Below are 56,743 nucleotides of genomic sequence, written 5' to 3' on the forward strand. Positions count from 1 at the left end.
TCCTCGGGCGTACGCACTACTACGAGGGCCGCGGCGTGGCCGCCGTCGCGCACGGCGTCCGCACGGCCGTCGCCGCCGGCTGCAAGACCGTGGTCCTCACCAACGGCTGCGGCGGGCTGCGCGACGGCATGCGCCCCGGCCAGCCGGTCCTGATCAGCGACCACCTGAACCTGACGGCCGCGTCGCCGATCATCGGCGCGAACTTCGTCGACCTGACCGACCTCTACTCGCCGCGCCTGCGTGCCCTGTGCAAGGAGGTGGACGAGACCCTGGAGGAGGGCGTCTACGTCCAGTTCCCCGGCCCGCACTACGAGACCCCGGCCGAGATCAACATGGTCCGTGTCATGGGCGGCGACCTGGTGGGCATGTCCACCGTGCTGGAGGCCATCGCGGCGCGTGAGGCGGGGGCCGAGGTGCTCGGCATCTCCCTCGTCACCAACCTCGCGGCGGGCCTCTCGGGCGAGCCGCTGAACCACGAGGAGGTCCTCCAGGCGGGCCGCGACAGCGCGGCCCGGATGGGCAGCCTGCTGGCGCGGGTGCTGGAGCGGATCTAGCGGTTGGGGTCGCGGGGGGGGGGCGGCGGGGGGCGGGCGTCGCTTGTCGGCGTGCTCCCCGGCTGCCGCCACTCGGCCTGCCGCCGCCTGGCTGCTGCTCCCGGTTGTTCGGGTCTCCCGGACGGACGGAGGTGTCCGGTGGCTTGCTCCTCCCGGAGGGGGTGGGCGGGTGGTACGTGCGGGTGTGTGGGGGGCTGGTCGCGCAGTTCCCCGCGCCCCTGAGGAGCGCCCGCTTCGGGGCTGCTTCCGGGGCACCTGGCCCGTCCGGCGTTTGAGGACGCGCGGCGAAGCCGTGCACGGGGCCGAGGCCCCGGCCCGGCGGGCCACGCATCATCCGCCCTGCGGCGAGCAGTCTCGGGAAGGGGCGGGTAGGGGAATCCCGCCGCAGGCGAACCCGCACCACCCCCGTCCCGCACACAGCCCACCCGACACCACACCAGCTGCACCGCCCCGCAACGCACGCTCCACCCCGCAAAACGCACCGCCCCCCCCCGGCCCCGTCCCGCAGCGCAACGAACCGCACCGCACCGCATCGCCCGGGCCCGCACCGCACCGCAACGCACCACCCCGCAACGAACCGCCCCGCACCGCACCACCCGGCAACGAACCCCCGCGCCCCGCACCACCCCGCACCGCACAGCTCCACCCCGCAGCGTCACGCCGCGCACCGCACAACCCCGCAGCGTCACGCCGCGCACCGCACAACCCCGCAGCGCACCGCCCCCGCCCCCTCTCACCCCGAAAGGCGATCCGTGCCTCAGGAACCGGCCCTCCAGGACCCCACCCTCCTCGCCCGTGCCAGCGCCTGGCTCGCCGAGGACCCTGACCCCGAGACCCGCGAGGAGCTCGCCAAGCTCATCGAGGCCGAAGCCACCGCCGAGCTCGCGGAGCGCTTCTCCGGCACCCTCCAGTTCGGCACCGCCGGTCTCCGTGGCGAGCTCGGCGCCGGGCCGATGCGGATGAACCGCGCCGTCGTCATCCGCGCCGCCGCCGGCCTCGCCGCGTACCTCGCGAAGCAGCCGGGGCACCCGCGCTCGACCGACGACCTGGTCGTCATCGGCTACGACGCGCGCCACAAGTCCGCCGACTTCGCCCGTGACACGGCGGCGGTCATGACGGGCGCGGGCCTGCGCGCCGTCGTGCTCCCGCGCCCCCTCCCCACCCCGGTGCTCGCCTTCGCCATAAGGCACCTGGGCGCGGTCGCCGGCGTCGAGGTCACGGCCAGCCACAACCCGCCGCGCGACAACGGCTACAAGGTCTACCTGGGTGACGGCTCGCAGATCGTGCCGCCCGCCGACGCCGAGATCGCCGCCGAGATCGACGCGATCACCGCGCTCGCGGACGTACCGCGCCCCGAGGACGGCTGGACGGTCCTCGACGAGGAGGTCCTGGAGGCCTACCTCGCCCGTACGGACGCGGTCCTGACCCCGGGCTCCCCCCGTACCGCGCAGACCGTCTACACGGCCATGCACGGCGTCGGCAAGGACGTCCTGCTCGCCGCGTTCGCCCGCGCGGGCTTCCCCGCCCCGGCCCTGGTCGCCGAGCAGGCCGAGCCCGACCCGGACTTCCCGACGGTCGCCTTCCCCAACCCGGAGGAGCCGGGCGCGATGGACCTGGCGTTCGCGACGGCCCGCCGCACCGTCCCGGCCCCCGACCTGATCATCGCCAACGACCCGGACGCGGACCGCTGCGCGGTGGCGGTGCCGACGCCCGAAGGGGACTGGCGGATGCTCCGCGGCGACGAGGTCGGCGCGCTCCTCGCCGCCCACATCGCCCGCAAGGGCGGCCTCTCCCCCGACGCGGTCTTCGCGGAGTCGATCGTCTCCTCCTCGCTCCTCGGCCGCATCGCCGCACACGCGGGCGTCGGCTACCAGGAGACCCTCACGGGCTTCAAGTGGATCGCCCGCGTCGACAACCTCCGTTACGGGTACGAGGAGGCCCTCGGTTACTGCGTGGACCCCGAGGGCGTCCGCGACAAGGACGGCATCACCGCCGCCCTGGCCGTCACCGAGCTCGCCTCCGCGCTCAAGGCGGAGAACCGCACCCTGCTCGACCTGCTCGACGAGCTGGCCCTCACCCACGGTCTGCACGCCACGGACCAGCTCTCCGTCCGCGTCGAGGACCTGAGCGTGATCGCCGACGCGATGGCCCGCCTCCGTGCGACCCCTCCGGTCCAGCTGGCCGGCCTGCCGGTGACCTCCGCCGAGGACCTCACCCAGGGCACGGCCGCCCTTCCCCCGACGGACGGCCTGCGCTACCACCTGACGGGCGCCCGGGTGATCGTCCGCCCGTCCGGCACAGAGCCCAAGCTCAAGTGCTACCTGGAGGTGGTCGTCCCGGTCACGGACGCGTCCGCCCTCCCGGCGGCGCGCGCGACGGCCGCCGAAACCCTGGCCGCCATCAAGCGCGACCTGTCGGCGGCAGCAGGCATCTGACCCTGCCCCGCGAGATCAGCGGTGCGGCCCCGGAACCCTTTCGGTCCCGGGGCCGCACCGCGTCCACACACCGCGTCCCCGCACCGCGTCCACGCACCGCGCCCACGCCGAACAGGCCCTCCGCCGTCGCGCACTCACCTCCGCTCACCCAGCGAACGGCTGTGCGATCATGCAGAGGCGCCAGGCCCTGGGGAGGGGCCGGGGACAGCAGTGGACCACGGGTGGGGAGAACGGCGTGAGCGCGGGCGCTGGGCAGGACGGTTCGCCGTCCCTGTCCGACGAGGACTGGGAGCGGTTCCTGCGGGAGTCGGAGGCGGGGGCACCGGACGCCCCCAAGGAGCCGTCGGCGCGGGCCCGGATGGTGACGCGGCGGCTGCGCGAGGAGCCGGCGCGGGACACCGCGTGGCGTGCGCACACGCCGGCCCGTCGTGGGCGGCGCGGGTCGGGCTGGTTCGTCGCCGGGCTGCTGGTGGCGCTGGCCCTGGTGGTCGTCGCACTGGTGCCGGGGCTGCTGCCCGGATGGCTGGGCGGCGCGGGTGCGGCCTCGGGTCCGTTCGCTGCGGACCCGGTACGTCCGGACGCTGCGTCGTCCGCCCAGGCTGCCCAACGCCCCACCCTGGACGAGCCGTTCAGGGGCTCGCCCGCCACCCTGTGGGACGACGGCACGGCCGGGATCCCCGTACCGGAGGCCAGGGCGACCGGGTGGATGGGCAAGGCACAGGTGGCGGCCGCTCTCGCCCGCACACGGGACTTCCTCGCCGCGTCCAGCCTGGACAGTGCGGTGCTGCGGGGTGCGCGCCCCACGGAGGCGATCGCCCTGATCAACCCCCAACAGCAGGACACTCAGGAGTACTTGACGCGCTCACTGCGCACCCCGACCGAGGAGCAGGACCCGCTCTTGCTCTTCAGCCGGTTCGACCCTGCGCACACGCGGCTCGTCGGCGATGTGATCAAGACGCGGGGCGGGATGACGTTCCGGGAGGGCGAACACGGCGCCCTCCAGGTCTCCACCGACGTCACGTACGTGTACCCGGTGGTGCGGGCGGCGGCCGGCAGCACGGAGGTCGCCCGTACGATCGTGCGCCGCGAGATCGTCGTGAACTGGGACGACCCCTCGAAGGTACGCACCGAGAAGGGCACCCTCTCGCTCGTCTCGTACAAGGTCGACATGACGAACGGCGGCTGCCGCACGGGGAACGACCCCCACACCGGCTACTTCACCCCGGACCTCACCGCCGACCGGCAGACCGAGGGCCCCACCGACAGCTCAAGGGTCGACCCCTACGACCGCGACAGGCCGATGAGCGACCTGATGGGCGACGAGAGCACGGACAAGGGCTGCAGGACCGCGACCCGGACCTGAATCCCGGAACGTGCCGGCCGGATCGCCCGTGCCGGCGGGACCCGTACAGCCAGGGACTACTTCCGGCCCTTGAGCTTGTGGACCACGAAGATCACGGCCGCCACGATCAGGACCAGGAAGAGGAACAGATCCAGCAGGACCGTGACCAGCTTCCCCGTCCCTCCGGAACTCTCCGCCGCCGTCATGGCTCCCGAGTACCCGTGAGTGCTGGGCCGAACCCCCGACGCCCGGTGCGGCATCCCTGAGGAGGAGAAGGAGGCGGCGGACCACCAGGTCGTCATCCCTGCCCCAGCCGTGCGCCGTATCCTGACGGCATACGGGAAGGAGCCCGGCCATGAGCCTCGACTCGATCGCTCGCGCCACGTTCCCCGAGGGACACGTGGTCTTCTTCGGTATTGACGGAAAGATTATCTTGACGCCGCAGAGCTATGAGCACTCCAGCACGATCAAGTCGATGCAGTACGACACCGTGGTGTCCCTCGGCCGTCACGCAAAGACTCCCTCGGACGTCTACATCGACTTCCCGGCGGACGAGAACTCGGCTCCCGACCTGGCGATTCTTCGTGAGGACGCACGACGCGAAGGCAAGCGCCACACGTTCGAGGACGTGCTGCTGATCTCCGAGGTCGTCTCCGTTTCGTCGGCCCGTAAGGATTACGACGACTGCACGGCGAAGTACGGCCGGTACGGCATTCCCGTCTACTTGATCGTGGATCCCTACGCAGCCGAGGCGGTCCTCCACACCGAACCCACCGGCAACGGTTACGGCACCAGCCGGGTGCACTCCTACGGGACCGGAAAACTTCCCATCCCGCTCGCCGACGGCCGCACGTTCGTCCTCGATCTCGACGAGCTTCCCCTGCCGGAGGCGGACTCCGGCCGGTAGTCCTGCGGCCCGTCGCCCGCGGGGGCGGGTGGCGGGCCGCAGGACTGCCCGGTCCAGCTGGTTCGGGTCGGGCGGGTCAGTACGCCGAGCCCGACGCTCCCAGCGAGCCCGTCGGGTGCCAGACCGTCTTGGTCTCCAGGAAGGCGGTCAGGCGGTCCGTGCCCTGGGGGGCCGTCCAGTCCGGCGAGGCGGACGGGCGCAGGACGCGCTTGAGGTTGTCGGCCGCGGCGATCTCCAGGTCGCGGGCCAGGTCGGTGGCCGCGCCCGCTCCCGTGAGGTCGATCGCGTTGACGTCCTGGTGGGCGGCGAGGGAGGGGGCGATCTCCGAGGCCTTGCCGGTCAGGATGTTGACGACGCCGCCGGGGAGGTCGGAGGTGGCCAGCACCTCGCCCAGCGAGAGGGCGGGGAGCGGGGACTTCTCCGAGGCGATGACGACGGCCGTGTTGCCCGTCGCGATCACCGGGGCGATCGTCGAGATCAGCCCGAGGAAGGAGGACTCCTGGGGCGCCAGGACCGCGACCACGCCCGTCGGCTCCGGGGTGGAGAGGTTGAAGTACGGGCCCGCCACCGGGTTCCCGCCGCCCGCGATCTGGGCGATCTTGTCGGTCCAGCCCGCGTACCAGACCCAGCGGTCGACCGCCGCGTCGACGACGGCCGCCGCCTTGGACTTCGAGAGGCCCTCGGCGTCGGCGACCTCGCGCACGAACTGGTCGCGGCGGCCCTCCAGCATCTCCGCGACGCGGTAGAGGACCTGGCCGCGGTTGTACGCGGTCGCGCCAGCCCAGCCGCCGAACGCCTTGCGCGCCGCGACGACCGCGTCACGGGCGTCCTTGCGCGAGGCGAGGGGGGCGTTGGCCAGCCAGTTGTTCTTCGCGTCCTGCACCTCGTACACCCGGCCGCTCTCGGAACGCGGGAACTTGCCCCCCACGTACAGCTTGTAGGTCTTGAGGACGCTCAGTCGCGCCACAGTTGAGGTCTCAGACATCGAGGTACGCCTCCAGGCCGTGACGGCCGCCCTCGCGGCCGTAACCCGACTCCTTGTAGCCGCCGAAGGGCGACGTGGGGTCGAACTTGTTGAATGTGTTGGCCCAGACGACGCCCGCCCGGAGCTTGTTGGCGACCGCGAGGATGCGCGAGCCCTTCTCCGTCCAGATGCCGGCGGAGAGGCCGTACTGGGTGTTGTTGGCCTTGGCCACGGCCTCGTCCGGGGTGCGGAAGGACAGGACCGAGAGGACCGGGCCGAAGATCTCGTCGCGCGCGACCGTGTGCGCCTGGGTGACGTTCGTGAAGAGCGTGGGCGCGAACCAGTAGCCGGAGGAGGGGAGTTCGCACGGGGCGGACCAGCGCTCGGCGCCCTCCGCCTCGCCCGTGTCGGCCACCGCCTTGATCCGGGCCAGCTGCTCGGCGGAGTTGATCGCGCCGATGTCGGTGTTCTTGTCGAGCGGGTCGCCCAGGCGCAGGGTGGAGAGGCGGCGCTTGAGGGCGTCGAGCAGCTCGTCCTGGACCGACTCCTGGACGAGGAGGCGCGAGCCCGCGCAGCAGACCTGGCCCTGGTTGAAGAAGATGCCGGTGACGATGCCCTCGACGGCCTGGTCGATCGGGGCGTCGTCGAAGACGATGTTCGCGCCCTTGCCGCCCAGTTCGAGGGTGACCTTCTTCGAGGTGCCCGCCACCGAGCGGGCGATGGCCTTGCCGACGGCGGTGGAGCCGGTGAAGGCGACCTTGTTGACGTCCGGGTGGTTGACCAGGGCGGAGCCCGTCTCGCCGTACCCGGGAAGGATGTTGACGACACCGCGCGGCAGACCCGCCTGGCGGCAGATGTCCGCGAAGAACAGCGCCGACAGCGGGGTGGTCTCGGCGGGCTTCAGGACGACCGTGTTGCCGGTGGCGAGCGCCGGGGCGATCTTCCAGGCCAGCATCAGGAGCGGGAAGTTCCAGGGGATGACCTGGCCCGCGACACCGAGGGGGCGGGGGTTGGCGCCGTAGCCCGCGTGGTCGAGCTTGTCCGCCCAGCCCGCGTAGTAGAAGAAGTGCGCGGCGACCAGGGGGAGGTCGGCGTCCCGCGTCTCCTTGATCGGCTTGCCGTTGTCGAGCGTTTCGAGAACGGCGAGTTCGCGCGAGCGCTCCTGGATGATGCGGGCGATGCGGAAGAGGTACTTGGCGCGCTCGGCGCCCGGCAGTGCCGACCACGTGCCGAAGGCCTTGCGGGCCGCCCGCACCGCACGGTCCACGTCCTCCTGGCCCGCGAGGGCCACCTCGGACAGGACCTCCTCGGTGGACGGGGACACGGTCTTGAAGACCTTGCCGTCCGCGGCCTCGGTGAACTCACCGTCGATGAAGAGGCCGTACGAGGGCGCGATGTCGACGACCGCACGCGACTCCGGCGCGGGTGCGTACTCGAAAGGGGTACCAGTCATGCGGATCAGTCCACCGTCACGTAGTCGGGGCCGGAGTAGCGGCCCGTGCTGAGCTTCTGCCGCTGCATCAGCAGGTCGTTGAGCAGGCTGGAGGCGCCGAAGCGGAACCAGTGGTTGTCCAGCCAGTCCTCGCCCACGGTCTCGTTGACCAGCACCAGGAACTTGATCGCGTCCTTGGTGGAGCGGATGCCGCCGGCCGGCTTCACGCCGATCTGCACGCCGGTCTGCGCACGGTAGTCCCGTACGGCTTCCAGCATCAGGAGCGTGTTGGGCGGGGTGGCGTTGACCGCGACCTTGCCCGTGGAGGTCTTGATGAAGTCCGCGCCGGCCAGCATGCCGAGCCAGGAGGCGCGACGGATGTTGTCGTACGTGGACAGTTCGCCGGTCTCGAAGATCACCTTGAGGCGGGCCTTGTCCCCGCACTCCGCCTTCACGGCGACGATCTCCTCGTAGACCTTGAGGTAGTGCCCGGCGAGGAAGGCCCCCCGGTCGATCACCATGTCGATCTCGTCCGCGCCCGCGGCGACGGCGTCACGCACGTCCGCCAGCTTGACGGGGAGGGCGGCGCGGCCGGCCGGGAAGGCGGTGGCCACGGAAGCCACCTTGATCCCGGTCCCGGCAAGTGCCTCCTTGGCGGTGGCCGCCATGTCCGGGTAGACGCAGATCGCGGCGACCCTGGGGGTCGTACGGTCGGTGGGGTCCGGATGGGCGCCCTTGGCGCACAGCGCCCGGACCTTGCCGGGGGTGTCCGCGCCTTCGAGCGTGGTCAGGTCGATCATCGAGATGGCCAGGTCGATGGCGTACGCCTTGGCCGTGGTCTTGATCGAGCGCGTGCCGAGCGCGGCGGCGCGGGCCTCCAGGCCGACGGCGTCGACGCCGGGCAGCCCGTGCAGGAAGCGGCGCAGTGCGCTGTCGGACGCGGTCGCGTCGACAAATGCGGATGCGGGAGCGGATGCAGAGGTGGGCATGGTCACCACTGGAGCATATCTACGCGCGTAGCGGCCTGTACACCCCGGGGGACGACCGGCCTGCGCGGGGGCGAAATCCGCGTCAGGCAGAATCGGCCCCATGACAAGCACAGGCCCCACTTCCTCCTCGGGCTCCTCGGGCACCTCGGGCTCATCCGGCTCCGGCGGGCCGACGGTTTACGCCGACCGCGTCTTCCGTAACGGCGCCAACGTCTTCTGGGGCTGTCTGATGCTCGCGATCTGTGCCTGGCTCGGCATCGACGCGGTGCGCAAGGGCGAGGCCATGACCGCCTGGAAGGTGCTGGCCGGGCTGCTGTTCGTGGTCCCGCTGGTGGTGGCCTTCATGCTGCGGCCCGCGGTGTACGCGGGCGCGGACCGCCTCCGGATCCGCAACCCGTTCCGTACGGTCGTGCTGCCCTGGGCGTCGGTCGGGGCGATCCGTACCGGTTACTCCAGCGAGGTCCTCAGCAACGGCGGTACGAAGTACCAGATGTGGGCCGTGCCGGTGTCGCTGCGGCAGCGCAAGAAGGCCGTCCGCAACCAGTCGCGGGCGGCGGCGGCGGACGACCCGAGGTCGAGCCGCACCGCGTTCGGCCGGCCGTCGACGGACCGGCCCCAGGTGGCCGCGAGCGACCAGATCGTACGGGACCTCCAGAACCTGGCCGAGACGTCGTCCACCAGGCCGGGCGCACAGGGTGAGCCGTCGGTCCGATGGGCGTACGAGATCCTCGTGCCGTGCGGGGTGGGCCTCGTGACACTGATCGTGCTGCTCGCACGCTGAGGCACGGGGACCGCGCGCCCGGCCACGACGCGCCCGCACATTCCGCTCCCTCGGACGGAGCGCCCCCATAGGGGCGCGGGGAACTGCGCGCCCAGCCCCCACCCACCCGCACGAAGTGAGACGGCCCCTCCAGGGGCGCGGGGAACTGCGCGCCCAGCCACGACGCGCCCGCACACTCCACCCCCTCGCCGAGGGGGCGCCCCATAGGGGCGCGGGGAACTGCGCGACCAGCCACGACGCGCCCGCGCGAAGGAAACGCACCCCGCAAGGTCAGCCCGACGAAGAGGGTGCGCTCCGCGCGAGGGGCCGCCCCCTTGCCCACCCGTCCCGCCCCCGGGGGGGCGGCCCCGCTGCCCAAGAGGGCTGGGGGTGGGGAGGGAGTGGGGGAATGGGCGCCCCGCCGCCCAAGAGGGCTGGGGTGGAGTGCGGAGGGAAAGGACCGGCCCCGTCGTCCAAGCAGGCCGGGGGCGGGCCCGCTGCCCAAGGGGGCTGAGGTTGGGAGGGAGTGGGGTCAGGGGGACGCTCGGCCTCCTGAGCGGTCAAGCTCTCAGCCGGGGAGGATGTTCGTGATCGCGCCCGCCACCGGAAGATCCTTCAGGGCCGCGCCCTCGGTGAGCGGTGCCGTCGCCGCCCCCGTACTGATCGGCTTGAAGTCGGCGATCTGCGTGCCGACCGTGTTGCTCAGCGGGTCGGCGGCCGTGCCCGCCAGCGGGTCGAGCCGCAGGTTCTGCACCGGGGCGAGTCCGCCCGCCGCCGCGCGCCCGACGGCGCCCAGCAGCACCTCGCCCGGGGTGGTGGTGACCTCTTCGAGGGCGGTACCGACTCCGGGCACCGGGGCGGCAGGGGCCCCGGCCGCCTGGGCCGCGCCCGCGCCGGCCGCCAGTGCGGCGCCGACCGCCGTCACCGTCAGGCCGGCGCGGAACAGGCCGCGGCTCGGGGTCTTGGGGGCTACGTGACGTGCCATGAAGTGCTACCCATCTGCGTCATGGAGCATGGATCGGATTATCGTCATCGGGTGATCGAGGGTGTACGCAGCGTAGTTGAAGGGGTCGGGCCGGGACGAACAGCCTCGCCCGGGACGAACACGAAGCGGCTTGGAGTGACCCTGGGGAAGACCCGGGCGGGGTCCATGCCGCACACTTGTCTCCCGTGAGCTCTCCTTCCGTACGCGCCCGCGTCGTCCTCCTCGCAGGCCCCTCCGGCTCCGGCAAGTCGTCCCTCGCCGCACGCGCCCAGCTGCCCGTGCTGCGTCTCGACGACTTCTACAAGGAGGGCAACGACCCGACCCTCCCGCAGGTGCCGGGCAGTACGGACATCGACTGGGACTCGCCGTTGTCCTGGGACGCGGACGTGGCGGTCGCCGCGGTCGAGCAGCTGTGCAGGACCGGGCGCACGACTGTTCCCGTGTACGACCTCGCCACCAGCTCACGGGTGGACGAGGAGGCGCTCGACATCGAGCGCACGCCCCTGTTCGTGGCCGAGGGGATCTTCGCGGCGGACATCGTGTCGCGGTGCCGGGAGTTGGGCCTGCTGGCGGACGCCCTGTGCCTGCGAGGGCGCCCCTTCACCACGTTCAGGCGACGGCTGCTGCGCGACCTGCGCGAGGGCCGGAAGTCGGTGCCCTTCCTGCTGCGGCGGGGGTGGCGGCTGATGCGCGCCGAACGCGGCATCGTGGCACGGCAGGTGGCGCTGGGTGCGTACGCCTGCGCCAAGGACGAGGCGCTGGGCAGGCTGGCCGCCGCGGCGGCGGGCCGCTGCCCCGGGGCCGCGCGGACGGTGGTACGGCCTTCGCCCGCAACCACCGCCGCAACCACCGCCGCACCGGCCACGGAACCGGCTCTCTGAGCGACGCGACGCAAGCCGGAAGCCGGAAGTCGGAAGCCGGAAGCGTAGACGTGAGCCGGCCGCTGAACCCGACCGCTGAACCACGAGCCGGCGGCAGAACCGGGCCGCACACGAAAGTCGCACACGAAAACGGGACCCCGCCGGCCCCCCGGCCGACGTGGTCCCGTCCCGTGTTTCCCCCCGCGACTCCCCCGAGTCCCAGGTTCCCCCCGTGGGGCGACTCCCCCGAGCCCCCAGGTTCCCCCCGCGGATCCCCCCGGATCCCCGGCCCCCCGACCCTCCTGCCCTGGGCCCCCCGGCCCCTGGCTCTCACTGGGTCCCCCCGGATCCTCCCCTCACCGCCGTCTCCCCCGAAACAGCGGTCCCCGTCCCCCCGTTGCCCGTGGCCGACCGGTTGACCGGCCGCGGGCGCCCCCTGCCCCTCAGGCGACCAGTTCGCCGAAGGACTCCTCCTCGTCACGGCCGAAGCTGAGGACCTCGTCCTCGCGCAGCCGGCGCAGGGAGCGCCAGATGCTGGACTTCACCGTGCCGACACTGATGCCGAGGATGTCCGCGATCTCCGGATCGGTGCGGCCCTCGTAGTAGCGCAGGACGAGCATCGTGCGCTGGAGTTCGGGGAGCCTGGCCAGGGCCTGCCACAGGACCGCGCGCAGTTCCGTGCCGCGCATGGCGTCCGTGTCGCCGACCGTCTCCGGCAGCTCCTCCGTCGGGTACTCGTTCAGCTTGCGGCGGCGCCACGCGCTGATGTGCAGGTTGGTCATGGTGCGGCGGAGGTAGCCCCCGACCGCCGCCTTGTCACTGATCCTGTCCCAGGCGCGGTACGTCGAGAAGAGGGCGCTCTGCAGCAGGTCCTCCGCCTCGAAGCGGTCCCCGGTCAGGTGGTAGGCGGTCGCGTACAGGGAGGCGCGGCGCTCCTGGACGTAGGCGGTGAATTCCGCCTCCGCCGCAGTCGCGTGCGACCGCTCCCCCGAGCCCTCCCCGTACGCCACCGGCGGTGCCACGGGCGCTCCCCCGAGCGTCCCCGCGGCGACTTCGCCGTTCCCCCCGGTGTTCCCCCCACCGGGCCCCCCCGGCACGTCCACGACCGTCATGTACTGGCTGTACGACGACGACCTCTGACGCCCGACTCCGCGACCGCACCCCCGTGCGGTCACTGCTCCGGACTTCTCGATGTTCCGCACGACGTCGTGGAGACGCGTGACAACTGCGCTTGAGTTGGTGCTGTGCAGTGCGTTCATCTCGCGCCCCCCGTCGGTGGAATCCGTAGCGTGCCGTGTGCCAACGAGACTGCCCGAGCAGTTTCATCACGAGGTCCGGCGACTGTCACAGAGCTGTCACAGGGCACCTCCCGGGGGGTGTCACACCGGACGTGACGGCAGGTCGGATCGGATGGGAGCGCTCCAACTGTCGAACTCGTACGCCCCCATGGGCCAGAATGGCCGGGTGCCATTCCTGTTGCTGATCGAGGACGACGACGCCATCCGTACGGCGCTTGAGCTGTCACTCACGCGTCAAGGGCACCGTGTTGCCACGGCAGCCACGGGTGAGGACGGACTGAAACTGCTGCGCGAACAGCGGCCTGATCTGATCGTGCTGGATGTGATGCTGCCCGGGATCGACGGATTCGAGGTGTGCAGACGCATCAGACGCACCGATCAGCTGCCGATCATCCTGCTGACGGCCAGGAGCGACGACATCGACGTCGTGGTCGGTCTGGAGTCGGGGGCCGACGACTACGTCGTCAAACCCGTGCAGGGCCGGGTGCTCGACGCCCGGATCAGGGCCGTGCTGCGCCGTGGTGAGCGGGAGGCCAACGACGCGGCCTCGTTCGGCTCGCTGGTGATCGACCGCTCGGCGATGACCGTGACGAAGAACGGTGAGGACCTCCAGCTCACCCCCACCGAGCTCCGGCTGCTCCTGGAGCTCAGCCGACGACCGGGACAGGCGCTGTCCCGGCAGCAGTTGCTGCGGCTGGTGTGGGAGCACGACTATCTGGGCGACTCCCGGCTGGTGGACGCCTGTGTGCAGCGGCTGCGGGCGAAGGTCGAGGACGTCCCCTCGTCGCCGACGCTGATCCGTACGGTCCGTGGTGTGGGCTACCGGCTGGACACGCCTTCGTGAGTACGGTCGCCAAGCGTGCCCTGCTCGCGGGGCTGCGCTGGACCAGTCTGCGGCTGCGGCTCGTGGTGGTGTTCGCCCTGGTGGCGCTGACCGCTGCCGTCTCGGTGGCGGGGATCGCGTACTGGCTCAACCGTGAGGCCGTGCTGACCCGCACCCAGGACAGCGCGCTCAACGACTTCCGGCAGGCCATGCAGAGCCGGGTCGCCACCCTGCCGCTGCAACCCACCCAGACCGAACTCCAGAGCGCCGCCGAGCAGATGTCCGCGACCAGCGCCAGCCCCGGCTACAGCGTGCTCCTGGTGGACAGCCGCGACGGCGGCAAGCCCGTCGTCGGCTACTCCGACCTGGACGCCTTCACCCTCGACGACGTACCGCCGAAGCTGCGGGAGCAGGTGAACCGGGAGCAGCCGGTCACCTCGGGGAACGCGCATCCGTACCACCTGTTCTGGGTACGGGCGAACCTGCGCGGCACGCCGTACCTGGTGGGCGGGGCCAAGGTGATCGGGGGCGGGGCGACCGGGTACATGCTGACCTCGCTCAAGCAGGAGCGGGACGATCTGAACTCGCTGGCCTGGTCGTTGGGGATCGCGACCGGGCTCGCACTGCTGGGTTCCGCGCTGCTGGCGCAGGCCGCCGCCACGACCGTGCTGAAACCGGTGCAGCGGCTGGGGGACGCGGCGCGGCGCCTCGGTGAGGGGAAGCTGGAGACCCGGCTGCGGGTGTCGGGGACCGATGAACTCGCGGATCTCTCCCGTACGTTCAACAGGACAGCGGCCCAACTGGAGAAGAAGGTCGCGGACATGAGCGCGCGGGAGGAGGCGAGCCGCCGGTTCGTGGCCGACATGTCGCACGAGCTGCGGACCCCGCTGACCGCGATCACCGCCGTCGCCGAGGTCCTTGAGGACGAGGCGGACAGCCTCGACCCCATGATCGCGCCCGCCGTGCACCTGGTGGTCAGCGAGACGCGGCGGCTGAACGACCTGGTCGAGAATCTGATGGAGGTCACCCGGTTCGACGCGGGGACCGCCCGTCTGGTGCTGGACGACGTGGACGTCGTCGACCAGGTGACCGCCTGTCTCGACGCACGGGCCTGGCTGGACGCGGTCGAGCTGGACGCGACGCGCGGGCTGATGGTGCGGCTGGACCCTCGACGCCTCGACGTGATCCTGGCGAACCTGGTGGGCAACGCGCTCAAGCACGGCGGTTCGCCGGTCGGGGTGTCCGTACGGGCGGACGACGGCGAGCTGGTGATCGAGGTACGGGACCACGGCCCCGGCATCCCGGACGACGTCCTGCCGCACGTCTTCGACCGGTTCTACAAGGCGAGCGCGTCCCGGCCCCGCTCGGAGGGCAGCGGGCTCGGCCTCTCGATCGCCATGGAGAACACACTCATCCACGGGGGCGGCATCACGGCCGCCAACTCGCCTGACGGCGGCGCCGTGTTCACCCTGCGGCTGCCCCGGGACCTGGAGCCCGAGGAGCAGAGCGACGACGGCCAGGTACGGGGGCAGAGCTGATGGCAGCGAGGGTACGCAGGGGTGCGGGACTCGTGGGCGCCGCGCTCGCCGTCGTCGCGGCCACCGCCGGGTGCGGCATCCGTACCACCCAGGTGCCCGTCGACGCGGGGGCCGCGCCGTCCCGGGTGTCCTGCGACGCACCGGCGAAGTCGGCCGGGGACCGGTCGCAGGCGGGCTCCACGGTGCGGGTGTACCTGGTGTGCGGCGCGGGGCTGGTGTCCGTGCCGCGCGCGGTGGCGGTGCCCGAGGAGACCATGGCGGCGGACCGGATGCGGGCCGCCCAGGCGCTGCTGGACGAGCTCCAGCGGGAGCCGTCGGACGAGGAGGAGCGGGCCGGGTTCAGCACCGACGTGCGCGGTTCACTGACCGTTTCGGGGCCCCGGGCGGGGGACCCGCCGGGGACGCTGCGGCTCAGCCGGCCCCCCGCCGACCTGCCCACGCACGCGCTGGCCCAGATCGTCTGTACGTATTCGGGGAGCGCGGCGGACGACGGCGTCGGCTCGGTGGAGCTGGGCGGGCCCTCGGAGGACCCGCCAGGGAGGTACCGCTGCACGGCGGCGCTGAAGGCGCGCCCGGAGGCGGTGCCGACGGTGACCGACGCACCTCGGACGCCGACGGTGACCGACGCACCTCGGACGCCGACCGTGACCGGGGGACCGCGGACGCCGTCCGTGACCGACGCAGCTCGGACGCCGACCGTGGCCGACGCACCTCCGACGACTGGATGACTCGTAAACAAACCTTTTCCGGGGTCCGGATCGAACCTTTCCGGTCCTCTTGTCCCGGCCGGGGAACCGATCCGAGTGGCCGCCGCGTCTTGTGGGGCGTGCGTCCAGGTCTGAGCGGCAGTGCCGTCATCCGCTTCCGCGTGACGGGGAGTCTTCTCCTCCTCGCGCATCTGCTGTTCGTTGCATGGGTGAGTCTGCGCCCCCTCGACGACGTGCTGTGGGTGACCGCCCCCAATCTCCGGCCGCTGGCCGGCATCCGGGCGGACCTGGCACTGGGGCCCGTGGAGGCGGCCCGCCGGATCGGCGAGGGGCTGCTGCTGCTCGCGCCGCTGGGGGTGCTGCTGCCGATGGCGGGCGGCCGGCTGCGGGTGGCCCCGTTCGTCTCCCTCGTACGCACCGTGATGGCCGGGGTCCTGCTGTCGCTCGGCATCGAGCTCTGGCAGACCGGGGTGCCTGGGCAGGTCGTGGACGTGGACGCGGTCCTGCTGAACGCCGTGGGGGTCGCCCTGGCCCACCTGGTCGTCGTACCGCTGACACGGGCGCGGCTGCGGCGCAGGTGGGAGGGGAGTCGTACTCGGGTAGGGGGTGCGACCCCGAGCGAGGAGGAGGCGGGGCCGGGGATGACCCCGAGGATTTCCAGGGTCGGGGTCGCCCCGTAGAGCGATGCCCCTACCGGGCCCCGGGGGCAGTATTGAGTACATCGGGAGCCGACGAGGAGCTCCCCCACTTGAGCTCGCGAAGGAGCCCGCCATGACCGCACTTGTCCGCCCCCGCGACGGCCGTGTGATCGGCGGAGTGTGCGCAGCGCTGGCCCGGCGCTTCGGCACCTCCGCGACCACGATGCGCGTGATCTTCCTGGCCTCCTGCCTGCTGCCGGGGCCGCAGTTCCTGATCTACCTGGGCCTGTGGATCTTCCTGCCGGCCGAGCGGACCTCGAAGACCGCCTGGTAGCCGCGTCGGGGCCGGGGGCCTGGGGCCCAGAGCAGGGGGCCCGTACCGACCGTATGACCGTACGAAGAAGGGGCGCACCTCCCACGTGGAGGTGCGCCCCTTCGCCTGTCCACTTCGTGGACTACGGCAGATCAGCCACCGAGGCCGGGGACCGCACCGGTGGGCAGGCCGCCGAGGAGACCGCTGACCGGGTCCTGGCCCTCGCCGGCGGGCGAGAGGGCCGTCGGGGCGGTGGCGGCGCTCATGCCGAGCGCGTCCGTGCCCGCCTTCAGGGCCTCGGGGCCGCCGGGGGGCAGCATCTCCCCGACCTGTCCGAGCGGCAGGGCGCCGGTCACGGTGCCGGTGACGGTGCCCAGCACGTTGGCGGCGTCCGGGAGGGCGACCGGGGCGGCGGTGGCGGAGCCGGCCGCAGCGGCGACGAAGACGGCGCCGAGAGCGGCGGCACCGAGGGACTTGCCAGCAGACTGCTTCATGGAAACTACGTCCTCAGAAATGGGGGAGTGAGCGGCTCTGCAAGCTAGTCAGACCCGTCCACGCCCCGCAAACACCACCGGCCGACGGGGTGTTGAGTTTCCCCGCCGGCCGTGCGGCATCCGGCAGAGGACGCCCTCAGCGGAATAACCGCTGGTCAAAGCCGCTCAGTGGAACAGCCACTCCGACTTCAGCTCGGCATAACCGGGCTTGATCACCTCGCTGATCATGGCGAGACGTTCATCGAAAGGAATGAAGGCGCTCTTCATCGCATTGACCGTGGTCCACAGCATGTCGTCGAGCGTGTAGCCGAACGCACCGATCAGGTGCTCGAATTCGCGACTCATGCTGGTGCCGGACATCAGGCGGTTGTCGGTGTTCACGGTGACCCGGAACTGGAGCCTGCGCAGCAGTCCGAAGGGGTGCTCGGCGTACGAGGCGGCCGCACCGGTCTGGAGGTTGGAGGTGGGGCACATCTCCAGCGGGATGCGCTTGTCCCGTACGTAGGCGGCGAGGCGGCCCAGCTTCACGGAGCCGTCCTTCTCGTCGACCTCGATGTCGTCGATGATGCGGACGCCGTGGCCGAGGCGGTCGGCGCCGCACCACTGCAGGGCCTGCCAGATGGACGGAAGTCCGAAGGCCTCGCCCGCGTGGATCGTGAAGTGGTTGTTCTCGCGCTTGAGGTACTCGAAGGCGTCGAGGTGGCGGGTGGGCGGGAAGCCCGCCTCCGCGCCGGCGATGTCGAAGCCGACGACGCCCAGGTCGCGGTAGCGGTTGGCGAGTTCGGCGATCTCCAGGGCGCGGGCGGCGTGCCGCATCGCGGTGAGGAGGGCGCCGACACGGATCCGGTGGCCGTTCTCGCGGGCCCGCTTCTCGCCCTCGCGGAATCCGTCGTTGACCGCTTCGACGACCTCTTCCAGCGAGAGCCCCTTTTCGAGGTGCTGCTCGGGGGCGTAACGGATCTCGGCGTAGACGACGCCGTCCTCGGCGAGGTCCTCGGCGCACTCCGCGGCGACCCGGAAGAGGGCTTCGCGGGTCTGCATGACGCCACACGTGTGCGCGAAGGTCTCCAGGTAGCGCTCCAGCGAACCGGAGTCGGCCGCCTCGCGGAACCAGACGCCGAGCTTGTCGGCGTCGGTCTCGGGGAGGTTCTCGTAACCGCTCTCGCGGGCGAGGTCGACGATCGTGCCGGGGCGCAGGCCGCCGTCGAGGTGGTCGTGCAGCAGCACCTTCGGCGCGCGGCGGATCTGGTCCACCGTGGGCGTGTTGAGCGGCTGTCCCGGGTTCTGCTTCGTGGTCTGGCTCGTCATTGAGGCACTGTAGCCCCTACGCGCGTAGATCGGGCCGGTCGATACGTAACAGTGACCGTGCGGGAGGGTGGCGCCCCCTTGGGGTTCTGAGACTGTTCTGTCATGACACAGCAAGTCGAGCCGGGCCCGACCGCCCGACTGGGGCGGGCCGTTGGGGCGAGCGGCGCGGTGGCGGGCGTCGTACTCGTCCTGCCCCCCGGAGAACCGGAGTCCGCACGCGGCCCTTCCGCGCTGGCCCACGCGTCGGTGCGCCCGCTCACCCGGGGGCTGGCCGGCGCGGGGGGTGCCGAGGGTCTCGTCGCCCATGTCGTCCGCTACCGGGGGCGCGGCTGGAACGGGGACGCGGCGCGGCTCGCGGCGGACGCGCAGTGGGCGGTGACGGAGGCCGTCCGGCGGTACGGGGACGTGCCGGTGTGCCTGGCCGGGGTCGGCATGGGCGGCCGGGCCGCGCTGCGGGCGGCGGGCGCGACGGCGGTCAACTCGGTTGTGGCGCAGGCACCTTGGCTTCCCGAGGGGACGGAGGACCCGGTGCGGCAGCTGGCCGGACGGCGGGTGCTGATCGTGCACGGCACCGACGACGAACGGGCGGACCCCGAAATGTCGTTCCGGCTGGCGGCGCGCGCGAAGAAGTCGAACCGGGACGTGTGCAGGTTCGAGGTGCACTCGGACGGGCACGGGATGCGGCAGCACCGGGCGGAGGTACGGGCCCTCTCGGTGGACTTCGTCCTGGGCTCCCTCTTCGACCGGCCCTATGCGCGCCCCCTGGCGGACGCGTTCGCGGCACCGCCGCCGCTGGGCCTCCGCATGCCCTTAGCCACAGGCTTCGGCAGGGGCTAGCCCCCTACGCCCTGGGCGGCGGGACCGCCCTTCTCCTCCCTACTCCCCCAGCCCCCTGGGCGGCGGGACCGCCCCTCGCTCCCCGCCGCTCCCTACTCCCCCAGCCCCCTTGGGCACCGGGGCTGTCCTCACCCCAGCCCCCTTGGGCAGCGGGGCCGCCCCCCGGGGGCGGGACGGGTGGGCAAGGGGGCGGCCCCCACGCGGAGCGCGCCCTCTCGCTCCGGCCCGGCCTCGCGTCCGGCCCGTGCCCGGGGCCCCGTACCCGGCCCCGCGCCCGCGTCCGCGCGGCCATGTGGGCCGCTTCGCGGGTTCGGCCCCTCCCCACCCCTTCCCGAAACCGCTCGCCGCGGGGCGGGTGGGGGCTGAGGTTCGGGGCTCCGCCCCGTGCCCGGCTGCGCCGCGCGTCCTCAAACGCCGGACGGGCTGAAGTGCCGGCCCGCCCCCTCACCCCCGCCCCGGCGAAGATGCCGCACCCCCACCCCTCTGCCACCCTCAGTGGCATGAGCACCAGCGTGGATCGTGTCAGGCTCACCCACTGGGCCACCCTCGTGCCCGTTCTCGCCGTCGTGCTGCTCGGGTTCTCCTGGGGGCGGGAGATGCCCGGGGCCGTGGTGGCGCTGCTGGCGTGTTTCCTCGGTGGGGCCGTGCTCGCCGCCGTGCACCACGCGGAGGTGGTCGCGCACCGGGTGGGTGAACCGTTCGGGTCGCTCGTGCTGGCCGTCGCCGTGACGATCATCGAGGTCGCCCTGATCGTCACCCTCATGGCCGACGGCGGTGACAAGAGCGCGTCCCTGGCCCGTGACACCGTCTTCGCCGCCGTCATGATCACGACGAACGGAATCGTCGGCATCTCCCTGCTGGTCGGCTCGCTCAAGCGGCGGGTGGCCGTGTTCAACCCGGAGGGTTCGGTGGCCGCCTTCGGGGCGATCGCCACGCTGGCCGGGCTCAGCCTCGCGCTGCCGACGTTCACGACGAGCACCCCCGAGGCCGAGTTCACGCCGACCCAGCTCGTCTTCGCGGCCGTGGCCGCCGTGTTCCTGTACGGAATGTTCGTCGTGACGCAGACCGTCAGGCACCGGGACTACTTCCTGCCGGTCACCCAGCAGGGCAAGGTCATCGACGAGGACGAGCACGCCGACCCGCCGCCGGCGAAGGTCGCTCTGATCAGCCTGGCGCTGCTCGCCGTCTCGTTGGTCGCGGTGGTCGGTCTGGCGAAGGGGGTGTCGCCGACCATCGAGGCCGGGGTGGACGCCGCCGGACTGCCCGCGTCCGTCGTCGGTGTGGTCATCGCGCTGCTCGTGCTGCTGCCGGAGAGCATCGCGGCCGTACGGGCGGCCAGGCGGGACCGGGTACAGACCAGTCTGAACCTGGGGCTGGGTTCGGCCATGGCCAGTATCGGGCTGACGATCCCGGCCGTGGCGCTGGCGTCCGTGTGGATGGAGGGGCCACTGCTGCTGGGGCTCGGGGCGACGCACATGGTGCTGCTGGCGCTGACCGTGGCGGTCGGCACACTGACCTTCGTACCGGGGCGGGCGACCCCGTTGCAGGGCGGTGTGCACCTGTCACTGTTCGCGGCGTACCTGGTGCTGGCGGTCAGCCCGTAGCGGTCCGGAGCCCGATGGCGGCGGTCAGCCCGTAGCGGGCCGGAGCCCGATGGCGGCGGTCAGCCCGTAGCGGTCCGGAGCCTGGTACTGGCGGTCCGCCCGTAGCGGTCCGGGAGCCAGGTGCCGGCGGTCAGCCCGTAGCGTCCGGAGCCTCGTCCCGAGGGGCGCGTGTCCCCTGTTCCCGTACGTCCAGCAGCGCCGTCTGCGGAAGGATGTGGCCGCGGCGGGCGAGCAGGAAGCGTTTGAAGGCGGCGACCGGGGGTGTGTCCGGGTGGCCGTCCAGCCAGGCCACCCCGATCTCGCGGGCCGCGCGCGGGGCCGTCACGGTCAGTTCCACGACACCCGGGCGGGCCACCGCGGGCGGCGGCAGCAGTGCGACGCCGAGCCCCGCCGCGACCAGGCCGCGGAGGGTCTCCGCCTCCTCCCCCTCGAAGGCGACCTTGGGCTTGAAGCCCGCCTCCGCGCACAGGTCGTCGGTGATGCGGCGCAGTCCGTAGCCGGGTTCCAGGGTGACGAAGGTTTCCTCGGCGGCCTCGGCGAGACGGACCCTTTTGCGGGTGGCCAGGCGGTGGTCGTCCGGCACGACCAGCCGCAGGCGCTGCTCGTCGAGGCGGCGGGCGACCAGGTCGGGAGCCTCGGGGACGGGCGAGGTGAGGCAGAGGTCGAGGTCCCCGGCGCGCAGGCGCTCCAGCATCGCCTCGCCGTAGTTCTGGATCAGCTGGAAGCGGATGTGCGGGTGGTCGGCGCGGAAGGCCCGGATCAGGGCGGGGACGGTCTCCGAGCCCATCGTGTGCAGGAAACCGAAGGCGATCCTGCCGGTGGTGGGGTCGGCGTCCGCCCTGACCAGCTCGGCGGCCTTCTCGACCTCGGCGAGGGCGCGTTCGACGGCGGTCAGGAACGCGCGGCCCGCGGGGGTGAGCGAGACGGTGCGGCCCTTGCGCGCGAAGAGGCCGACGTCCAGGTCGTGTTCGAGGCGGACCATCGCGCGCGAGAGCGTCGACTGGGGGACGCCCAGCTCCTGCGCGGCCCGGGTCACGTGCTCGTGCCGGGCCACCGCGGCGAACTGGGCGAGGCGCGGCGCGAGCACCTGGGAGATGTCTTCTTCGTAACTGCCCGGTGACAGCCGACGCTGTGAGCTTTGCTTATGCAGCATGGGATGGATTATCGCTGCTTTGCGCATTGGACGCATGAGAAGGCGGGGTCTAGGTTCTGGGCATGCCTTCCGCCAGTACCACGGCGTCCACACCTGTGATTGTGGGCGCCGCGAACCCTGTTTCCCTTGCTTCTCTTGATTCCTCTGGTGCCGCAGAGACTCCTGATCCCCGGCTGGCGCCCTCGTCCCCGGGCTTCCGCCGGATGAGCTTCGCGCTCTTCGCGGCCGGCATGGCGACCTTCGCCCTCCTCTACTCGACGCAGGCCCTGCTGCCCGCGATCTCCGCCGGTCTCGGTGTGAGCGCCGCGCAGGCCAGTTGGACGGTGTCGGCGTCGACCGGGGCGCTGGCCCTGTTCGTCCTGCCGTTGAGCGCGCTGTCCGAGCGCTTCGGGCGCCGGACCCTGATGACGTACTCCCTGGTGGTGGCGGTCGTCCTGGCGCTGCTGATCCCGTTCGCGCCCGACGTGGGCTGGCTGATCGCGCTGCGTGCCGTGCAGGGTGCTGCGCTGGCCGGGCTGCCCGCGTCGGCGATGGCCTACCTCGCGGAAGAGGTACGGCCCAAGGCCCTCGTGGCGGCGATCGGGCTGTTCGTGGCGGGCAACTCGATCGGTGGTATGAGCGGCCGCATCGTCACCGGGTGGGTCGCGCAGCTGTGGGGCTGGCGGGTCTCGCTGGGCGCAGTGGCACTCATGGCGCTGCTGTGCGCGGCGGTGTTCCGGCTGATGCTCCCGAAGGCACGCAACTTCCGGCCGGGGACGCTGAGTCCGCGGGTCCTGGCGAAGACCGTGGGCACCCACCTGGCCGACCCGCTGCTGCGGCGGCTGTACGCGATCGGCGCCCTCTTCATGACCGTCTTCGGCGCGGTCTACACGGTGATCGGCTACCGGCTCGTCGAGGCGCCCTTCAGCCTGCCGCAGGGCGTGGTCGGCTCGATCTTCCTGGTGTACCTGGTGGGGACGGTGTCCTCGGCGGGGGCCGGCAAGCTGGTCGCCAGGACCGGGCGGCGCGGGGCGCTGTACCTGGCCGTGACGACCACCGCCGCGGGACTGCTGCTCTCCCTGTCCCACTCGCTGGCGGGCGTACTGGCCGGCCTCGTGCTCATCACGGCCGGCTTCTTCGCCGGGCACGCGGTCGCCTCGTCGTCGGTCAGCCACACGGCGAGGACCGGGCGGGCGCAGGCCTCCGCGCTGTACCAGTCGTCGTACTACCTCGGCTCCAGCGTCGGCGGCACCCTCGGCGCGACGGCGTTCCACGCGGGCGGCTGGAACGGGGTCGTCGCCCTCGGCCTGCTGGCCGTCGTCGGCGTCACCGCGATCACCCTGTACGGGACGCGGTGCGCGCGGGCGGAGCGCCGTACCTCCCTCGTTGTCGCGAATTCGTGACACTTCACCTCCCTTGTCCGTACAACCGGATGGATTGCCCGGCCGTCTAGCTGGACAGAACCGTGCGGCACGGCACGCACGCGCGTGCCGCACGGCAGGGGAAGGGACAAGTCCATGGGGGACTCGAAGAGAGCGCGCGCCGCGCGCCACGCCCGTACCGGCATAGCCGTCTCACTCACCGCGCTGGTGGTTCCGGCGGCGCTCACGGTGGGGGCCGCCGCGCCCGCCGCCGCGGCCTCGTGCTCGACCAGCACCGGGCCGTACCAGAAGCAGGTGGAGAAGTTCCTCGGGCGCAAGGCAGACGGCCGCCAGTCAGCCGCCGACTGCACGGCGATACGCGCGTTCCAGGGCAAGCACGGCATCACCCCGACCATCGGCTACGCGGGGGCGATCACCTGGCGGACGATGGACACGATGAACAAGCAGAAGGCCGCCGGGAAGAACCCGAACGCGGCCGGGAAGTGCCCGGTCAACAAGGGCCGCGTCGCGTGTGTGGACCTGACCAGGCAACTGACCTGGATCCAGGACGGCAGGAAGCTGAAGTACGGCCCGGTGCCGATCCGTTCGGGGCGCGACGGCTACGAGACCAGGACCGGTCTGAAGAAGGTCTACCAGCGCAGCGTCAACCACTGGTCGACGCTCTACCACGTGCGGATGCCGTACTCGCAGTTCTTCGACGGCGGCATCGCCTTCCACTCTGTGGGCGTCTCCATGTGGAACCCGCCGGGCTCGCACGGCTGCGTGAACATGCGGACCGCGGACGCCAAGCAGTACTGGGGGCTGCTCAAGAAGGGCAGCAACGTCTTCGTGTACGGGCGCAAGCCCGGGACGTGAGGGGGCGGGGACGGTGGCGCGACCGGGCCGGGCCCCGTGTGCGACAGGGCAGTTCACGGCTTTGCACCCCGCGTTGTCGGACCCCTCCCGTAGAGTTCCTCGGCATAGGAGCTACGGGTGGATGAGCGGGTGGGGTGGACCCTGTGAGTGATGTCGCGACACCAGGTGTGGATGCACAACTGGAGGACTACCGGACCGAGTTGACCGGGTTCTGCTACCGGATGCTCGGCTCCGCCTTCGAGGCGGAGGACGCCGTGCAGGACACGATGGTGCGCGCCTGGCGCAGCCAGGACCGCTTCGAGGGCCGCTCGTCGCTGCGGTCCTGGCTGTACCGCATCGCGACCAACGTCTGTCTGGACATGCTGGGCAGCAGCAAGAAGCGGGCCAGGCCGATGGACTTCACCGACCCCAAGCCGCTCGCGCAGGCGCAGCTGAACCCGCTGCCGGAGGCGTCCTGGCTGGAGCCGGTGCCCGACGGGCGGGTGCTGACCGCCGTCGCCGACCCGGCCGAGACCGCGGTGGCGCGCGAGTCGGTGCGCCTGGCGTTCGTGGCCGCGCTGCAGCACCTGCCGCCGAAGCAGCGGGCGGTGCTCATCCTGCGCGAGGTGCTCGCCTGGAAGGCGAGCGAGGTGGCCGAGCTCCTGGAGACGAGCGTCGCCTCGGTCAACTCGGCGCTCCAGCGGGCGCGCGCGACGCTCGCCGAGACGAAGACGTCCGATTCGGACACGGCGAAACCGATGGACGAGGAGCAGCAGAAGCTCCTTGAGCGCTATGTGGCGGCCTTCGAGGGCTACGACATGAAGACCCTCACCGCGTTGCTCCACGAGGACGCCGTGCTCTCCATGCCCCCGTTCGACCTGTGGCTGGTCGGTGCGCCGGACATCACGGGCTTCATGCTCACGCACGGCGCCGCCTGCAACGGCTCGCGGATGCTGGCGACCGTGGCCAACGGGACGCCCGCGTTCGCCCAGTACCACCCGACGGCCGACGGGCACTTCGAGCCGTGGGCGCTCCAGGTCGTCGAGATCTCAGACGGCCGGATCTCGCACATCAACACGTTCCTCGACACCAAGCGGTGGTTCCCGCTGTTCGAGCTGCCGGCCAGGATCGAGGCCGACGGCTCTCCGGGGCCGCTCGCCGTCCCCGGGGGGGTCTCCGGATTCGAGGCCGCCGCCGCGGCCGCCGCGGCTGCCGGAGCCGCCGCTGCCGGCCCCGGTGTCGAAGGGCAGTCCGACCAGGTCGAGTAGGGCGCGCAATTCCTGGCTGGGGTGCCAGAGCAGGAGCCGGCATCCCAGCCTGCGGGCGGTCAGCCGCATCCGGGCCAGCGCCTCCACGGCGGGCAGGCCGGGTTCGGTGAGGGCGGAGACGTCACAGGCGAGCTCCGTCGCACCGGTGGCCAGGATGCGTGCGTGCAGCCGCTCGCACAGGTGCGGTGCGTCGGCCCTGGTCACGGGGCCGACGATCGCCATGGGGTGGTACGTCGCTGAATCTTCCACAGGAGTGGAGACCGGCCGTACGACCGAAACTCATCGGTGGGCACGGATCCGGCGCCTGGGCACCGGCCGCCTTCAGCCGGTCCAGCGGCCCGAAAGGAACGACACCGCGAAGACCACCATGAGCGGCGCGGCCACCGCCAGGTACGCCGTCTTGACCCGGGGCCTGCGCATGCTCCACGCGGCGAGCAGCGTCCACAGCGGCCACCACAGGAGCGTCGCGCGCGGCACCGAGGTGAACCAGTACGAGGTGCCCAGGGCCCACAGGCTGAGTCCCAGGTACACCGCCTCGGGCCAGCGGCGCAGCCGGACCAGTACGCACAGGAGCACGACGCCGACGACCATGGCGAGCAGTTCCGCCTGCCACATGTACGCGTAGCCGGTGGAGTAGCCGCCGTCGAAGGCGGCCCGCCAGGTGGTCTGCCAGGCCTCCCAGGGGGTGTGGAACTCGCGGTACCAGCCGCGTTCCTGGGCGTGCTTCCAGGCCATCCAGTCGCCGGTGTGGGCGTGCAGGTAGGCGCTGTGGAGCAGGGCGGGCAGCGCGGGCAGGACGGTCCAGGGCAGCGGGCGCCAGGCGCGGGCGGAGCGGGCCCGCCAGGCGGTGATCAGGAAGTGCACGCCGATGGCGGCGGCGACGAAGAGGCCGCTGATGCGGACGGTGGTGGCGAGGGCGGTGAGGACTCCGGCCAGCAGCCACTGGTGTTTCTGCGCGGCCAGCCAGGCGGGCAGCGCGAACGCGAGGAAGAGCGCCTCGGTGTAACCGGCGGCAAGGAAGACCGCGCACGGCGAGAGCACCAGAAACAGAACGGATCGCTGCCCCACGCCCGGAGCAGTGCTCTCCCCGGGCAGGTGCAGCCTGGCTATTCGGGCCAGGGCGAGTACCGCCGCCGCGCCCGCCACGAAGGAGATCAGCAGTCCGGCGAGCGTCCAGTTCGGGACGATCAGGTGCACGGCCCGCAGCGCCAGCGGGAAGCCGGGGAAGAACGCCTCGCGGTTGTCCCAGTCCGGGGTGCCGGGGCCCGCCCCCGCCGGGAAGTACCCGGCCTGCGCGATGTGCAGGAAGTGCGTCCAGTCCCACTGTTCCCAGCGCGAGAGCGCCGTCGGCGCGCTCTTGGTCCCGCCGTCCGGCGGGAAGATCCAGGCCACGCTGTACGAGGTGACCCAGAGCCCCACCCGGGTGAGCAGATAGAGCCACAGCACGTCCCGGTCGGCGCCGCTCAGCGGCAGCCGGGCCCGGAGCCGGGACAACCCCGGGACGCGCGGGGACCGCCCGTCCCGGGCCGTGCCTCCGTCCGCGTCGGCGGGGGCGGGGCGCGTGGCGGTCCGCTGCTGCGGGGGCGCGACGGTCATGGTCCGGCTCTCCTGGGCGACGTCGACGTGGGGCAGGCGTGCGGTGCGTACCCGGCACCTGTGCGCGCGGGTACCGGGGCCCGGCACCTGTACAGCGGGTGCCGGGGCCCGGCACCCGTGCACGCGGGTACCGCGGGACACGCGCGTACCCGGACACGTGGAGGCGCGAGTACACGAGTACTCGCGTACGTGGGCACGCGCGTACGGAAGCGGGTGTCGTACGGAGAGAGGGCAGGAGGCCCGCATTCCGTTCCCCACCACCGCCGAAAGCTTTCTGCACGGTGCCCGCGGTACACACGAGAGGGCCGGCCGGACTCCCCCAGGAATCCCACCGGCCCCGTGTGTCACACGGGCAGCACCACAAGAGTGCCCCGAGTCAGGCGATCCGGTCCAGCACGATCGGCGCCGGTACGAAGTCGGTGCCCTCCGGAGCGGTCAGGACCCCGCCGTCCAGCGCCTCCAGCGCGTAGGCGAACTTCTCCGGGGTGTCCGTGTGCAGCGTCATCAGCGGCTGGCCCGCGACGACCTTGTCACCGGGCTTGGCGTGCAGTTCGATGCCCGCGCCCGCCTGCACCGCGTCCTCCTTGCGGGCCCGGCCGGCGCCGAGCCGCCAGGCTGCGACGCCCACCGCGTACGCGTCGAGCGTGGTCAGCACGCCCGAGCTGGAGGCGTTGATCACATGCTGCTCGCGTGCCACCGGCAGCGCCGCGTCCGGGTCGCCGCCCTGCGCCTGGATCATGCGCCGCCACACGTCCATCGCGGAGCCGTCGCGCAGCGCCTTCTCCGGGTCGGCGTCGCCGAGTCCGGCCGCGTCCAGCATCTCGCGGGCCAGCGCGAGGGTCAGCTCGACGACGTCGGAGGGACCGCCGCCCGCGAGTACCTCCACCGACTCCCGCACCTCCAGGGCGTTGCCGGCCGTCAGCCCCAGCGGGGTGGCCATGTCCGTCAGCAGCGCAACCGTCCTGACCCCGTGGTCGGTGCCGAGGCCGACCATGGTGGACGCCAGCTCACGCGCGTCCTCCAGGTTCTTCATGAAGGCGCCGGAGCCGACCTTCACGTCCAGGACCAGCGAGCCGGTGCCCTCCGCGATCTTCTTCGACATGATGGAGGAGGCGATCAGCGGGATCGCCTCGACCGTCCCGGTCACGTCGCGCAGCGCGTAGAGCTTCTTGTCGGCGGGGGCGAGCCCGTCGCCGGCCGCGCAGATCACGGCGCCCGTGGAGTGAAGGACGTCCAGCATCTCGGCGTTGGAGAGCAGCGCGCGCCAGCCCGGGACGGACTCCAGCTTGTCGAGCGTGCCGCCGGTGTGCCCCAGGCCCCGGCCGGAGAGCTGCGGGACGGCCGCGCCGCACGCCGCCACCAGGGGCGCCAGCGGCAGCGTGATCTTGTCGCCGACACCGCCCGTGGAGTGCTTGTCGGCGGTCGGGCGCGAGAGCTGGTCGAAGTTCATCCGCTCGCCGGACGCGATCATCGCCGCGGTCCAGCGGGCGATCTCGGTGCGGTTCATGCCGTTCAGCAGGATCGCCATGGCCAGCGCAGACATCTGCTCGTCGGCGACCGCACCGTGCGTGTACGCGTCGATGACCCAGTCGATCTGCTCGGGGCTCAGCTCGCCTCGGTCGCGCTTGGTGCGGATGACGGAGATGACGTCCATGGGGTTCCTTCCGGTCGTACGGATGCGTACGTCTTCGTATACATCTACGCGCGTTGCGCGGGTGACGGGCCGCGGCCCCGCCACCAGGGTGACAGGGCCGCGAACGTACTACTTCAGGTGCTGCGGTCCAAAGGCGTCCGGCAGCATCTCGCCAAGGGTGCGCACCCCGGACGAGGTCTCCAACAGGAGCTCGGGGCCGCCGAATTCGTACAGCAGCTGCCGGCAGCGCCCGCACGGCATCAGGGTCTCACCCTGCCCGTCCACGCACGTGAAGTGCGTGAGCCGGCCGCCGCCGCCGGTGTGCAGCGCGGAGACAAGACCGCACTCCGCGCACAGCGACAGGCCGTACGACGCGTTCTCGACGTTGCAGCCGACGACGGTACGGACGGTGCCGCTGCCGTCGTCGACGAGCGCCGCCGCGCCGACCGGGTACTTCGAGTACGGCACGTACGCCCGGGACATGGCGTCCCGCGCGGCCTCCCGCAGCGCCTCCCAGTCGACGGGGGTGCTCACTTGCCCTGCCCCTTGCGGTAGCGCATGCCGTCCGCCTTGGGCATCCGCAGCCGCTGCGCGGACAGCGACAGCACGAGCAGCGTCACGACGTACGGGGTGGCGCTCACGAACTCGGTGGGCACGGTGTCCGTACCGAGGTACCAGACCAGCATGCCCGCGGCGATGACGGCGGAGATCGCGGCCGCGATGTACGCCTTCTTGTACGCCTTCCAGAGCGCGAGGCCGGCCAGGAGCACCACCAGGAGCAGCAGCAGCGCGTGCACGGAGCTGCCGCCGTTGCGCAGCTGGAGCGCGTCGGCGAAGCCGAACAGGCCCGCGCCCATGGCGAGTCCGCCGGGCCGCCAGTTGCCGAAGATCATCGCCGCCAGACCGATGTAGCCGCGGCCGCCGGTCTGGCCCTCGTTGTAGATGTGCGAGGTGACCAGGGAGAGGAAGGCGCCGCCGAGTCCGGCCATGCCGCCGGAGACGATGACGGCGATGTACTTGTACTTGTAGACGTTGACACCGAGCGACTCGGCGGCGATCGGGTTCTCGCCGCAGGAGCGCAGCCGCAGGCCGAACGAGGTCTTCCACAGCACCCAGAAGGTCAGCACGAAGAGCAGCACCGCGACGATCGTCAGCAGCGAGACGTTGCTGACCAGGCCGCCGAGGATGCCCGCGAGGTCGGAGACGAAGAACCAGTGGTGCTTCTCGATGCCCGACAGCCAGTCGGAGACCCCGGGCAGGGTCACCGTGCCGATGTCCTCGGCGGGCGGCGACTGCTTGGGGCTGCCGCCCTTGGCCGCGGCCTCGCCGCTGTTGAACCAGAGCTTCGCGAAGTACGTCGTGACGCCGAGCGCCAGGATGTTGATCGCGATGCCGGAGATGATGTGGTCGACGCCGAAGGTGACGGTGGCCACCGCGTGCAGCAGGCCGCCGAACATGCCGCCCAGCACACCGGCGAGCACACCGAGCCAGGGGCTGGTCTGCCAGCCGGCCCAGGCGCCGAAGAAGGTGCCCAGGATCATCATGCCTTCGAGGCCGATGTTGACGACGCCCGCGCGCTCGGCCCACAGGCCGCCGAGTCCGGCGAGGCCGATCGGGACGGCCATGGAGAGCGCGGCGCCGATCTGGCCGGCGGCGGTGATGTCCTGCGCGCCGGTGATGGCGCGTACCGCCGAGAGCGCGACGAGCGCGCCCGCGATGATCAGCAGCACCATCGGGAAGGAGAGGCGGGACCTGACCGCCCCGCCCGTCCCCTGCTTCTTGGGGGCCCGGGTGGAAGTCGCCGTACTCACGCCGACACCTCCTGCTTCTCGGAGTTGTTGGCGTTCTGGGCGGCGAGCTTCTCGCCGACCTGCCGCTGCTGGCGCTTGAGGCCGTAGCGGCGGACGACTTCGTAGGCGATGACGACGCACAGGACGATGACGCCCTGGATGACGCCGACGATCTCCTTGTCGTAACCCTCGAATTCGAGCTTGCCGGTGCCGCGCTCCAGGAAGCCCCACAGGAGGGCGCCCAGTGCGATGCCGACCGGGTGGTTACGGCCCAGGAGGGCGATGGCGATGCCGGTGAAGCCGATGCCGGTGGGGAAGTCGCCGCCGTACTCGTAACTGTCGTTGAGCAGCGTCGGCATGCCGATCAGGCCGGCCACCAGGCCGGAGACCAGCATCGAGGTGACGACCATCTTCTTGACGTTCACCCCGCTCGCGTCGGCGGCGGACTCGGACTGGCCGACCGTGCGCAGGTCGAAGCCGAAGCGGGTGCGCGAGAGGATGTACCAGTACGCGACGCCCGCGATCGCGGCGATCACGATGAAGCCCCAGATGGGCTCCGCCTGGGTCGGGAACGAGAAGAAGTGCGAGGACTCCGGCAGCGGCTTGGTGGCGACCTTGGTGCCCGCGCTGTCCAGGTGGCCGAGGCGGCCCTGCTGGAGGAGGTAGCCGATGATCGCGGTGGCGATCATGTTCAGCATGATCGTCGAGACGACCTCGGAGACGCCCCGGGTGACCTTGAGGACACCGGCGATGCCGGCCCACATCGCGCCGACGATCATCGCGGTGAGGATGATCAGCGGGATCTGCAGGAAGCCGGGCAGCGTCAGCGCGCCGCCGACCGCCGCGGCGAAGAAGGCGGCGAGGCGGTACTGGCCGTCGACGCCGATGTTGAAGAGGTTCATCCGGAAGCCGATGGCGACCGCGAGACCTGCGAGGTAGTACGTGGTGGCCTTGTTCAGGATGTAGACCTGGCTGTCGGACTTGACGCCGTAGTCGAACATGATCCCGAAGGCGCTGAACGGCTCCTTGCCGGTGGCGAGCAGGACCACGGCGGTGACCAGGAACGCGGCCACGATCGCGAGCAGCGGGGCCGCGATGCCCAGGAGCAACCGCTCCTTGTCGAACTTCTTCATCGGTCCTCTCCCCCGGTCCGGGGGTCGGTGCCGGCGGCGGGACCCGGGCCGGCAGTGGGGTCGGGGCCGGCGACGGGGGCCGGGCCGGCGGTGGGGGCGGGGCCGGCGGTGGGGGCGGGGCCGGTGACGGGGCCGGACGGGGCGTCGGACAGGGCCTCGGCCGGTGCTTCCAGGTGGCCGGTGGCGGCGCCCGTCATGGCCGAGCCGAGTTCCTCCGGTGTGATGGTCGCGGGGTCGGCGTCGGCGACCAGCCGGCCGCGGTACATGACCCGCAGGGTGTCGGAGAGTCCGATCAGTTCGTCCAGGTCGGCCGAGATCAGCAGGACGGCCAGGCCCTCGCGGCGCGCCTCGCGGATCTGGTCCCAGATCTGCGCCTGCGCGCCGACGTCCACACCACGGGTGGGGTGGGCGGCGATCAGCAGCTTGGGCGCGTGGCTCATCTCACGGCCGACGATCAGCTTCTGCTGGTTGCCGCCGGAGAGCGAGGCCGCGGTGACGTCGATGCCCGGGGTACGGACGTCGTACTCGCGCACGATCCGCTGGGTGTCGGCGCGGGCCGCCTTGAGGTCGAGGATGCCCTTGCTGCTGTTGGGCTTCTCCGTGACGTGTCCCAGGATGCGGTTCTCCCACAGCGGGGACTCCAGCAACAGGCCGTGCTTGTGGCGGTCCTCGGGGATGTACCCGATGCCGTCCTCGCGCCGCTTGCGGGTGGGGGTGGCCGAGATGTCGGCGCCGTCCAGGGTGAGCACCCCGCTGTCCGGGTCGCGCATCCCCATGATGGCCTCGACCAGTTCGGCCTGGCCGTTGCCCTCGACGCCCGCGATGCCGAGGACCTCGCCCTTGTGGATGGTGAACGCGATGCCGTCCAGCACGGACCGCACCACCCCGTCCGGGTCGGTCGCGCTCAGCGTCAGGTCCGCGACGCTCAGCAGGGGCACGTCGGTGACGGTCGACTCGCGGGTCTCGGGGGACGGCAGCTCGCTGCCGACCATGAGCTCGGCGAGCTGCTTGGGGGTGGTGCTCGCCGGGTCGGCGGTACCGACCGTGGTGCCGCGCCGGATGACGGTGATGTCGTCGGCGACCGAGAGGACCTCGCCCAGCTTGTGCGAGATGAAGATGACGGTGAGTCCCTCGGCCTTGAGCTCCCGCAGGTTCGCGAAGAGCGCGTCGACCTCCTGCGGTACGAGCACGGCGGTCGGCTCGTCGAGGATCAGGGTGCGGGCACCCCGGTAGAGGACCTTGAGGATCTCGACGCGCTGGCGGTCCGCGACACCGAGGTCCTCGACGACGGCGTCCGGGCGGACGTTCAGCCCGTAGGCGTCGGAGATCTCCTTGATCCTGGCGCGGGCCCTGTCCCCGATGCCGTGCAGCTTCTCCGAGCCGAGCACGACGTTTTCGAGGACCGTGAGGTAGTCCGCGAGCATGAAGTGCTGGTGCACCATGCCGATGCCGCGGGCGATGGCGTCGCCCGGACTGTTGAAGGCCACCTGGGTGCCGTCGACGGTGATGGTCCCCTCGTCCGGCTTCTGCATGCCGTAGAGGATCTTCATCAGGGTGGACTTGCCCGCGCCGTTCTCACCGACGAGGGCGTGCACGGTGCCGCGGCGCACGGTGAAGGCGATGTCGTGGTTGGCCACGACACCGGGGAACCGCTTGGTGATGCCGTGCAGTTCGACGGCGGGAGTGCCGGATGTGGCGTTGGGGGCGGCATGGGGACTGCTGGACGCTTTGATGGCGCACTCTCCTAGGCAGGAGGCGAGGAAGCTGAGGCGAGGGTTCGGCGGTACGGCGGGCGGATACGGGGAGCTGCGGTACGGCCGGGGCCGTGCGGGGCGAAGGGTGTGGCGAAAAAGTACCGCGCACCGGATGAGCTACGCGCGTAGCTACGCCAAATTGTGAGGCAGCCCCGCCGAAATGTGAAGGGCGGAAGGCCCAGTTCCGGACGGCGCCGGGGGCCCGTCCGGAGAGTTGCAGGGGCCCGTCCGGACAGCGCAAGGGGTCCGTCCGGACAGTGAAGGGGGGCCCGGCGAGCAGCCGAAGCTTCTCGCCGGGCCCCCTCCCCAAGAGGTGGCTCAGAGGGTGGACTTGACCTTGATGGAGCCGTCCACGATCTTCTTCTTCGCCTCGTCCAGCTTGGACTGGATGTCCTTGAGGTGGTCACCCGTGGTGGTCAGCGTGACGCCGTTCTCCGCGAGGGAGTACGTGGAGGTGCCGGTCTTCGGCTTGCCGTCCTTGACGGACTTCGCCAGTTCGAAGACACCGGCGTCGACGTTCTTCACGACGGAGGTGAGGATCGACGCCTTGTACTTCGACAGCGACGGGTCGAGGGCCTGGTCGGAGTCGACACCGATGGCCCAGGCGCCCTTCTTGCCCGCGACGGCCTCGATGGAGCCGGCGCCGGAGCCGCCCGCCGCGGCGAAGACGACGTCGATGCCCTTGTCGAGCATGCCCTTGGCGGCGGCCTTGCCCTTGTCGGGGCTGCCGAAACCGGACAGGTCCGAGCCGGAGGAGAGGTACTGGATCTGCACCGTCGCCTTCGGGTTCGTCTCCGTGACGCCCTGCTGGAAGCCGGCCGCGAACTTCTTGATCAGCGGGATGTCGACGCCGCCGACGAAGCCGATCTTGCCGTCCTTGGACTTCGTCGCCGCGGCGACGCCCGCCAGGTAGGAGCCCTGCTCCTCGGTGAAGACGATGTTGTTGATGTTCTTCGCCTCGGCGACCGAGTCGACCAGGCCGAAGTTCACCTTGGGGTGCTTCTTGGCGACCTTGTCGAGGGCGTCCTTGTACGCGAAGCCGACGGCGACGACCGGGTTGTAGCCGCCCTCGGCGAGGGACGCGAGGCGCTGCTCGCGGTCGGCCGGGGTCTCGCCGGTCTTGGCGGTGAGCTCCTTGGTCTCGGCGCCGAGCTCCTTCTTGGCCTTGTCCAGGCCGCGCGCGGCGGAGTCGTTGAACGAGTTGTCACCACGGCCGCCGACGTCGTAGGCCATGCCGATCTTCAGCTTGCCGCCACTCTCGGAGCTGGAGCTCCCGGTGGAGGACTCGCCACACGCGGTGGCGGTGAACGCGAGAGCCGCGGTGGCGATGCTCGCAGCAGCGATCTTGGATACCCGGCGCACGGGACGCTCCTTCAACCTGACCGAAGCGCCTCTGAGCGGCGCTGGTTTCGCGGCGATCGTAACGCGCGTAGATGTCGCGTAAAGACCCGTTCATCAGTCGTTACCGGATCGTCGCGCGTTCGATTCGCCGAGGGGGTGACGCACATAAGCAATGTACATACTCACAACGGACATAGGGATTCACTCGGAGGAACCTACGAAAGGGCGCTCCCGGGGCCGCTCGACCGGCGGGAACGCCCTTCCGTGAGGTGCGCCTGCCGAGGGGCTGCACCTCGCCAGGCGTGTCGCTACGCGCCGGACCGGCTGCGGGCGTCCAGCAGTGCGGCGGCGGTGAACAGCTCGACCCCGACCGTGATGGCGCTCTCGTCGGCGTCGAAGTCGCCCCGGTGCAGGTCCCGCTTGGTGGCGTCGCCGGGGGTGCGCACTCCGAGGCGGGCCATCGCACCGGGGACGTGTTCGAGGTACCAGGAGAAGTCCTCGCCGCCGAGGCTCTGCTCGGTGTCCTCCACCGAGTACGGCCCGCGACGCGCCGCCATCGAGTTGACCAGCAGGTCGACGACCGTGCCGTCGTTGACCACGGGCGGCACCCCGCGGATGTAGTTGATCTGCGACTTGGCGCCGTGCAGGTCGGCGATGTCGGCGATGGCCGCGTGGATGAGGTCCGGGGCGTCGCGCCAGGTGTCCAGGTCCAGGCAGCGCACGGTGCCGCCCAGCTCCGCGTGCATCGGGATGACGTTGCAGGCGTGGCCGGACTCGATGCGGCCCCAGGTGACGGAGAGCCCGGAGCGGGCGTCGACCCGGCGCGAGATGACGGCCGGGACCTCGGTCGCCACCTTCGCCACGGCGGTCACGAGGTCCGTGGTCAGGTGCGGGCGGGCGGTATGTCCGCCGGGTCCGTCAAGGGCGATTTCCAGCCGGTCACAGGCAGACGTGATGGGCCCGGTACGGAGGCCGATTTTCCCCGCGTCGACCTTGGGGTCGCAGTGCACCGCGATCATCCTGCCGACACCTTCCAGCACCCCGCTCTTGATCGCGTCGGCGGCGCCACCGGGCAGTACCTCCTCGGCGGGCTGGAACAACAGCCGTACCGGTCGAGGCAGTTGTCCCCTGCGGTGCAGCTCGGCGAGGACGAGACCGGCCCCCAGGGCCACGGTGGTGTGCACGTCGTGCCCGCACGCGTGCGCCCGGTCCGGGACGGTCGAACGGTAGGCCACGCCGACCTTCGCGTCCGGAATGGGCAGCGCGTCGATGTCCGCCCGGATGGCGAGCATCGGAGTGCCCCCGTCCCACTCGCCGATGTCACAGACGAGCCCGGTGCCGGTGGCGAGCACGCGCGGGGCGAGTCCCGCCCGCTCCAGGCGCGCCTTGATCGCGGCAGTGGTGCGGAACTCCTGGTTGCCGAGCTCGGGGTGCATGTGCAGGTCCCGACGGAATGCGATCAGTTCGGCACGCAGCGCATCGGGCAGCGTGCCGGGGAGATCGTCTCCGGTGTCGGGACCGGCTTCGGACACGAGGGAGATCAACTGGTTCACCCAGTCAACGGTAGGCCCACCCGGCCCCCAACTGCCTACCGATCAACAAAACTTCAGCCCGATAGGCGTAAGAAAAAGGACGGGTAGAGGTGTGCCCAGGATGTGAGACGGGTATCAAGGCCTGTTACGCCGCGGGCATGACCCGGAGTTTCCGCACGTCACGGGCGGTCTCGGCGACCCCGGTGAGGAACCCGCGGGCGCGCGGCGACGCGTCGACGGCGAGCCAATCGGGATCTACGTCACATACCGCCACTTTCACGTCCGTCCCCACGAGTGCCCTGGGGAGCGTGTGTACGACCGTGGACGGAAAACTCAGGATCGTACGCCCGATCGGGCCACGCCGGGCGATCAGCTCCAGCGGCAGATCCGGACGGACGATCTCCAGTCCGGTCTCCCGGGCGAGCAGGTGCAGCTTGTCGGTGCTCTCGCGGCGGTGAGCGAAGTAGCGGGTGGCGCCGTGGTCGAGGGTGAGGGAACGGACCGCCCTGAGGTAGTGCTCCAGAGCGACCACACCCGTCTCCACCAGGGACGTACCGACCAGGTCCGCGGTACGGGTGAGGCGCGGCGGGCCGAACCTGGCACGGGTCCAGGTGAGGTCGTTCGAGGTGACGGTGATGCCGGGCAGCGACTCGGCGACCGGCATGGCGGTGAAGAGTTCCACGGTGCGCCGGGGCCCGGGAGCGAGCCGGCGGCGCGCGGAGGTGGTGACGGGCGCGAGCAGCAGCTCCCGCGCCCCCGGCCGGCTGCCGCGCCGGTGCCAGCGCACCAGTCGCTCGCCGCGGGCGAGCTGTCCCGCGAACTCCATGGTCGCGGTCCCGTCGTCCACGACCACCAGGGCCGATGCCCGTACGAGCGTGAGGAGCAGCTGTACGTACCGGGAGAAGGGGTCCCCGATGACGACCCGCTCGGCCCGCCGCAGGGCGGTGGCGAGCCCGCCGACGGTGCGCAGCGGCGCCCCGGCGCCCTCCCTGGCGTCCTCCCAGCGGACCGCGCAGCCCTCGTCCCGGGCCAGCTCGGCCATCCGGCGGAGCTGGCCGCGGGACATCGGGTCGCGCGGGGAGAGGACGACGACGGTCACGTCCGTCATGTCGTGCGCGGCGACATGGGCCCACTCCAGGACGTTGAGGAGCTGGACGGGGCTCTCGACGAAGGCGAGGGTGCCGCTGCTGGCCGGCGCCATGGCGATCAGACTCCTACGGACTGCTGCTCGGCGAGGACGCCCGGGACCCGGCGCAGCTTGCGCATCGGGGCGAGCTCGGACTCGTACACCTTCTTGACGCCGTCGCCGAGCGAGGCCTCGATGGTGCGGATGTCGCGGACGAGACGGCTGAGACCGCCGGGCTCGACCGACGCGGCCTGGTCGGAGCCCCACATGGCGCGGTCGAGGGTGATGTGCCGCTCGACGAACGCGGCGCCGAGCGCGACGGCGGCGAGGGTGGTCTGCAGGCCGGTCTCGTGGCCGCTGTAACCGATCGGGACGTTGGGGTACTCGGCCTGGAGGGTGTTGATCACCCGCAGGTTCAGCTCCTCGGCGACGGCCGGGTAGGTCGAGGTGGCGTGGCAGAGCAGGATGTTGGCGCTGCCGAGGACCTCGACGGCGTGCCGGATCTGCGCCGGGGTGGACATCCCGGTGGAGAGGATGACGGTACGGCCGGTGGAACGCAGCTCGCGGAGCAGTTCGTCGTCGGTGAGCGAGGCGGAGGCGACCTTGTGCGCGGGGACGTCGAACTTCTCCAGGAAGGCGACGGCCTCGGTGTCCCACGGGGAGGCGAACCAGTCGATGCCGCGCTTGCGGCAGTGCGCGTCGATGACCCGGTACTCGTCCTCGCCGAACTCGACGCGGTGGCGGTAGTCGATGTAGGTCATGCGGCCCCAGGGGGTGTCGCGCTCGATGTCCCACTGGTCGCGCGGGGTGCAGATCTCCGGGGTGCGCTTCTGGAACTTCACGGCGTCGCAGCCGGCCTCGGCGGCGGCGTCGACCAGGGCGAGGGCCTTGTCGAGGTCGCCGTTGTGGTTGATGCCGATCTCACCGGTGATGTAGACGGGGTGGCCGGGGCCTGCCGTCTTGCTGCCGAGGGTGCGCAGGCGGGCGGAGTGCTGGGTGGTGTTCGGGGTGGTGTTCGGGGTGGTGCTGCTCATCTTGCGTGTCCTTAAGGGGTGTTGGGGTGTGCGGGGGGGTGGGGTGTGGTGGTGCGGGGTGTTGAGGCTCGGGCCAAGGAGCCAGGTGGCGATCTCGCGGATGGCTCCGCTGCCGCCGGGTCTGGTGGTCACGGTGCGGGCGGCGGCGCGGACGCTGCCGTGGGCGTCGGCCACGGCGACCGGCCAGCCCGCGAGGGAGAAACAGGGGAGGTCGTTGACGTCGTTGCCGACGTAGAGGACCCGGCCCGGGTCGATGGACCGCTCCTCGCACCACTCCTTGAGGGCGAGGTCCTTGCGGTCGATGCCGTGCAGGACGGGGATGCGGAGCTTGCGGGCACGGGCTGCGACGACGGGGTTCTGCTCGGTGGAGAGGGTGAGCAGCGGGATTCCGGCGTTGCGGAGTGCGGCGATGCCGAGCCCGTCGCCGCGGTGCACGGACACGGTCTCCCGCCCGTCCGCGTCGACCTGCACCCGGTCGTCGGTCTGGGTGCCGTCGAAGTCCATGACGACGGCGTCGACGTCACGGAGGGTGGGGTGGGCGGGCGCGTCGAGCAGGGGCGCGAGGGCACGGGCCCGCGCGAGGTCGTGCGGATCGTCGACCTCCAGCACCCTCGCGGGGTCGGTGTGCACGAGGGCGGTGTGCCCGAAGAAACGGTGCCGGTGCGCCCGGAACCCCTGGACGTCCATGGCGTAGGCGGACCCGGTCTCCAGGAGATCCTGCGGCCGGTCCTGCCGACGGGGCCGGGTGGCCTTGTCGTGATTGACACCGACACCGGCGCGACCTGCGGCGCGAACCGGCGCGGCACCGCCCTCCGGGGCGTCGGCGCGAACCAGGCCCGCGCCGCCCGTCCCGGCGTCGGCGTGAACCAGGCCCGCGCCGCCCGTCCCGGCGTCGGCGCGAGCCGGCACCGCGCCGCCCGCGCCGGCCCCTTCGGGCAACGGGGGCGTTGCAGCCGTATCCGTCGCCGTCGCCGGCTGCTCGACCACGCCGCCTGCCGCCTCGGAGGCGCCTTCCCCCTCCCTCCACACGAATCCGTGGAACGGAGCCACCGTGAGCGCCGAGTCCGCGCCTCCCAGGACCGCCGCCGCGACCCCCGCCACGTCCTCGCCCGTGAGGAAGGGGCTCGTGCACTGCACCAGCAGCACCACGTCCGGCTCGTGGTCCAGCGCGTCCAGCGTGTGCAGCACGGCCGCCTCGCTCGTCGCGGTATCGCCCGCGAGGTCCCCCGGCCGTACGACCACCTCGGCCCCGGCCGCCAGCGCCGCCGCCGCGATCGCGTCGTCGTCCGTCGAGACGACCACCTCGCTCACGTGCCGGGCCGCCAGGCACGCCCGTACCGCCCGTACCAGCAGCGGCACTCCCCCCACCTCGGCGAGGTTCTTGCCTGGCACGCCCTTGGAGCCGCCCCTGGCGGGGATCACCGCCAGGACCCTGCGGGGCAACGCGTCCATCACAGCTCTCCCATACGTCGGATGACGGGCGCCACGCGCTGCACCCCGTGCCGGTAGGCCCCCCGCGCCACGTCCCGCACGGCGTCGCGCACCGCCCGCCGCAGACCGCTCAGCTCCGCGGGCGGCGCCTCGTCGAGGCGATGGCGGGCGAGGATCCCCGGGAGGTAGCCGGGGGCGGTCGTGGGGGTGTAGTACGGCGCGGGCGGCGGGAGTTGGGGCTGCCGGAGGAGGCCGTCGATCCTCTCGCGCACCGTTGCGTACGGATCGCCCCGCCCCGCGACCCCGTGCCGCACCAGCCACCGCGGGTCCGCCGTCGGCCGGTGGCCGGCGTCGATGCGGTCCCACGAGGTCAGACAGCCGGAACCGAGGAAGTGGTGGTTGCCGAGTGGTTCGCGTACTCCCAGGTCGGTCAGTACCGCCGTCGGGATGCCCCGGTGGAGCGATTCCAGCGCGGCGGTGGAACTGACCGTGACCAGCAGGCCCGTCCGGTCGAGCACCTCGCCCATGTGCCCGTACGCGAGACGGAAGTTGGGCGGCGGCGCGAGGTCGCGTACGAGCCGTTGGTAGGGCAGTTCCTCGATGTGCGTGGTGTGCTCGCCGGGCTTGCTGCGCAGCTTCAGCACCACCTCGCGTCCGGGGTGCAGCCGTGCGTGCCCGACCAGCCGTCGCAGCAGGTACGCCCGCGCGGCCCGGCTCTCCGGCACGGAGGGCTGCGCGGCGAAGACGACCGTGTCGGCCACCCCGTCGTAGGGCTCCCCGCCGAGGAAGGGCAGCGCCGCGCCGGTCACCGCCGACGCGTCGGCGCCCACGCCCTCGTACACCTCCCTGAACCGCTCCTCGTCGTGCGGCGAGTTGGCCAGTACGAGGTCCGCCCCGTGCCGCAGCAGCAGCCCGTCGGCGAGCTTTTCGTAGACGACTCCGACGTAGCCGGTGACGAGGACCGGGCGGCGGGCCGGGCCCGGCCAGAGGCGGGCGAGGCCGTGCAGCAGCGCCTGGACGGAGCCGCCGACGAGCGCCAGGACGATCACGTCGTACCGTTCACGGCCCATGGCGTCGATGAATTCGGCGCCGGTGACCTCACGCGGAACGGGCAGTCCGCCCGCCGCGCCGCCCCCTGCACCACCCACCTCGCCGAGCTGTCGCGGCGTCGGGGTGGCGCGCCCCCGCAGCAGGAATCCGCTGACGTCGGGGACGGTTTCGCAGACGGTTCCGGGGATGGTTCCCGGACCGATTTCGGGGTCGCCGTTCCCGGAAATCCGACGGGCGGTGAGCGCACCCCATTTCCAACGAGTGTCCGAATCGGCGAGTACGGCAACTCGCGGTGCGTTACGTCGGTTTGTTCTTGCTGGCACGACGATTAAGCTAGAGAACGGTTCCGTTTCCCGGCCCAACGCGACGGCAACAGCCGGTTAACAGCAATCGACACGCGGATTCGAGAACCGGGAAATTTCGCGATTCACCTTTGCGACATGCCCGGTTCACTCTTCCTCCGCCCGCACGCCCTAATGTCCCCCACGTGGTCAAGCTCTCCGTCGTCGTGCCGTTCTACAACGTGCAGACATACGCCCCAGATGCCCTGAGAAGTCTGCGTGCGAACGCGCGCGAGGACTTCGAATTCCTTCTCGTCGACGACTGCTCGACGGACGAGACCCCGGAGATTCTCAGCCGCGCGGAACGTGATCTTCCGGGCGCTGTCCTGCTCAGAAACGAACGCAACGGCGGTCTGGCGACCGCCCGCAACACCGGCCTGGACGCGGCGCGCGGCGAGTATCTGACCTTCCTGGACGGAGACGACTGGCTCGCACCCGGCCATCTGACCCAACTCCTCTCCTCCATAGAGCAGTTGGGTTGTGACTTCGTCCGCACGGACCATGTGCAGTGCACCGGGGCCGCCCGCTCGGTGCAGCGCGTCCCGCACGGCAGGCGCGGCGAGTCCATGTCGCCGCGCGAGGCGATCCTGCCCGCCGACAGGTCGACGTCCGTCGACTACGCGTTCGCCTGGGCAGGCATCTACCACCGCCGGCTGCTGGACCGGGGGCTGCTGCACTTCACGGACGGGCTGCGCACCGCGGAGGACCGGCCGTGGATCTGGCGGCTGCACCGGGAGGCGGAGTCCTTCGGGGTGGTGGGACTGCTCGGAGTGTTCTATCGCCGGGGAATTTCCTCCTCACTCACCCAGATCGGCGATGTCCGCCAGCTGGATTTCATCCGCGCATTCGACCAGGTCCTGGACGAAACGGCCCGTGATCCGAATGCGCGCACCCTTCTTCCGAAGGCGGTACGGACGTACTGCGCGATCATTTCCCACCATCTGGGAAGTACGGAAAGGTTCGAACCTGCGGTGGCGAGGAAATTGCGCGCGATGAGCGCGGCGGCGCTGCGGCGAATGCCGCAGCGGGTACTGACGGAGGCGCTGAACTCGATGGACGCGGACCGAGCCAACAGGCTGCGGAGACTGCGCCGTACGCCGGGTCCCGCACTGGGCCGGGCCCGCGGACGCGTGCTCACCCCGGCGGGCGGCGGCCCCGCGCCGGGCGGCCCGTCCGGACCCGCCACGGCCGCCCCGTCCGATCCCGCCCCGTCCGATCCCGCACCGGGCGCTCCCGCACCGGGCGCTCCCTCGGGGCAGAAGCCGGCGGGGGCTGCGCGCTGATGCCCTCGACACAGATCTTCCTGGCCTCCACCCTGTACGGGACGGCCACGCTCGCCGCTGCGATCGACAGCGGCCTCTTCCCGCCCGCCACCCGCCGCATCCTGCTGACCAGCAACAACGCGGCCACCCCCGAGACGTCCCGCGCGCTGGCCGAGGCGCCGGGCTTCGAGACGCTGCGGGCCAGGTTCGACGAGGTACGCCACTGGAACGAGTCGATCTCCCCGCTGCACCCGACGGGCTGGACGCCCCGCGCCGACGACGTTCCTCTGTGGGAACGGCAGTTGAGACGGGACTGGGACCTCGGTGACTCCCGGATCTCCCTCGCCCTGGAGTCGATCCAGGTCGCCCCGGCGCAGGCGGTCGCGCAGTGCTTCCCCGACGCGCCGATCGACGTCTACGCGGACGGCCTGATGAGCTACGGCCCGACCCGCAACAAGCTGGATCCGCTGGTCGGCGGCCGGGTGCGACGGCTCCTGCACCTGGACCTGGTGCCGGGGCTGCGACCGCTGCTGCTGAGCGAGTTCGGTGTGCAGCCCGGGATCGTCCCGTCCGAGGCCTTCCGCAAGGTCCTGACCGAACTGGCCGACAACGCACCGCACCCGGCCACGGACGCCGAGGCTCCCGCGCTCCTCCTGGGCCAGTACCTCTCGGCGCTCTCCATCCTCACCCCGGAGGAGGAGGAGAACCTGCACGTCAGGATGGTGCGCGGCGCGGTCGCACGCGGCCACCGGCACGTGGTGTTCAAACCGCACCCGTCGGCGCCTGAGCGGTGGTCGCGACTGCTGGAGCGGGAGGCGGACCGGCTCGGCGCCCAACTCACCGTCCTGGACGCACCTCTGCTCGCGGAGGTCCTGTTCCAGCAACTGCGCCCCGCGCTGGTCGTCGGCTGCTTCTCCACGGCCCTGCTCACCGCGCACACCTTCTTCGGGATCCCGGTGGCCCGCGTGGGCACCGATCTGCTCCTCGAACGCCTCACCCCGTACGAGAACAGCAACCGCATCCCGGTGACGCTCGTCGACGCTCTCCTCCCGGACCTGGAGGCGACGGAAACCGTCACACCCCCGCCCACCGGCGAACTGAGCGCACTCCTCGCGGCGGTCGGCTTCGCCATGCAGCCACAGGTCCTGAGCGCCCAACGCACGCGCGCCGAAGGCTACTTGCTCTCCCACCTCTCCCCCGGCACCCGCCGCTACTTCAAACGCCGCCGCCTGACCTCACTCGCCCTACCGGGCGGCCTGCCCCAGCGCCTGGCCTTCGTACCGCGCAACGCGACGGTACGGCGGCTGGCACGACGGGTACGCAGAATCGCGGCCTGACAAGGACGGGACACGAACGGGTGCGCAGACCCACAACCTGACAAGGCCGGGCCACGCGCACGCCGTCCGGGGCGGTGGGGGTTCGGACAGCAACCGCCGCCCGCCCGGGGCCCCCACCCCTCACACCTGCTGCCAGTATTCGAAGTCCCCCCGGAACTGCGTCGGCACCACCACGCTCCGCGTCCTGCCCAGGCCGTCCGGCAGCATCACCCGGCCTCCTTGCAGGGCCGCCCCTGCGCTGCCCGTGCTCCACAGCGGCAGCACCGCGTCCGGCCCATTCCTGTCGTACGAGAACACCACGACCGTACGGTCCGAGAGGGCGAGCCAGAGCCTGCGCCTCAGCAGGGCGTACGGCAGCGATCCTTCCGCCTCCCGCACCGGGACCACCAGCTTCAGCCGCTCCCCCGGCGCCAGCAGCTCGCGCCGGTAGGCCGCGGCGGCCTCGGCCGGTTCCACCGGCGGCCCGTAGACCTTCCACCGCACCACTCCCAGCAGCAGGAGGCCCCCGAGCATCCCCAGGGACGCGAGGAGTTTCGTCGGCATCGCGGTGCTCGCCCCCCAGATGAGATGACTCAGCACGAACAGCGAAAGCAACGGCAGGAACAGCGCGACCGACCGGTAGAGCCCTTTGAAGTAAGCCATCTTCCGGGCCTCCAACCGCCGTACTGAATAGCGCAGTTCGGGCCGACCGTACCGGCCGCGGTGCTGCCGCGCCTGCTGTTGTCGTCGGGTACCCCGATTTTCCTCGTACCTGTCCGGCCCGCGTCGGCGGCGGAATCCGTCGACGGAGCCTTACGTTGCGGGGAGAAAGCACTCGACACCAGGCGAAGGAGTTCGCGTGAGCGAGCAGATCGAGATCAGCCCCACCGGGTGGGTGGCCAAGCAGGCCGAGCTGTACGAGTCGTCGGGCGGCACCAAGGGCGCCACCATCGAGGGCGTGCCCTGCCTGTTGATCGACTACCGGGGGCGCCGCAGCGGCACTCTGCGCCGGACCGTCCTCATCTACGGGCGCGACGGCGACGACTACCTGATCGTCGCCTCGAAGGGCGGGGCCGACGAGCACCCGCTGTGGTACCTGAACCTCCAGGAGCACCCCGACGTCGAACTCCGCGTCGGGTCCGAGCGGTTCCCGGCGCGGGCGGAGACGCTGTCGGCGCAGGAGAAGGCACGGGTGTGGCCCGGCCTCGTGGAGCTCTTCCCGCAGTACGCGCAGTACGCCAAGAAGACCGAGCGGGACATTCCAGTGGTGCGGCTGCGGCGTACGGGGAACTGAGCCGGACGCCGACGGAGCCGGCACGCCCCTGGCACTCGCCCCGGCTCTCGTCCCGGCTCCCGCGCGAGGCCCTCGCGAGCCGATGCGAAGCCTGCGCTTGACAATTTAACACTGTTAAGCGCAGGCTTCGAGGCATGGAACTTAACGATGTTAAGGGAGCTGTCGGGGTCGACGTCGAGGTGCTGGTCGTCGGGGCCGGGCCCACCGGTCTCGCCCTGGCCTGCGATCTCACCCGGCGGGGCGTGTCCGCCCTTGTCGCCGAGCGGGCCGGTCACCTCTTCCCCGGTTCGCGCGGCAAGGGCATCCAGCCCCGGACCATGGAGGTCTTCGACGACCTCGGGGTCGTCGGCGCGGTGCTCGTGAGCGGGGGGCCCGCCCCCGTGGGAATGGCATGGCGGGGAGACGGGGAGCGGATCGGCGCGTACGACATGTTCCGGTCGGCGGCCCCCACCGAGGAGCAGTTGTACAGCGGACGTCCGTGGCTGCTACCGCAGTGGAGGACGCAGGAGATCCTGCGTGAGCGGCTGGAGGAGCTGGGCGGGGACGTACAACTCCGGTGCGAGGTAGCGGGGTTGACCCAGGACGCCGACGGGGTGAGCGTGCGGTTCGGGGACGGCAGCTCGGTCCGCGCCGCGTACGTCGTCGGGGCTGACGGCGGACGCAGCACCGTGCGGGCCGCGCTCGGCATCCGGATGGACGGCGAGCGCGTCGATCCCGCGCCCATGCTCGTCGCCGACGTACGCGTGCGGCCCGAGGCCCTCGACCGTGACAACTGGCACCTGTTCACGGAGGCCCCCGACGGCCTGCTCACCCTCTGCCCGCTGCCCGGGACCGACGACTTCCAGCTGCTGGCACGGTACGCCGACGAGCGCTCGGCCCCGGACACATCGGCCGCCGGGGTGCGCGAACTCGTCGCGAGCCGCAGCCACTTGAAGGCCGAGGACGTCACCGAGGTGCTGTGGGCCTCGGACTTCCGGCCGCGTACCGCACTCGCCGAGCACTTCCGCTCCGGCCGCGTGTTCCTCGCCGGGGACGCCGCACACCTTCACTCCCCGGCGGGCGGCCAGGGGCTCAACACCTCCGTTCAGGACGCCTACAACCTGGGCTGGAAGCTCGGACAGGTGCTGCGGTACGGCGCCGCTCCCGCGCTCCTCGACACCTACGAGGCGGAACGCAGGCCGGTCGCCGCCGAGATGCTGGAACTCAGCACACGCGTGCACCACGGCAAGCAGCAACGGGGGCCGGAGACACAGCAGTTGGGTATCGGGTATCGGGCGGGACCGCTTGCCGTCGGCGCCGCCGGGGTACTGGTCGCGGGCGACCGGGCACCCGACGCGGTACTGCCCGGCGGTGGCCGGCTCTTCGACGCGTTCCGGGGGCCGCACTTCACGCTGCTGGCGGTGGGGCACGCGGGGACCGGTGCGCACGAGGCACGCTCGGCACAGGAGACGTGCGCGGCCTGCGCGGCCTGCGCCGCGTACGAGAGCGACTGGCTGCGCACCCTGCACGTGCCCGCCCTGGCGGCGTACGGCGACGGGCTGTTCCTCGTACGTCCGGACGGCTGTCTGGCGTGGGCCGGCGAGGAGGCCGACGGCGAACTCGACGTGCTGCTGGGCAGGTTCGCCGCCGACGTCGCGGTCAGGAGTTAGCCGGAGGCGGGCCGTCGGGCAGCGGGACACCGGACAGGATCGGGAGGATCACCGCCTCCTCGTAGTCCATGTGGGCGGTCAGCTCGTCGGACATCCGGCGGAGTTCGGCGAGGAAGACGCCCGGGTCGGCGTATCGGAAGTCGCCGATGTGGGCGCTGAGCCGGGTCTTGAGTGCGGCCACCTTCCGGTGCTCCTCGCGCAGTCGCGCGAGTGCGTCGGCCAACTGCGGTTGGTGGTGCTCGATCTGCGGGAAGACCGCCGCGTCCTCGCTCCTGTGGTGGAAGTCGAGGGTCTCGCAGAAGGCCAGGCAGTGCTGGCGGATCTGCAGGCCGAGGCCCGGGAGGGTCGGGGCGCCCGGCACCGACGAGGCCGCCGCGAAGTGGGCCTCGGCGTCGTCGAGCACCCGGGCCAACTGGCCGCGCAGCCAGGTATGGATCTCCAGGAGCTTGTCGCCGACCGTGCGGACGGGAAGTGGGGCGCTGCCCTCCGCAGACCCGTACTCGGCGCGTTCGAGGACGACGACCGGGAGGGTGCGGGGGGTCTGCCGCTGATAGTCGGCGTAGCCGGGGGCGGCGCTGATGATTCGCTCGAAGAGGCGGTCACGGCGGGCACCTTCCGCCGGTACGGCGACCGCGCCGAACGACGACGTGTCGATCTCCACCTCGACGGAGGGGTGGGCGAGGACGTTGTGGTACCAGTCGGGGTGCTCCGGCGCGCCCATGTTCGAGCCGCAGACCAGGAGCACACCGTCCTCGGTGCGGGCGTACCCGAGCGGAACGGTGTGCCGGCTGCCGGACCGCGCTCCGGTGGTGGTGAGGAGCAGCAGGTCACCACCCTCGAAGGGGCCGCCCACCTTTCCCTCGTGGGCGCGGAACTCGTCGATGATCCTTTGGTTGAACATGCGGTGCCGTCATCTCCTGGGGCAGGTGTGGGTGCCTCCGTGGCAGGCGAGGCGCCACAGGGCGCGCTCGTGCGGCGCGGAGGAGAAGGAAGGGTGGTGCGAGGGAAGTCGCGGGACGCGGGACGGCGTCAGGTACGAGAGAAGTCACCTGACTGGTACGACGTCAGATGCGGGGAAGTCGCCTGACCGGCACGGCGTCAGGTGCGGGGTGCGGAGTACTTGCTCATCGCGTTGGCCCCTTGCAAAAAGGTGCTGGCTCGGATTGCCGGCCTGCCCACTGCTCCGTGGCCGGCACCGCGCTGCACGTCGGTCATTAGAGACCGCGCGGGCGGCGACTGTCAACGGCGGAACCGTCCACGACAGAAGAAGAAGAGGCGCGGACGGGATCGGGGGAACGAATCCCGCCCGCGCCAGGTGCGCAGAGCCGTAGGTACGGGGGGAACCCCGGCTCGTGCGCGGCCGATGACCAGTCGGCTCACTCTCTTCAGCGCCGCCGCCCCGAAAAACGTCACACCCTGGTCGCGCGCGTGAGCGCCCGGCCGTCGAGCGCGGGACGGAGGGTCCGGGCGGTGCTCTGCCGGGCGCCGCCGGCCTCGCCTGTCCGGCCCTTCCCGACATTGACGCCGCGGCCTTCGCCGCCGTTGCCCGTACCGCCGGCCCTGCCGTCGTTTCCGTCGCTTCCGTCGTTTCCGTCGCTCTGGCCCTTGCCGCCGGACGAGCTTCCGCTTCCGCTTCCGCTTCCACCTCCGGACCCGGTTCCGCTTCCGGTTCCGCCCGTGGAGCCCTTACCGCCGGCGGCATCGTCGCCGTGCCCCCGGCCCGGCTCGGGCGCGGCGACACCTCCCAGCAGGCGGTCGCAGTAGCGGTTGATGCCGTCGGAGCCCTTTGCCTGGGACTCCAGGTACTTCTTGAGGTGCGCGGGGAGCCGGTTGGCCCGGTAGTCGCGGCAGGCGTTCGTCGTACGGCGCCGCCAGTCGCCGGACGGCTTGCCCTGCTCACCGGCGCCCTCGGCCGTGTCCTTGCCGGAGGATGCCGATCCCGGTGCGTCCGCGGAGCCGGAGTCGGAGCCGGGCGTCTCCTGCTCCTGGTCCGGTGACCCGGCGCCGCCGCCCGCGTCGTCGCTCCGGCCCCTGCCGCTGTTCTTGTCCTCGCCCGTGTCCCCGCCGCTCATGTCCGTGTGCGGGGCGCTGTCGCCGGAGCCGGGGCCGGACGCGCCGCCGTCCGCCGGGGTCTCGGGGTGTCCGCGGCGTTCCGGATCCGCGTCCGCCTCCGCGTCCTGGCCGGCCTCCCCTTCCGGGCCCGCCGCCGACGACACCGAGGAGGCCGGCTCCGGGCCCGAGTGGCCGAACGGGAACGGCGAGGGGATCACCCCCGTGCCGGCGGCCACGGCCACCCCGCCGAGCGTGCCCGCCGCGAGCACGCTCACCAGGCCGAGACGCAGCGGCCTGCCCCAGCGGGAGTGCCGACGCGCCGGGCGGGCGGACCTGGACTGCCGGAACGCCGACAACGCGGCTGCTTCTCCAGGGAGTTCACCTGTCCCCGCGCCCGCTCGAAGGTCGGGCCCCACGCCCACCCGGAGGCCGGCCGACGCCGCCTCCGTACGCAACCCGTCCAGCGCGGCAGCGAGCCGCTCGGCCTCAAAGGCGTCCGCACGGCCGGTCCCGGAGACGGCTCCCGAAATGGTCCCTGCCGCAGATTCCGGCGCCCGCCGGGGCTCCGACGCGGCCCCGGGGCCACCCGGGACAGCTTCGCCGTGGGCCTCCCCGCGCAGCAGCCGTTCCGCCGCTTCCTCGTCAAGCCACTCGTAGCGCTCGTCGGCCATCACGTTTCCCTCTGCGTCCGCGCGCGCGATTGCGTCACACCGTGCGATGCGCGCAGCCTCCCGCGCACCGGTCCTGCCGCCCCGGCCGTCCGCCGGTCCCGCTGCGGGGGTACGGCGTCCAGTTCGCCGCCCGCGGCCCACTCGGCGCGCACCGCGAAGTCCGCATGGTCCGCGTACTCCGGGCGGCCACCGTGCCCGCCGGACTCCCCGCGTTCCCCGCGCTCCCCACGTTCCCCGTGCGCCCGCTGTTCCCCGTACTCCGCGTGCTCCCCCGCGCCCCGGTTCTCCAGCAGTTCCGCCAGCCGCTTCAGACCACGGTGGGCGGCGGTCCGTACCGCGCCGGGCCGTTTGCCCAGCGTCCTGGCCGCGCTCTTGGCGTCGAGTCCGACCACCACGCGCAGCACCACCGCCTCCGCCTGGTCCTGCGGGAGCTGTGCGATGAGGGCCATGGTCCGGTGGGTCGCCAGCGACTCCATCGCCTCGCCCGCGGTGTCCGACTCGGCGGCCTCCTCGGTGAGTTCGGCGTCGTCGCCGCCCACGGCGGGGCGCCTGCCCCGCATCCGGATGTGGTCGAGCGCGCGGTTGCGGCCTATCCGCGCCGCCCACCCCCGGAACCGGTCCGCGTCCCCGCTGAACCGGTCGAGGTCACGCGCTATCTGCAACCACGCCTCGGAGGCGACGTCCTCCGCGTCGAGCTCGCCGACAAGCGTGCGTATGTAGCCCAACAGCCGTGGATGCACGGCGCGGTACACAGTCCGGAACGCCTGCTCGTTCCCGTCCTGCGCCGCGAGCACCGCGGCGGTCAGCTCCGCGTCGTCCCCCAGCACTATCTCAACCTGTCCCCAGTCGATGCTGGCTGTCCCCAGTCGATGCTGGTCCCTGATGTGCCGGCTCGCCCCGGGCGCGCACCGCACGCCCCACCCCAGCGCGAATGTGCACGCTACGACGTCAACGGGCGATTAGTCCATGACCAGTACAACCTGCAACGACCTGCTGACAGACCGGGGTGTGACAGAAAACGCACTCATGGCGCTGAGAGGAGTACGGGCTCGTCGCACAGCCCGTGCGGATTGACGGCCGGGGTCACTCCTGTGGGGGGTGGCGGCCCCGGCCGTCCTTCCGGCCCGCCTACGCCCGCCTCGCCCGGCGCGCCGCCGCCGCGCGGAGGACTCGTTTGCCCTCCGTGGACTGTACGAACGCCGCCCGCAGGCCGTCGCCGTCGCCGGCGAGGAGGTCGAGCAGGCGCTCCTGGCGGCGCAGTTCGCCCGTGGCGAGCGGGCCGCCGTCGCGGTCCCCGTCCAACTGCCGGTGCACGGCGAGGGCCGCCGCCGAGCACTCCGCGGCCCAGGCCCGCAGTTCCTCCGCCTCGTACCTGCGCGGTACCGCGGCCGCCCGCCGCAGCACCTCCGCGAGTCCGGAGCCCCGGTCCGCGTGGTCCGCCGCCCGGACGACCGCGGCGGCGGCCAGCCGCAGCCGGCCGAGCCATTCCTCGCCGCCCTCGGCCGCCTCCCAGAGCGGGCGCAGCGCGGCATCCGCGGCGGCGGCGCCGACCGTGACCCCTTCGACGTACTCCAGGAGGGGCAGGCAGCGGTCCAGGCAGGCGAGTGCGCTCACCGCGAGGGCGCGCTCGTCGGCCCGGCCGAGCCGTCCGTCCGGTCCGGCCGGTTCCACCAGTGACAGGCTCACGCGTCCTCCTCCACACCACGACGGCACAACCCGACACGTCACCTTGGCAACGTCACCGCCCGCCGGGAGGTTCCCCGGCGGAACGTCACTGCGGTGCGCCACGGCCCTGGTTACGGCTGTCGCGCCTGCTGCCGTTCCAGGCCCAGCACGTCCAGGAAGTACGCGAACAGCTCCTCGGCCAGCGGATCCGCCTCCGCCTTCAGCACCGCGACGAGCGGTTCCAGTTCCACGGTCCGGCCGGCCTCCGCCGCCCAGGACACCGCCTTCTCCGCCGCGTCCTCGGCGGACAGGAACAGGTCCTCCAGGAGCAGTCCGTCCGCCTGGAGGTATCCGGCCATCGCCTCACGGCCCAGGCACGCGAACCACGACCCGCCCTCGGGCGCCGCCGCTTCCAGGACCACGCAGTCGCTGCCCATCACGAACGCGAACAGCGCCGGTGCCCCGGTGTCCCGGCACACCCCGCGCGCCAGCGCCCCCATGTCGCCGACCTCCGGCTCGCTCGGGCGCTCCCAGACCTGCCAGCCGCCGACGCGCTCGTCGTACAGCGCCAGATCGTCCCTGACCTCGGCCAATGCCTCCAGCTCCGAGAGCGGCCCGGCGTTCTTCCCCACGACGAAGTAACCCCAGAAACCCATGTTTCCCACTCCCCCCACGCGTTGACCTCAAGTGGCTCAAGACTCACCCGGACCGGGCCGGAACGGCAGGTTGCACACGTATCCGCCACAGCCCTGGCACATTGTGCCCACATGACGGGGGGTCATGGCCATCCGATGCGACTGCGGCCGTCGTCACACGTGCCGCCCGCCGCCCCGATCCGGTCCTGGCGGGGGGCCTAGTCCAGCTCTCCCGCCAGCGTCTTGAACTGCTCCCAGCCGAGGGACGGCTTGCGTGGGTCCCAGAGCTTCTGGGCCGTCGCGCGCAACGGCAGCCGTACGCCCTTCGCGATCTGGTCCTGCGTCTGCGCGTTGTGGTAGTCGCACCACACCGCGAACTGCCCGCCGGTGATCTGCGCGTCGTAGCGGGCGGGCACCGACTCGCTGCCGCGCAGGACCCTCGGGGTCCACTCGTCGTAGATGCGGCGGCCGGTCGGGTACTGGAAGGTGTTGGGCTCACCCAGGACGTAGTAGAGGTACTCGTCGTTGACGTTGAGTACCTTGCGGCCCTCCGCCAGGTACTCCTGGGGGCCGCGGGCGCCGATCTCCTTGCCCGTCCAGTACGCCACCTCGCGGGACTTGGGCGCGTCCACGACGCCGCCCGCGAAGTAGCCGTCGTTCCAGGCGCGGACGTCCGTCTTGCCGTGGGCCGCGACCGTCTTCGCCCGGTCGTTCAGCCAGCCCGTCGCGAGGTCCTGGACGCGGGCCTTCGCGCCGTACCTGCGCTGTGCCTCGCGGGCCAGCTGCGGGTATGTGGCCTCCGGGTCGGAGACGGTGAGCGCGCGGTACTCGTCGCCGCCCAGGTGCCAGTACGCACCGGGGAAGAGCTTCGCGTACTCGGTGAGCAGCTCGTCGACGATCTTCGCCGCCGCCGGGTCCGAGATGTCGACCGCACCCCGCGACGCCTTGCCCGCCGCGCTGCGCAGCTGGAGGCCGGGGTGCGCGGCGATCACCGCACCCAGGTGGCCCGGCATGTCGATCTCGGGGATCACCTTGATGTGCCGGGAGGCGGCGAGCGCGACGATGCGGCGCACCTCGTCCTGGCCGAGGTGGTCCTCGGAGACGACCTCCGGGTGCGAGGTGGAGGCGATCCGGAAGCCCTGGTCGTCCGAGAAGTGCAGACCCAGCTCGTTGAGCTTGAGGTCGCCCATCTCGCGGATCCGGTCCTCGATGAAGGACGCGTCGAAGTGCTTGCGGGCGGTGTCGAGGCCGAACCCGCGCCTGGGCTTGGCCGGGGCGTCCCGCAGCACCCCGTCGGCGAGGCCGCCGCCTGAGCGGGCCGCCTGCTTGACGGTACGGGTGCCGTAAAAGACGCCCGACTGGTCGCCGCCGGTGATCCTGACCCGCCCGCCCGTGGTGGTCACGGTGTACGACTCGGGGCCGCCGGTCGAGCCGGGCGCGCCCATCGCCAGCTCGACGTCGCCGGGCCTGGCCGGCTCGCCCTGCGCGTACCCCTTGCCCAGCTCGTCCGCGAGCAGCCGTCCCTCGTCGGCGAGTGCCTGCTCGCTGCCCGCCGCCACGACGACGCGGGTGCCCGCCGCGGGCCGCCAGCCGGTCCCCTTGGCCGGCCGCACCTCCCGTACGAAGGGGATGGTGCGGGGCGCCCCCGAGACGGCGCGGGTCGGCGAGGCGGCGGGGGACGGCGGCGCGCTGTCCGCGCTCTTGGCATCGCCGCTGCCGGTCCTGGCGGGCTGCGAGGCGGACGAGGACGGTGGGGAGCCGCCCTGGTCGGGCCAGGCGACCACCGTGACCGCACCGACCGCGGCGACGGCCACGACGGCCCCGGCCACCAGCGCCCCGCGCGGCACCCGGCCTCCGCCGCCCGCGGTCCGGTGTCCGGCCCGGTGCGACCTTCGGGGATTGTTCATCCGTCGTTCCCAACTTTCGCGTTTGGTGCAAAATGCGCTGTTCTCACCCAAAAGTACGAGTTTCTGGCGGCGAAGGCGTCGATCCCGCGCACGTAAACCCTCCCGTTCGGATGAAATTCGTGCATTCGTCGGACAGTTCCTTCCGGCCGTCGCTAGCGTTTACGACCCCGCCACCGTCCCACCAGCACACCGCCGCCCGTCGGCCTCGACGTAGGAGCCACGCTGCACCCCTCCGCCTCCCTGACAACGAGCGGCCGTGGCGGCCCGCCTCTCCCGGCTCCCCCGTCTTCCCCGGCTCCGTATCACCCGTCCTCCCTCGACCGGTTCAACGAGGCCCCCGCACACACCGCCGAGACCGTGCTGATCGGCTGCTGCGCCAACCGGCGCTGGGCCGCGCGGCTGGCCGCACACCGCCCCTACCCCGATCCGGACGCCCTGCTCGCGGCGGCCGACGAGGCCTCGTACGACCTCTCCGGCAGCGAGGTCGCGGACGCGCTGGCCCACGAGGAGCCGTCGGGCCCCGGGGCGGGCGTGCCGCCCGCCGCGCAGACCGCGCTGCTCGCCGCCCACGACACGTACGAGGGTCGCTTCGGACATCCGTTCGTGATCTGCCTGGACGCGTACGCCCCGGAGGAGCACCTCGACCAGGTGCTCGCCGGGATCCGCTTCCGGCTGGGCAACGAGCCCGACGAGGAGCGCGCCGTGGCCGCGGACGAACTGCGCCGACTGGCCCGCGGGCGGCTCGCCCGGCTGGTGCGGGACTCCTGGACGCGGCCCGCGCCCCGTCCCGCGAGCCCTTCCGTGGCGGTATGACCGGCGGTGCCCGCGGGCCGTCCCACTGGGCCGTTCGATTGCCTGTTTGATCACACCGGAGGCCCCCGGGCGAGGGAACCGACAACTCGTCGCTACGATGACCGGGGCCGGTGGACCGTACCCGGCCGGGTCAGACCGACATAACCAAGCCGGCCGACCCCAATCCCCGCTCCCGGAGGGTATTTCCGTGCCGGCTGGAACGCTGTATCGCGGCCGGGAAGGCATGTGGTCATGGGTGGCTCATCGAGTCACCGGCGTCCTCATCTTCTTCTTCCTGTTCGTACACGTCCTCGACACCGCTCTCGTCCGCGTCTCTCCCGAGGCGTACGACGATGTCGTGGCCACCTACAAGACCCCGCTCGTGGCCTGCCTCGAGTACGGGCTTGTCGCCGCCATCCTGTTCCACGCGCTGAACGGCCTTCGGGTCATCGCCGTGGACTTCTGGTCCAAGGGCGCCCGCTACCAGAAGCAGATGCTCTGGACCGTGCTGGGCATCTGGATCGTGCTGATGGTCGGCGCCCTGTACCCCGTGCTCGGTCACGCCGTACGCGAAGTCTTCGGGAGCTGAGTCAAGAACATGTCCGCTGAGACCTCTTCCGCAGTCGGCCCCGTCGAGGGCGTAGAGCCTGTGCGCCTGTACGACGTGGACAACCCGGCTCCCGTCATCGAGCCCCCGCGCACGCGCACCTCGAAGACGCCCCGCACCACCCGCACCAACTTCGAGCTGTACGGCTGGCTGTTCATGCGCCTGTCCGGCGTGGTGCTCGTCGTGCTCGTCCTCGGCCACCTCCTGATCCAGCTGGTGCTGGACGGCGGCGTCAGCAAGATCGGTTTCGCCTTCGTGGCGGGCCGCTGGGCCTCGCCGTTCTGGCAGGTCTGGGACCTCGCCATGCTGTGGCTGGCGATGCTGCACGGCGCCAACGGCCTGCGTACCGTCATCAACGACTACGCGGAGAAGCCGAAGACGCGCTTCTGGCTGAAGAACCTGCTGTACACCGCCACGGTGTTCACCGTCCTTCTGGGCACGCTGGTGATCTTCACCTTCGACCCGAACATCCGCTAGGCCCGGGGCTGAGGCAACCAAGATGAAGATTCACAAGTACGACACCGTCATCGTCGGCGCCGGTGGCGCGGGCATGCGCGCGGCCATCGAGTCGACCAAGCGCAGCCGCACCGCCGTGCTGACGAAGCTCTACCCCACCAGGTCCCACACGGGCGCCGCGCAGGGCGGCATGGCCGCCGCGCTGGCGAACGTGGAGGAGGACAACTGGGAGTGGCACACCTTCGACACGATCAAGGGCGGCGACTACCTGGTCGACCAGGACGCCGCCGAGATCCTGGCGAAGGAGGCCATCGACTCGGTCCTCGACCTGGAGAAGATGGGCCTGCCGTTCAACCGCACCCCGGACGGCACCATCGACCAGCGCCGCTTCGGCGGCCACTCGCGCAACCACGGCGAGGCCCCGGTCCGCCGGTCCTGCTACGCCTCGGACCGCACCGGCCACATGATCCTCCAGACGCTCTACCAGAACTGCGTCAAGGAGGGCGTGGAGTTCTTCAACGAGTTCTACGTCCTGGACCTGCTGATGCAGGACGACCCCGAGACCGGGGTGAAGAAGTCGGCCGGCGTCGTCGCCTACGAACTGGCCACCGGCGAGATCCACGTCTTCCAGGCGAAGTCGATCATCTTCGCCTCTGGCGGCACCGGCAAGTTCTTCAAGGTGACCTCCAACGCGCACACCCTGACCGGAGACGGCCAGGCCGCCGCGTACCGGCGCGGGCTGCCGTTGGAGGACATGGAGTTCTTCCAGTTCCACCCGACCGGCATCTGGCGCATGGGCATCCTGCTGACGGAGGGCGCCCGCGGTGAGGGCGGCATCCTCCGCAACAAGGACGGCGAGCGCTTCATGGAGAAGTACGCGCCGGTCATGAAGGACCTCGCGTCCCGTGACGTCGTCTCCCGCTCCATCTACACGGAGATCCGGGAGGGCCGCGGCTGCGGTCCCGAGGGCGACCACGTCTACCTCGACCTCACGCACCTGCCGCCGGAGCAGCTCGACGCCAAGCTGCCGGACATCACCGAGTTCGCCCGTACGTACCTCGGCATCGAGCCGTACACGGACCCGATCCCGATCCAGCCGACCGCGCACTACGCCATGGGCGGCATCCCGACGAACGTCAAGGGTGAGGTCCTCAGCGACAACACCACCGTCGTCCCCGGCCTGTACGCCGCCGGCGAGGTCGCCTGCGTCTCGGTGCACGGCGCCAACCGCCTCGGCACCAACTCGCTGCTCGACATCAACGTCTTCGGCAA

At 71.7% G+C, this 56,743-nt stretch carries 51 protein-coding genes and 2 pseudogenes (2 of these 53 only partly in view); 24 read left to right on the forward strand and 29 right to left on the reverse strand.

From position 1 onward, the window contains the following. The 3 genes from ACIQM4_RS07365 to ACIQM4_RS07375 form a co-directional block, all read left to right on the forward strand. Positions 1 to 554, forward strand: partial view of a purine-nucleoside phosphorylase gene (locus tag ACIQM4_RS07365; protein ID WP_401587264.1) — the 3' portion only. 256 nt of this gene lie to the left of the window's left edge; the window shows 554 of its 810 coding nt (coding positions 257-810); the start codon falls outside the window, past its left edge; it ends in the stop codon at positions 552 to 554. A gap of 752 nt (positions 555 to 1,306) precedes the next feature. Next, positions 1,307 to 2,989: a phospho-sugar mutase gene (locus ACIQM4_RS07370; RefSeq protein WP_401587266.1), complete on the forward strand. Its 1,683-nt coding sequence runs from the start codon at positions 1,307 to 1,309 to the stop codon at positions 2,987 to 2,989. 235 nt (positions 2,990 to 3,224) lie between these two features. Continuing rightward, on the forward strand, positions 3,225 to 4,352 hold the full coding sequence (locus ACIQM4_RS07375; protein ID WP_401587269.1) for a hypothetical protein: 1,128 nt from the start codon (positions 3,225 to 3,227) through the stop codon (positions 4,350 to 4,352). Positions 4,353 to 4,408: 56 nt separating this feature from the next. Here ACIQM4_RS07375 and ACIQM4_RS07380 read toward each other — a convergent pair whose 3' ends face one another. Then, on the reverse strand, positions 4,409 to 4,537 hold the full coding sequence (locus ACIQM4_RS07380; protein WP_401587272.1) for a hypothetical protein: 129 nt from the start codon (positions 4,535 to 4,537) through the stop codon (positions 4,409 to 4,411). A gap of 149 nt (positions 4,538 to 4,686) precedes the next feature. Between ACIQM4_RS07380 and ACIQM4_RS07385 the strand changes: the two genes are divergently transcribed. Continuing rightward, the gene (locus ACIQM4_RS07385) at positions 4,687 to 5,238 is read left to right on the forward strand and encodes a Uma2 family endonuclease (RefSeq protein ID WP_401587275.1); all 552 of its coding nucleotides are present in this window, start codon (positions 4,687 to 4,689) and stop codon (positions 5,236 to 5,238) included. A 76-nt stretch (positions 5,239 to 5,314) separates the two neighbouring features. On the opposite strand, the gene ACIQM4_RS07390 is transcribed toward ACIQM4_RS07385, so the two are convergent. Genes ACIQM4_RS07390 through deoC form a run of 3 tightly spaced genes read right to left on the reverse strand, consistent with a single transcriptional unit; the run spans position 5,315 to position 8,623 of the window. Next, a complete protein-coding gene (locus ACIQM4_RS07390; RefSeq protein WP_401587278.1) occupies positions 5,315 to 6,223 on the reverse strand; it encodes an aldehyde dehydrogenase family protein in 909 nt (302 codons plus the stop codon). Beyond that, complete coding sequence (locus ACIQM4_RS07395) at positions 6,216 to 7,655, reverse strand: aldehyde dehydrogenase family protein (protein ID WP_401587280.1); 1,440 nt, start codon at positions 7,653 to 7,655, stop codon at positions 6,216 to 6,218. The genes ACIQM4_RS07390 and ACIQM4_RS07395 overlap by 8 nt, the downstream gene beginning before the upstream one ends. 5 nt (positions 7,656 to 7,660) lie before the next feature. After that, entirely contained in the window at positions 7,661 to 8,623 is a 963-nt protein-coding gene (deoC, locus tag ACIQM4_RS07400) for a deoxyribose-phosphate aldolase (RefSeq protein WP_401587283.1), read from the reverse strand. A 100-nt stretch (positions 8,624 to 8,723) separates the two neighbouring features. Between deoC and ACIQM4_RS07405 the strand changes: the two genes are divergently transcribed. Beyond that, complete coding sequence (locus ACIQM4_RS07405) at positions 8,724 to 9,404, forward strand: PH domain-containing protein (RefSeq protein WP_401587286.1); 681 nt, start codon at positions 8,724 to 8,726, stop codon at positions 9,402 to 9,404. 547 nt (positions 9,405 to 9,951) lie between these two features. On the opposite strand, the gene ACIQM4_RS07410 is transcribed toward ACIQM4_RS07405, so the two are convergent. Beyond that, entirely contained in the window at positions 9,952 to 10,368 is a 417-nt protein-coding gene (locus ACIQM4_RS07410; RefSeq protein WP_401587288.1) for a hypothetical protein, read from the reverse strand. Positions 10,369 to 10,553: 185 nt separating this feature from the next. Here ACIQM4_RS07410 and ACIQM4_RS07415 point away from each other — a divergent pair, with 185 nt between their 5' ends. Continuing rightward, positions 10,554 to 11,249: a uridine kinase gene (locus tag ACIQM4_RS07415; RefSeq protein WP_401587290.1), complete on the forward strand. Its 696-nt coding sequence runs from the start codon at positions 10,554 to 10,556 to the stop codon at positions 11,247 to 11,249. 422 nt (positions 11,250 to 11,671) lie between these two features. Here ACIQM4_RS07415 and ACIQM4_RS07420 read toward each other — a convergent pair whose 3' ends face one another. Further along, positions 11,672 to 12,487 carry a SigE family RNA polymerase sigma factor gene (locus ACIQM4_RS07420; RefSeq protein ID WP_401587292.1) on the reverse strand — a complete coding sequence of 272 codons (816 nt, stop codon included), beginning with the start codon at positions 12,485 to 12,487 and terminating at the stop codon, positions 11,672 to 11,674. 205 nt (positions 12,488 to 12,692) lie between these two features. On the opposite strand from ACIQM4_RS07420, the gene afsQ1 reads away from it, so the two are divergent. The 5 genes from afsQ1 (at position 12,693) to ACIQM4_RS07445 (ending at position 16,566) form a co-directional block, all read left to right on the forward strand. After that, positions 12,693 to 13,370, forward strand: coding sequence for a two-component system response regulator AfsQ1 (gene afsQ1, locus ACIQM4_RS07425; RefSeq protein ID WP_189820919.1), 678 nt, complete (start codon positions 12,693 to 12,695; stop codon positions 13,368 to 13,370). After that, on the forward strand, positions 13,367 to 14,887 hold the full coding sequence (locus tag ACIQM4_RS07430; protein WP_401587295.1) for an ATP-binding protein: 1,521 nt from the start codon (positions 13,367 to 13,369) through the stop codon (positions 14,885 to 14,887). The genes afsQ1 and ACIQM4_RS07430 overlap by 4 nt, the downstream gene beginning before the upstream one ends. Further along, complete coding sequence (locus ACIQM4_RS07435; protein ID WP_401587298.1) at positions 14,887 to 15,615, forward strand: hypothetical protein; 729 nt, start codon at positions 14,887 to 14,889, stop codon at positions 15,613 to 15,615. Before ACIQM4_RS07430 ends, ACIQM4_RS07435 begins: the two co-directional genes overlap by 1 nt. A gap of 98 nt (positions 15,616 to 15,713) precedes the next feature. After that, positions 15,714 to 16,274 carry a VanZ family protein gene (locus ACIQM4_RS07440; protein ID WP_401587301.1) on the forward strand — a complete coding sequence of 187 codons (561 nt, stop codon included), beginning with the start codon at positions 15,714 to 15,716 and terminating at the stop codon, positions 16,272 to 16,274. A 91-nt stretch (positions 16,275 to 16,365) separates the two neighbouring features. Continuing rightward, entirely contained in the window at positions 16,366 to 16,566 is a 201-nt protein-coding gene (locus tag ACIQM4_RS07445) for a PspC domain-containing protein (protein ID WP_401587303.1), read from the forward strand. Positions 16,567 to 16,697: 131 nt separating this feature from the next. Here the strand turns inward: ACIQM4_RS07445 and ACIQM4_RS07450 are convergent, their stop codons facing one another. After that, positions 16,698 to 17,039, reverse strand: a complete 342-nt coding sequence (locus ACIQM4_RS07450; protein WP_401587306.1) for an ATP-binding protein — start codon at positions 17,037 to 17,039, stop codon at positions 16,698 to 16,700. Positions 17,040 to 17,204: 165 nt separating this feature from the next. Continuing rightward, positions 17,205 to 18,347, reverse strand: a complete 1,143-nt coding sequence (locus ACIQM4_RS07455) for an adenosine deaminase (protein ID WP_401587308.1) — start codon at positions 18,345 to 18,347, stop codon at positions 17,205 to 17,207. Between the two features lie 102 nt (positions 18,348 to 18,449). Here ACIQM4_RS07455 and ACIQM4_RS07460 point away from each other — a divergent pair, with 102 nt between their 5' ends. Then, positions 18,450 to 19,184 (forward strand): alpha/beta hydrolase, encoded by a 735-nt coding sequence (locus ACIQM4_RS07460; protein ID WP_401587311.1) that lies wholly within the window; start codon positions 18,450 to 18,452, stop codon positions 19,182 to 19,184. A gap of 500 nt (positions 19,185 to 19,684) precedes the next feature. Then, entirely contained in the window at positions 19,685 to 20,788 is a 1,104-nt protein-coding gene (locus ACIQM4_RS07465) for a calcium:proton antiporter (protein ID WP_401587314.1), read from the forward strand. Positions 20,789 to 20,918: 130 nt separating this feature from the next. Here ACIQM4_RS07465 and ACIQM4_RS07470 read toward each other — a convergent pair whose 3' ends face one another. Beyond that, the gene (locus ACIQM4_RS07470; protein ID WP_401587317.1) at positions 20,919 to 21,941 is read right to left on the reverse strand and encodes a LysR family transcriptional regulator; all 1,023 of its coding nucleotides are present in this window, start codon (positions 21,939 to 21,941) and stop codon (positions 20,919 to 20,921) included. Positions 21,942 to 22,003: 62 nt separating this feature from the next. Between ACIQM4_RS07470 and ACIQM4_RS07475 the strand changes: the two genes are divergently transcribed. From ACIQM4_RS07475 to ACIQM4_RS07485, 3 genes are all read left to right on the forward strand, one after another. Continuing rightward, positions 22,004 to 23,323 (forward strand): MFS transporter, encoded by a 1,320-nt coding sequence (locus ACIQM4_RS07475; RefSeq protein WP_401587320.1) that lies wholly within the window; start codon positions 22,004 to 22,006, stop codon positions 23,321 to 23,323. Between the two features lie 114 nt (positions 23,324 to 23,437). Next, entirely contained in the window at positions 23,438 to 24,157 is a 720-nt protein-coding gene (locus ACIQM4_RS07480; protein WP_401587323.1) for a L,D-transpeptidase family protein, read from the forward strand. Positions 24,158 to 24,300: 143 nt separating this feature from the next. Next, positions 24,301 to 25,404 carry a sigma-70 family RNA polymerase sigma factor gene (locus ACIQM4_RS07485; RefSeq protein ID WP_401587325.1) on the forward strand — a complete coding sequence of 368 codons (1,104 nt, stop codon included), beginning with the start codon at positions 24,301 to 24,303 and terminating at the stop codon, positions 25,402 to 25,404. 39 nt (positions 25,405 to 25,443) lie between these two features. Here ACIQM4_RS07485 and ACIQM4_RS07490 read toward each other — a convergent pair. The 13 genes and pseudogenes from ACIQM4_RS07490 to ACIQM4_RS07550 all read right to left on the reverse strand — a co-directional run. Beyond that, positions 25,444 to 25,626: pseudogene (locus ACIQM4_RS07490) on the reverse strand (hypothetical protein); the annotation flags it as partial. 99 nt (positions 25,627 to 25,725) lie between these two features. After that, positions 25,726 to 27,000, reverse strand: coding sequence for a mannosyltransferase family protein (locus tag ACIQM4_RS07495; RefSeq protein WP_401587328.1), 1,275 nt, complete (start codon positions 26,998 to 27,000; stop codon positions 25,726 to 25,728). Positions 27,001 to 27,376: 376 nt separating this feature from the next. Continuing rightward, entirely contained in the window at positions 27,377 to 28,654 is a 1,278-nt protein-coding gene (locus ACIQM4_RS07500) for a thymidine phosphorylase (RefSeq protein ID WP_401587331.1), read from the reverse strand. A gap of 108 nt (positions 28,655 to 28,762) precedes the next feature. Next, a complete protein-coding gene (locus ACIQM4_RS07505; RefSeq protein WP_401587333.1) occupies positions 28,763 to 29,167 on the reverse strand; it encodes a cytidine deaminase in 405 nt (134 codons plus the stop codon). Then, positions 29,164 to 30,444 carry an ABC transporter permease gene (locus ACIQM4_RS07510; protein WP_401587336.1) on the reverse strand — a complete coding sequence of 427 codons (1,281 nt, stop codon included), beginning with the start codon at positions 30,442 to 30,444 and terminating at the stop codon, positions 29,164 to 29,166. Before ACIQM4_RS07510 ends, ACIQM4_RS07505 begins: the two co-directional genes overlap by 4 nt. Next, positions 30,441 to 31,556 carry an ABC transporter permease gene (locus tag ACIQM4_RS07515; RefSeq protein WP_401587339.1) on the reverse strand — a complete coding sequence of 372 codons (1,116 nt, stop codon included), beginning with the start codon at positions 31,554 to 31,556 and terminating at the stop codon, positions 30,441 to 30,443. The genes ACIQM4_RS07510 and ACIQM4_RS07515 overlap by 4 nt, the downstream gene beginning before the upstream one ends. Then, positions 31,553 to 33,289, reverse strand: coding sequence for an ATP-binding cassette domain-containing protein (locus ACIQM4_RS07520; RefSeq protein WP_401588196.1), 1,737 nt, complete (start codon positions 33,287 to 33,289; stop codon positions 31,553 to 31,555). Before ACIQM4_RS07520 ends, ACIQM4_RS07515 begins: the two co-directional genes overlap by 4 nt. Positions 33,290 to 33,628: 339 nt before the next feature. Next, positions 33,629 to 34,672, reverse strand: coding sequence for a BMP family protein (locus tag ACIQM4_RS07525; protein ID WP_401587342.1), 1,044 nt, complete (start codon positions 34,670 to 34,672; stop codon positions 33,629 to 33,631). A 287-nt stretch (positions 34,673 to 34,959) separates the two neighbouring features. Next, entirely contained in the window at positions 34,960 to 36,204 is a 1,245-nt protein-coding gene (locus tag ACIQM4_RS07530; RefSeq protein ID WP_401587344.1) for an amidohydrolase, read from the reverse strand. 124 nt (positions 36,205 to 36,328) lie between these two features. Next, positions 36,329 to 37,384 (reverse strand): hypothetical protein, encoded by a 1,056-nt coding sequence (locus ACIQM4_RS07535; RefSeq protein WP_401587346.1) that lies wholly within the window; start codon positions 37,382 to 37,384, stop codon positions 36,329 to 36,331. Between the two features lie 5 nt (positions 37,385 to 37,389). After that, positions 37,390 to 38,343: an N-acetylneuraminate synthase family protein gene (locus ACIQM4_RS07540; RefSeq protein ID WP_401588198.1), complete on the reverse strand. Its 954-nt coding sequence runs from the start codon at positions 38,341 to 38,343 to the stop codon at positions 37,390 to 37,392. Between the two features lie 57 nt (positions 38,344 to 38,400). Next, a pseudogene (locus ACIQM4_RS07545) lies at positions 38,401 to 39,795 on the reverse strand (cytidylyltransferase domain-containing protein); the annotation flags it as partial. Beyond that, the gene (locus ACIQM4_RS07550) at positions 39,795 to 41,147 is read right to left on the reverse strand and encodes a DUF6716 putative glycosyltransferase (protein WP_401587349.1); all 1,353 of its coding nucleotides are present in this window, start codon (positions 41,145 to 41,147) and stop codon (positions 39,795 to 39,797) included. The pseudogene ACIQM4_RS07545 and the gene ACIQM4_RS07550, both read right to left, overlap by 1 nt. 164 nt (positions 41,148 to 41,311) lie before the next feature. Between ACIQM4_RS07550 and ACIQM4_RS07555 the strand changes: the two genes are divergently transcribed. Together ACIQM4_RS07555 and ACIQM4_RS07560 are read left to right on the forward strand one after the other, a co-directional pair. Next, the gene (locus ACIQM4_RS07555) at positions 41,312 to 42,448 is read left to right on the forward strand and encodes a glycosyltransferase family 2 protein (protein WP_401587352.1); all 1,137 of its coding nucleotides are present in this window, start codon (positions 41,312 to 41,314) and stop codon (positions 42,446 to 42,448) included. Continuing rightward, positions 42,448 to 43,764, forward strand: coding sequence for an alpha-2,8-polysialyltransferase family protein (locus ACIQM4_RS07560; RefSeq protein WP_401587353.1), 1,317 nt, complete (start codon positions 42,448 to 42,450; stop codon positions 43,762 to 43,764). The genes ACIQM4_RS07555 and ACIQM4_RS07560 overlap by 1 nt, the downstream gene beginning before the upstream one ends. 120 nt (positions 43,765 to 43,884) lie before the next feature. On the opposite strand, the gene ACIQM4_RS07565 is transcribed toward ACIQM4_RS07560, so the two are convergent. Further along, complete coding sequence (locus tag ACIQM4_RS07565; RefSeq protein ID WP_401587355.1) at positions 43,885 to 44,406, reverse strand: hypothetical protein; 522 nt, start codon at positions 44,404 to 44,406, stop codon at positions 43,885 to 43,887. 196 nt (positions 44,407 to 44,602) lie between these two features. Here ACIQM4_RS07565 and ACIQM4_RS07570 point away from each other — a divergent pair, with 196 nt between their 5' ends. Beyond that, entirely contained in the window at positions 44,603 to 45,037 is a 435-nt protein-coding gene (locus ACIQM4_RS07570; protein ID WP_401587358.1) for a nitroreductase family deazaflavin-dependent oxidoreductase, read from the forward strand. Positions 45,038 to 45,171: 134 nt separating this feature from the next. Beyond that, a complete protein-coding gene (locus tag ACIQM4_RS07575) occupies positions 45,172 to 46,686 on the forward strand; it encodes an FAD-dependent monooxygenase (RefSeq protein WP_401587361.1) in 1,515 nt (504 codons plus the stop codon). Here ACIQM4_RS07575 and ACIQM4_RS07580 read toward each other — a convergent pair. The 6 genes from ACIQM4_RS07580 to ACIQM4_RS07605 form a co-directional block, all read right to left on the reverse strand. Then, positions 46,676 to 47,587 carry a nitroreductase/quinone reductase family protein gene (locus ACIQM4_RS07580; protein ID WP_401587364.1) on the reverse strand — a complete coding sequence of 304 codons (912 nt, stop codon included), beginning with the start codon at positions 47,585 to 47,587 and terminating at the stop codon, positions 46,676 to 46,678. The genes ACIQM4_RS07575 and ACIQM4_RS07580 overlap by 11 nt on opposite strands. Positions 47,588 to 48,095: 508 nt before the next feature. Continuing rightward, positions 48,096 to 49,409, reverse strand: coding sequence for a hypothetical protein (locus tag ACIQM4_RS07585; RefSeq protein ID WP_401587366.1), 1,314 nt, complete (start codon positions 49,407 to 49,409; stop codon positions 48,096 to 48,098). Continuing rightward, positions 49,409 to 50,236 (reverse strand): RNA polymerase sigma factor, encoded by an 828-nt coding sequence (locus tag ACIQM4_RS07590; RefSeq protein WP_401587369.1) that lies wholly within the window; start codon positions 50,234 to 50,236, stop codon positions 49,409 to 49,411. The genes ACIQM4_RS07585 and ACIQM4_RS07590 overlap by 1 nt, the downstream gene beginning before the upstream one ends. Positions 50,237 to 50,537: 301 nt before the next feature. Then, entirely contained in the window at positions 50,538 to 51,095 is a 558-nt protein-coding gene (locus tag ACIQM4_RS07595) for a hypothetical protein (RefSeq protein ID WP_401587371.1), read from the reverse strand. Between the two features lie 110 nt (positions 51,096 to 51,205). After that, a complete protein-coding gene (locus tag ACIQM4_RS07600; RefSeq protein ID WP_401587374.1) occupies positions 51,206 to 51,730 on the reverse strand; it encodes a hypothetical protein in 525 nt (174 codons plus the stop codon). A 197-nt stretch (positions 51,731 to 51,927) separates the two neighbouring features. Further along, complete coding sequence (locus tag ACIQM4_RS07605) at positions 51,928 to 53,616, reverse strand: glycoside hydrolase family 20 protein (RefSeq protein ID WP_401587376.1); 1,689 nt, start codon at positions 53,614 to 53,616, stop codon at positions 51,928 to 51,930. Between the two features lie 222 nt (positions 53,617 to 53,838). On the opposite strand from ACIQM4_RS07605, the gene ACIQM4_RS07610 reads away from it, so the two are divergent. From ACIQM4_RS07610 to sdhA, 4 genes are all read left to right on the forward strand, one after another. Next, on the forward strand, positions 53,839 to 54,429 hold the full coding sequence (locus ACIQM4_RS07610) for a 2-oxo-4-hydroxy-4-carboxy-5-ureidoimidazoline decarboxylase (RefSeq protein ID WP_401588201.1): 591 nt from the start codon (positions 53,839 to 53,841) through the stop codon (positions 54,427 to 54,429). 187 nt (positions 54,430 to 54,616) lie between these two features. After that, on the forward strand, positions 54,617 to 54,997 hold the full coding sequence (gene sdhC, locus ACIQM4_RS07615) for a succinate dehydrogenase, cytochrome b556 subunit (RefSeq protein ID WP_401587378.1): 381 nt from the start codon (positions 54,617 to 54,619) through the stop codon (positions 54,995 to 54,997). Positions 54,998 to 55,006: 9 nt separating this feature from the next. Then, positions 55,007 to 55,492 (forward strand): succinate dehydrogenase hydrophobic membrane anchor subunit, encoded by a 486-nt coding sequence (locus tag ACIQM4_RS07620; protein WP_401587381.1) that lies wholly within the window; start codon positions 55,007 to 55,009, stop codon positions 55,490 to 55,492. Between the two features lie 22 nt (positions 55,493 to 55,514). Further along, on the forward strand, positions 55,515 to 56,743 hold the 5' portion of the coding sequence (sdhA, locus tag ACIQM4_RS07625) for a succinate dehydrogenase flavoprotein subunit (protein ID WP_401587384.1). Its footprint extends 532 nt past the window's final position; the window shows 1,229 of its 1,761 coding nt (coding positions 1-1,229); its start codon is at positions 55,515 to 55,517; the stop codon falls past the right edge of the window.

This window comes from Streptomyces sp. NPDC091272 (assembly GCF_044757485.1).
In the GTDB taxonomy this organism is placed as follows: Bacteria; Actinomycetota; Actinomycetes; order Streptomycetales; family Streptomycetaceae; genus Streptomyces.

Coding starts and splice junctions, on each gene's coding strand:
- ACIQM4_RS07470 (WP_401587317.1), bottom strand. CDS start 21,941: ATGCTGCATAAGCAAAGCTCACAGCGTCGGCTGTCACCGGGCAGTTAC.
- ACIQM4_RS07600 (WP_401587374.1), bottom strand. CDS start 51,730: ATGGGTTTCTGGGGTTACTTCGTCGTGGGGAAGAACGCCGGGCCGCTC.
- ACIQM4_RS07575 (WP_401587361.1), top strand. CDS start 45,172: ATGGAACTTAACGATGTTAAGGGAGCTGTCGGGGTCGACGTCGAGGTG.
- ACIQM4_RS07495 (WP_401587328.1), bottom strand. CDS start 27,000: ATGACCGTCGCGCCCCCGCAGCAGCGGACCGCCACGCGCCCCGCCCCC.
- ACIQM4_RS07460 (WP_401587311.1), top strand. CDS start 18,450: ATGACACAGCAAGTCGAGCCGGGCCCGACCGCCCGACTGGGGCGGGCC.
- ACIQM4_RS07405 (WP_401587286.1), top strand. CDS start 8,724: ATGACAAGCACAGGCCCCACTTCCTCCTCGGGCTCCTCGGGCACCTCG.
- ACIQM4_RS07585 (WP_401587366.1), bottom strand. CDS start 49,409: ATGGCCGACGAGCGCTACGAGTGGCTTGACGAGGAAGCGGCGGAACGG.
- ACIQM4_RS07475 (WP_401587320.1), top strand. CDS start 22,004: ATGCCTTCCGCCAGTACCACGGCGTCCACACCTGTGATTGTGGGCGCC.
- ACIQM4_RS07445 (WP_401587303.1), top strand. CDS start 16,366: ATGACCGCACTTGTCCGCCCCCGCGACGGCCGTGTGATCGGCGGAGTG.
- ACIQM4_RS07565 (WP_401587355.1), bottom strand. CDS start 44,406: ATGGCTTACTTCAAAGGGCTCTACCGGTCGGTCGCGCTGTTCCTGCCG.
- ACIQM4_RS07580 (WP_401587364.1), bottom strand. CDS start 47,587: ATGTTCAACCAAAGGATCATCGACGAGTTCCGCGCCCACGAGGGAAAG.
- ACIQM4_RS07620 (WP_401587381.1), top strand. CDS start 55,007: ATGTCCGCTGAGACCTCTTCCGCAGTCGGCCCCGTCGAGGGCGTAGAG.
- ACIQM4_RS07410 (WP_401587288.1), bottom strand. CDS start 10,368: ATGGCACGTCACGTAGCCCCCAAGACCCCGAGCCGCGGCCTGTTCCGC.
- ACIQM4_RS07560 (WP_401587353.1), top strand. CDS start 42,448: ATGCCCTCGACACAGATCTTCCTGGCCTCCACCCTGTACGGGACGGCC.
- ACIQM4_RS07435 (WP_401587298.1), top strand. CDS start 14,887: ATGGCAGCGAGGGTACGCAGGGGTGCGGGACTCGTGGGCGCCGCGCTC.
- ACIQM4_RS07515 (WP_401587339.1), bottom strand. CDS start 31,556: ATGAAGAAGTTCGACAAGGAGCGGTTGCTCCTGGGCATCGCGGCCCCG.
- ACIQM4_RS07605 (WP_401587376.1), bottom strand. CDS start 53,616: ATGAACAATCCCCGAAGGTCGCACCGGGCCGGACACCGGACCGCGGGC.
- ACIQM4_RS07390 (WP_401587278.1), bottom strand. CDS start 6,223: ATGTCTGAGACCTCAACTGTGGCGCGACTGAGCGTCCTCAAGACCTAC.
- ACIQM4_RS07420 (WP_401587292.1), bottom strand. CDS start 12,487: ATGAACGCACTGCACAGCACCAACTCAAGCGCAGTTGTCACGCGTCTC.
- ACIQM4_RS07385 (WP_401587275.1), top strand. CDS start 4,687: ATGAGCCTCGACTCGATCGCTCGCGCCACGTTCCCCGAGGGACACGTG.
- deoC (WP_401587283.1), bottom strand. CDS start 8,623: ATGCCCACCTCTGCATCCGCTCCCGCATCCGCATTTGTCGACGCGACC.
- ACIQM4_RS07480 (WP_401587323.1), top strand. CDS start 23,438: ATGGGGGACTCGAAGAGAGCGCGCGCCGCGCGCCACGCCCGTACCGGC.
- ACIQM4_RS07500 (WP_401587331.1), bottom strand. CDS start 28,654: ATGGACGTCATCTCCGTCATCCGCACCAAGCGCGACCGAGGCGAGCTG.
- ACIQM4_RS07540 (WP_401588198.1), bottom strand. CDS start 38,343: ATGAGCAGCACCACCCCGAACACCACCCCGAACACCACCCAGCACTCC.
- ACIQM4_RS07465 (WP_401587314.1), top strand. CDS start 19,685: ATGAGCACCAGCGTGGATCGTGTCAGGCTCACCCACTGGGCCACCCTC.
- ACIQM4_RS07535 (WP_401587346.1), bottom strand. CDS start 37,384: ATGGCGCCGGCCAGCAGCGGCACCCTCGCCTTCGTCGAGAGCCCCGTC.
- ACIQM4_RS07395 (WP_401587280.1), bottom strand. CDS start 7,655: ATGACTGGTACCCCTTTCGAGTACGCACCCGCGCCGGAGTCGCGTGCG.
- ACIQM4_RS07455 (WP_401587308.1), bottom strand. CDS start 18,347: ATGACGAGCCAGACCACGAAGCAGAACCCGGGACAGCCGCTCAACACG.
- ACIQM4_RS07380 (WP_401587272.1), bottom strand. CDS start 4,537: ATGACGGCGGCGGAGAGTTCCGGAGGGACGGGGAAGCTGGTCACGGTC.
- ACIQM4_RS07450 (WP_401587306.1), bottom strand. CDS start 17,039: ATGAAGCAGTCTGCTGGCAAGTCCCTCGGTGCCGCCGCTCTCGGCGCC.